The sequence below is a fragment of the Pseudomonas sp. IB20 genome (genome assembly GCF_009707325.1).
Taxonomy (GTDB): Bacteria; Pseudomonadota; Gammaproteobacteria; order Pseudomonadales; family Pseudomonadaceae; genus Aquipseudomonas.
This window is the reverse complement of record NZ_CP046103.1, coordinates 1,607,358-1,662,421: the sequence shown is the minus strand read 5'-3', so window position 1 is coordinate 1,662,421 and position 55,064 is coordinate 1,607,358. Positions and strand designations below refer to the sequence as shown.

The following is a 55,064-nucleotide window of genomic DNA, read 5'->3' as shown; positions in this document are numbered from 1 at the left end:
AATGCGTCACGCACGGCCGGCAGCGCGGCAACCTGGGAAGCCCAGGAACCGACTTGTTCGTTGCGCAGATCATCGGTGACGTCATCGCCTTCAAGGATGATGCGCTGCGGATGACCTTCCGTCGCGCCGACGAACTGCACATCCAGGTGCGCCGCCAGCAGCTTCAGGGATTCTTCGTTGGTCAGGTCGACGCCATGGTTGCGTGCGGCAAACGCCAGCACGCGGTACAGCGCGCCGGAATCGAGCAGGCACCAACCCAGGCGCTTGGCCAGAATGCCGGCGATGGTGCCTTTGCCCGAGCCGCTTGGCCCGTCGATGGTAATCACCGGTGCTTTGATATTCACAATTGAGCCTCTTGGGCAACACGGATGCCGACATGGGCACACAGTGTAAGAAAATTCGGAAAAGATGTAGCTACATTGGCGCAGTCACGAATACGAATCGGCGCAGTAGCCCGTAAGGACGCCACGCTGAAGGCCATGGCAATCCGGTGGTCGCCATGGGCATGCACGTCGCCCCCGCCTATCAGGCCCCCGTCAATGATAATCCCATCAGGTGTCGGTTCACACTTCACGCCCAATGCCAACAGACCGTCGGCCATGACCTGAATACGGTCGGACTCTTTCACGCGCAGCTCTGCAGCGCCGCGCAATACAGTGCGGCCCTCAGCGCAGGCCGCCGCGACGAACAACACCGGGAACTCATCAATAGCCAGCGACACCAACGCCTCAGGAATCTCGATGCCCTTCAGCGCAGCAGCACGCACGCGCAGGTCCGCAACCGGTTCACCGCCGACCTCACGCAGGTTTTCCAGGGTGATATCCGCGCCCATCAGCCGCAGGATATCGATCACCCCGGTACGTGTCGGGTTGATCCCCACATGCTCCAGCAACAACTCGGAGCCTTCGGCAATCGACGCCGCCACCAAGAAGAATGCAGAAGAAGAAATATCCCCCGGCACCTCAATATGCGTGGCGGTCAATGCATGGCCCGACTCGATCGACGCCGTAGCGCCCTGCACCTGCACCGGGTACCCGAAGCCGCGCAGCATTCGCTCGGTATGATCACGGGTCGGGGCCGGCTCAGTCACCGAGGTTTTACCCTCGGCGTACAAACCTGCCAGCAACAGGCAGGATTTGACCTGCGCACTGGCCATCGGCAGCGTGTAGGTCAGCCCCTTCAATGCCTGGCCACCGCGAATGGTCAACGGCGGGTGCCCTTGCGGCCCGGTCTCGATCACGGCTCCCATTTCCCGCAGCGGCGTGACCACGCGGCTCATTGGGCGCTTGGACAGTGAAGCATCACCGGTCAAGACACTGTCGAAGCTCTGCGCCGCCAGCAACCCGGACAGCAGGCGCATGGACGTCCCGGAGTTACCCAGGTAAATCGGCCCCGGCGCTGGTTTCAAGCCATGCAAGCCAACGCCATGAATGGTCACGCGCCCATGGTGCGGCCCTTCAATCACCACGCCCATGTCACGAAACGCCTGCAAGGTTGCCAGGGCATCTTCACCTTCAAGAAAACCTTCAACCTCGGTCACACCATCGGCCAATGAACCAAGCATGATCGAGCGATGGGAGATCGACTTGTCGCCCGGCATCCGAATCTGCCCGCTCAAGCGGCCACCCGGGCTGGCGAGAAAGGTCAGCTCATCGGCGTTCACGGCAGTTTCCATGTAGGCCCGGCGAGCCAGGATCTTGCTGAAATGCTCACGCGCCACCCTTGCACGGGTGAAAACGCCCAGTAATTGATGGCCGTCCCCGGCATCCACCGCGTCGCGCAAGGCGTCGAGGTCACTGCGGAAGGTGTCCAGGGTGCGCAATACCGCCTCGCGATTGGCAAGGAAGATGTCGTGCCACATCACCGGGTCGCTGCCGGCAATGCGCGTGAAATCGCGGAAGCCACCGGCGGCGTAGCGGAAAATGTCGAGGTTTTCGTTACGCTTGGCCAGCGAATCCACTAGACCAAACGCCAGCAGATGCGGCAAATGACTGGTCGCCGCCAGCACTTCGTCGTGGCGCTCGACCTGCATATGCTCGACATCCGCGCCCAGCTCGCGCCACAGCCGATCAACCACAGCCAACGCCGCCGGATCGGTTTGCTCAAGTGGCGTCAGGATCACCTTATGGCGGCGGAACAGCTGCGCATTGGACGCCTCCACCCCGCTCTGCTCGGAACCGGCAATCGGGTGGCCCGGCACAAAACGCGCCGGCATGCCGCCAAACGCGAGTTGTGCCGCGCGCACCACATTGCCTTTGGCACTGCCGACGTCCGTCAGGATCGCCTGGCCCAAGTCCATCTCGGCCAGCAAAGCCAGCAGCTTCTCCATGGCCAGAATCGGCACAGCGAGCTGGATCACATCCGCGCCCTGGCATGCGAGCGCCAGGTCAGCTTCACAGCGATCCACCACGCCCAACTCAACCGCCAACTTGCGCGATTGTGGGTCCAGGTCCACACCGACCACTTCGCCGCACAACCCGCTTTCACGCAGGCCTTTGGCGAAGGAGCCGCCGATCAACCCCAGACCGACCACCACCAAGCGACCGACCATAGGCACAGCAGGTTGCAATGCAGTGACATCAACCACGAGCCAGAACCTTGGCCAACGCCTCCAGGAAGCGGCTGTTTTCCGCCGGCAAACCGATGGTGATACGCAGGTGGTTCGGCATGCCGTAGTTGGCCACCGGGCGCACAATCACGCCTTCGCGCAGCAGGCCCTGAAAGACCGGCGCAGCCGGTTGACCAAGGTCGACGCAAATGAAGTTGCCCTTGGACGGAATCCAGCCCAAGCCCAACTCACGGAAGCCTTCCTGCAGTTGCAGCATGCCGCTTTCGTTGATGCGACGGCCTTCTTCCAGGTATTCGGCATCCTTCACCGCCGCACAGGCCGCCGCCAGGGCGAGGCTGTTGACGTTGAACGGTTGGCGCACGCGGTTCAGCACATCGGCCACCACCGCCGTGGACAGGCCGTAACCCAACCGCAGCGAGGCCAGGCCATAGGCCTTGGAGAACGTACGCGACACCAGCAGGTTCGGGTAAGCCGCGAGGAAATCCAGGCCGTCCGGCAGGTCGCTGCCTTCGGCGTACTCGATGTAGGCCTCGTCCAGCACTACCAGCACGTGCTCCGGTACGTCTTGCAGAAAGTCGTTCAACGCCTGCGCATCAAACCAGGTGCCGGTCGGGTTGTTAGGGTTGGCGATAAACACCACACGGGTCTGGGCGTCGATGGCCGCCAGCATGGCCGGCAGGTCATGCCCCCAATCCTTGGCCGGAATAACGCGCGCGTCAGCACCCACCGCCTGAGTGACAATCGGATAGACGGCAAAAGCGTGCTCGCTGAACACCGCATTCAAGCCAGGCGCGAGGTAGGCGCGGCCGACCAACTCAAGAATGTCGTTGGAACCGTTACCCAAGGTCACTTGGTTCAGCTCGACCCGGCAGTTTTCCGCCAGCAGGGACTTGAGGGCAAAACCGTTACCGTCCGGATAGCGGGTCAGCTCAGCCAGCGCTTCACGAATCGCCGCCAACACCTTGGGGCTTGGGCCCAGCGGGTTTTCGTTGCTGGCCAGCTTTACGATCTTCGACGGGTCCAGGTTCAACTCACGCGCCAGCTCGTCCACAGGCTTGCCTGGAACGTAAGGCGACAGTTGTTGCACGCCCGGCTGAGCCAGGGTGAGGAAGTTGCCACTCATGTTAAAGCCTCACAAAACCGCTTTCGGGTAAGAGCCCAGCACCTTGAGTGCTACGGCTTCCTGACTGATTTTCTCCAGCACACCTTTAACCAGTGGGTCGCGGTGATGGCCGATGAAGTCGATAAAGAACACATAAGTCCATTTACCGCTGCGCGAAGGGCGCGTCTCGATTCGCGTCAGGTCAATCCCGTTGTCGTGGAACGGCACCAGCAGCTCATGCAGCGCGCCGGGCTTGTTGCTCATGGAGACGATGATCGAAGTCTTGTCGTCGCCGGTCGGCGGCACTTCCTGGCTGCCGATCATCAAGAAGCGCGTGGAGTTGTCCGGGCGGTCCTCGATTTTCTCGGCCAGACGCGTCAGGCCGTACAGGCCAGCGGCCATATCGCCGGCAATCGCCGCCGAATTCCACTCACCCTTGACCCGCTTGGCCGCTTCGGCGTTGCTGGACACCGCCACGCGCTCGACATTCGGGTAATGGGCGTCCAGCCACTTGCGGCACTGGGCCAGGGACTGAGCGTGGGAGTAGATACGGCTGATGCTGTCGGTCTTGGTGTTCTCGCCCACCAGCAAGTGGTGGTGGATACGCAGCTCAACTTCACCGCAGATCACCATGTCGTGCTCAAGGAAGCTGTCCAGCGTGTGGTTGACCGCGCCTTCAGTGGAGTTCTCCACCGGCACCACGCCAAAGTTCACCGCACCAGCGGCCACTTCACGAAACACTTCGTCGATCGCCGCCATCGGCTTGCTGATCACGGCGTGGCCGAAGTGCTTCATGGCTGCTGCTTGGGTGAAGGTGCCCTCAGGGCCGAGGTAAGCCACTTTCAGCGGCTGCTCCAGTGCCAGGCACGAAGACATGATTTCACGGAACAACCGCGCCATCTCTTCGTTGCCCAGCGGGCCCTGGTTGCGCTCCATGACGCGCTTGAGCACCTGGGCTTCGCGCTCAGGCCGGTAGAATACCGGCACTTCGCCTTCCGCCAGAGACGCCATCTTCACTCGTGCAACTTCCTGGGCGCACCGCGCGCGCTCACTGATCAGCTCCAGGACTTTCTCGTCCAGGCTGTCAATGCGTACGCGCAGAGCTTTGAGTTCTTGCTCAGACATTAGCCGTGTTCCTTTTCGAACTCTGCCATGTAGGCCACCAGCGCCTTGATGGCGTTGATGTCGACAGCGTTGTAGATGGAGGCGCGCATGCCACCTACCGAACGGTGGCCCTTGAGGTTCAGCAGGCCACGTGCGTCGGCACCGGCCAGGAATGGCTTGTCCAGACGGTCGTCAGCCAGACGGAACGGCACGTTCATCCACGAGCGGTCGGTCAGGTTGATCGGGTTGCTGTACAGGCCGCTGGCGTCGATGAAGTCGTACAGGGTGCGCTTCTTCTCTTCGTTGAGCTTGCCCATGGCGGCGACACCGCCCTGCTCTTTGAGCCACTCGAACACCAGGCCCGACAGGTACCAGGCGAACGCCGGCGGGGTGTTGTACATCGAACCATTATCGGCCGCGACCTTGTAGTTGAGCATGGTCGGGCACACCGAGCGCGCGCGACCCAGCAGGTCTTCACGGACGATGTTGACCAGGATACCGCTGGGGCCGATGTTCTTCTGCGCGCCGGCGTAGATCATGCCGTACTGGGACACATCAATCGGGCGCGAGAGGATGTCCGAGGACATGTCGCACACCAGCGGCACATCACCCACTTGCGGCACCCAGTCGAATTCCAGGCCGCCGATGGTTTCGTTGGCTACGTAGTGAACGTAGGCAGCATCCTTCGACAGCTTCCATTCGTTCTGACCGGGAATGGCGAAGTAGTCGTAAGGCTTGGCGGTGCCGGCCACATTGACGTGACCATAGCGCGAGGCCTCTTCAATCGCCTTCTGCCCCCAGATACCGGTGTCGATATAGTCGGCGGTGCCGTCTTCCGGCAGCAGGTTCAGCGGGATCTGGGCGAACTGCTGGCTCGCGCCGCCCTGCAGGAACAGCACTTTGTAGTTGGAGGGGATGCCCAGCAAGTCGCGCAGATCCTGCTCGGCCTTGGTGGCGATGGACACGAACTCATCGCTGCGATGGCTCATTTCCATCACAGAGAGGCCTTTTCCATGCCAGTCGAGGAGTTCACCCTGCGCGCGCTGCAGGACTGCTTCAGGAAGCGCCGCGGGACCGGCACAGAAGTTATAGGCTCTCTTGCTCACATCCAATCTCACTCTGATCTGGTTGGGGCTGCAATCATGTTCGGCAACAACCTTTATCTGAAGCAAACCCACGCGGGAGTTGGCTTGCCTGCGATACAGGCACCTCGGTAGTTCAACGGGTACCGCGGTGATGCTATCGCAGGCAAGCCAGCTCCCACAGGGAACGGCCCCAGACAAAAGCCAAGTATTTCAAAGGGGACAAACAACAAGGGGGCGAATCTTCATCCGCCCCCTGTGTGTCCGCTTATTCCTGCGGTTCTTCTTCGTCTGCGGCAGCATCGAGGGTTGGCTCGTCGACGTGGTCATCGCCGGTTGCGATCACCTCGCCGTCAAACACTTCACCTTCTTCCAGCTCTTCGCCTTCGACTTCCGACGGTTCCTGCACACGCTCCAGGCCGACCAGTTTTTCGTCCTTGGCCAGCTTGATCAGCGTCACGCCTTGGGTGTTGCGACCCAGGCTCGACACTTCAGCCACACGGGTACGTACCAGGGTGCCCTGGTCGGAAATCAGCATGATTTCCTCGCCATCGAGCACCTGGACCGCGCCGACCAGACGGCCGTTGCGATCGTTGCTGACCATGGCGATAACGCCCTGGCCGCCACGCTTGTACTCCGGGAACTCGCTGATGGCAGTACGTTTGCCATAACCGCGCTCGGAAGCGGTGAGGATCTGGCTGCCTTCTTCCGGGATCAGCATCGAAATCAGCTTCTGCCCTTCCGGCAGACGCATGCCGCGCACACCGCGAGCGGTACGGCCCATGGCACGCACGTCGGATTCCTTGAAGCGAGTCACTTTGCCGCCGTCGGAGAACAGCATGACTTCACGCTCGCCATCGGTGATGGCAGCGGAGATCAGCACGTCGCCTTCATCCAGCTCCAGGGCGATCAGGCCCACGCTGCGCTGACGGCTGAAGGATTCCAGCGGAGTCTTCTTCACGGTGCCTTTGGCGGTCGCCATGAAGATGAAGTGACCTTCGGTGTATTCGTCAACCGGCAGCATGGTGGTGATGTATTCATCACTGTCCAGCGGCAGCAGGTTAACCAGCGGGCGACCACGGGCGGCGCGCGAGGCTTCCGGGATTTCGTAGGTTTTCAGCCAGTACACTTTGCCTTTGCTGGAGAACAGCAACAGCGTGGTGTGGCTGTTGGCGACGAGCAGGTGAGCGATGTAGTCCTCATCCTTCACGCCAGTAGCCGACTTACCTTTACCGCCACGACGCTGAGCCTGGTACGCAGCCAACGGCTGGGTCTTGGCGTAGCCACCGTGGGAGATGGTCACCACACGCTCTTCTTCCGGGATCATGTCACCCAGGGTCAGGTCGAGACGGGCATCGAGGATTTCGGTGCGGCGCACGTCGCCGTACTCGGCACGGATCACTTCCAGTTCTTCGCGGATCACTTCCATCAGGCGCACAGCGCTGCTGAGGATGCGGATCAACTCGCCGATCTGGTTGAGGATCTCCTGGTACTCGGCCAGCAGCTTCTCGTGCTCCAGACCGGTCAGGCGGTGCAGACGCAGTTCCAGGATGGCCTGGGCCTGTTCCGGCGACAGGAAGTACTTGCCGTCGCGCAGACCGTATTGCGGGTCCAGGGTCTCCGGGCGGCACGAATCGGCACCGGCACGTTCAACCATCGCCACGACGGCGCTGGATTCCCACGGCATCTTGATCAGCGCTTCTTTAGCTTCCGACGGCGTCGGCGAAGCCTTGATCAGCGCGATAACCGGGTCGATGTTCGACAGCGCAACCGCCTGGCCTTCCAGGATGTGGCCGCGCTCACGCGCTTTGCGCAGTTCGAACACGGTACGGCGGGTGACCACTTCGCGACGGTGACGCACGAAGGCTTCCAGCAGATCCTTGAGGTTCAGGATGCGCGGGCGACCGTCGATCAGGGCAACCACGTTGATACCAAACACGCTTTGCAGCTGGGTCTGGGCGTAGAGGTTGTTGAGGATCACCTCAGGCACTTCGCCACGACGCAGCTCGATCACCACGCGCATACCGTCTTTGTCGGACTCATCGCGCAGCTCGGTGATGCCTTCCAGCTTCTTCTCTTTAACCAGCTCGGCGATCTTCTCGATCAGACGCGCCTTGTTCAACTGGTATGGGAGTTCGGTGATGACGATCTGCTGGCGGCCACCGACCTTGTCGATGTCTTCGATCATCGAGCGGGCGCGCATGTAAATGCGGCCGCGACCGGTGCGATAGGCTTCGATGATGCCGGCGCGACCGTTGATGATCGCGGCGGTCGGGAAGTCCGGACCGGGGATGTATTGCATCAGCTCATCGATGGTCAGCTCAGGGTTGTCGATGAGCGCCAGGCAACCGTCGATGACTTCACCGAGGTTGTGCGGCGGGATGTTGGTGGCCATGCCCACGGCGATACCGCTGGAACCGTTGACCAGCAGGTTGGGAATACGGGTTGGCATGACCGCCGGGATCATTTCGGTGCCGTCGTAGTTCGGCACCCAGTCCACGGTTTCTTTATGCAGGTCGGCCAGCAGCTCGTGCGCCAGCTTGGTCATGCGCACTTCGGTGTATCGCATGGCCGCGGCGTTGTCGCCGTCGACCGAACCGAAGTTACCCTGGCCGTCTACCAGCAGGTAGCGCAGGGAAAACGGCTGGGCCATCCGAACGATGGTGTCGTACACCGCAGTGTCGCCGTGAGGGTGATACTTACCGATCACGTCACCGACAACACGGGCAGATTTCTTGTACGGCTTGTTCCAGTCGTTACCCAGCTCGCTCATCGCGAACAGCACACGCCGGTGCACGGGCTTCAAGCCATCGCGCGCATCAGGCAGTGCCCGCCCGACAATTACGCTCATCGCGTAGTCGAGGTAGGACTGTTTCAGCTCGTCTTCGATATTGACCGGGAGGATTTCTTTGGCCAGTTCGCCCATGAGAAGCCTGATTCCTTTTTCGGGTGAAACCTCGTCACATCCTATGGGACGAACGAAGCTCGCCGCTGCCGGCAGAGTGCCTGACAACGACTTACGACAAATCAACGAGTTATGACACGGATCTGCACGTTATAGGCGGCCCCTTGAGGCAGCCCTGGAAACCGCCGGATGTTATCACAATCGCCGCCACGCACCTATCCCCCTGATGCGCATGGAGCATAGTAAGTTGACGGATGACAGGCTTGAAGGCGACGAGAGAGGCTCAGAGATAGGGTGGTGCTATTTTTCCGGGGCAGATGCGAGGGGTTTATTGACTTTTAAGGCCAATCGCGGGCAAGCCCGCTCCCACCTGTTGATTTGTGAACACAGTGAGTGTGGGAGCTGGCTGGCCTGCGATGACGGTTCCACAGACAGCAAAGCCCTCAATGCAGGCGCTTACGGCACATCAACTTGGCCAGCTTGGCCGTATCCGGACGCTCAACAACGCCCTTTTCCGTGACGATCACATCAATCAGATCGGCTGGCGTCACGTCAAATACCGGATTAAAAGCAGCCACCTCCAAGCGCTGCCCCATGACATCCAACAATTCACCGGGATCACGCTCTTCCAGCGCGACGTCATCGCCCGTTGCCATCATCAAATCCAGCGTCGAACTCGGCGCCACCACCATAAAACGCACGCCGTGGTGCATGGCGCACACGGCTAACTGGTAAGTGCCGATCTTGCTTACCACATCACCATTGGCGGCAATGCAGTCGGCGCCGACAACCACCCAGGTCACCCCTTTGGTCTTGAGGATATGCGCGCCGGCCGAGTCAGTATTCACCGTGACCGGGATGCCCTCGCCCGCCAGCTCCCACGCCGTCAGCCGCGAACCTTGCAGCCAAGGCCGCGTTTCGTTGACGTAGACACGCTCGACCAAGCCTTCCAGGAAGGCCGCACGAATCACCCCGAGGGCCGTGCCGACACCGCCGGTCGCCAGTGCGCCAGTATTGCCATGGGTCAGGATCGCCTGGGGGTTGCCCTGGTGCTTGCGAATCCGCTCAAGACCCAGTTGGGCCATGACCACATTGGCTTCCCGGTCGCTTTCATGGATCCCAATGGCTTCGGCTTCCAGCGCCGCCAGCGGGTCGGCGTGCTTGCTGACGCGGTCCAGGCGATCACGCATGCGCTTCAAAGCCCAGAACAGGTTCGACGCCGTCGGACGGGTATCGGCCAATAGCGCGTAGCCTTCTTCCCACGCAGCCTGCCAGTCACCGCCTTCAGCCATGGATTCACGGGCGGCGAGCACCAGGCCATAGGCGGCGCTGATACCAATGGCCGAGGCGCCGCGCACTACCATCGTGCGTATGGCATCGGCTACTTCAGCCACAGTAGTGCAGGCAACCCAGGATTCCTGAGACGGCAAGGCACGCTGATCGAGCAGGTGCAGCGCGCCATCACGCCATTGGATGGCCTTCACTTTCTCTGCCGCTAACAGTCGGTCGCGCATCCCTTACCCCGCACTCATGAACAAAAGCCGCCGATTATAGCGATCCGCCAGCCTGGACGCTCGGGTATACTTCGCCCTTCTTTTATAGCTGCCCGGGAAGAAGCCTGCGATGACCTCCACTGCCGCCCCGCTCGACGTGTTGCTGCTGCCCACCTGGCTGGTACCTGTCGAACCTGCCGGCGTGGTGTTCAAGGAATACGGCCTGGGCATTCGCGATGGGCGCATCGCCTTTATCGGGCCACGGGCCGCCGCACTGAAGCTTTCGGCCACCGAAGTGCGCGAGCTGCCGGGCATGCTGCTCAGCCCCGGCCTGATCAATGCCCACGGCCATGCGGCGATGAGCCTGTTCCGCGGGCTGGCCGATGATTTGCCGCTGATGACCTGGCTGGAAAAGCACATCTGGCCCGCCGAGGCCAAGTGGGTCGATGAAGCCTTCGTGCGCGACGGCACCGACCTGGCCATCGCCGAGCAGCTCAAGGGCGGCATCACGTGCTTTTCCGACATGTATTTCTACCCCAAGGTCGCCAGCGACTGCGTACACAACAGCGGCATGCGCGCGCAGATCGCGATTCCGATCCTCGACTTCCCGATTCCCGGCGCCAGCACGGCCGATGAGGCGATTCGCCAGGGTGTAGAGCTGTTCGGCGACCTCAAGCACCACCCACGTATCAAGATCACCTTCGGCCCGCACGCGCCCTACACCGTGTGCGATGAGAACCTGGAGAAGATCCGCATCATCGCCGAGGAGCTGGACGCGGCCATCCACATGCACGTGCATGAAACCGCTTTTGAAGTGCAGCAAGCCGTCGAGCAGACCGGTGAACGCCCCTTGGCGCGCCTGGGCCGCCTCGGCTTGCTCGGCCCGCGCTTCCAGGCCGTTCATATGACCCAAATCAGCGAGGACGACCTGGCTTTGCTGGTAGAAAGCAACACCAGCATCATCCATTGCCCGGAATCGAACCTGAAACTGGCCAGCGGCTTTTGCCCGGTGGAGCGTCTGTGGCAGGCTGGCGTCAATGTGGCGATCGGCACCGACGGCGCCGCCAGCAACAATGACCTGGACCTGTTGGGCGAAACCCGTACCGCCGCGATGCTGGCCAAGGCCGTCGCCGGCTCGGCCACCGCCCTGGATGCCCACCGTGCCCTGCGTATGGCCACGCTCAACGGCGCACGGGCCATGGGCCTGGAAAGCGAGATAGGCTCGCTGGAGGTCGGCAAGGCCGCCGATATCGTGGCCTTTGATCTTTCAGGGCTGGCGCAACAACCGATCTACGATCCGGTCTCACAGCTTATATATGCCACCGGACGCGATTGTGTGAAACACCTTTGGGTCGCCGGCAAGCAGTTGCTCGACGACCGGCAATTGACCCGCATGGATGAACAACAGTTGACCACCACGGCCATTGCCTGGGGCCAGCGCATCAGCGGGCACAGCGAATAACGCAGGGTTTGAACCTACGCTTGAACATCTGCAAACCGATTTATCAGATTTAGAGGATTCACCATGAGCAACGTCGACCACGCCGAAATCGCCAAATTCGAAGCCCTGGCCCACCGCTGGTGGGACCGTGAAAGCGAGTTCAAACCGCTGCACGACATCAACCCGCTGCGGGTCAACTGGATTGACGAACGCGTCAACCTGGCCGACAAGAAGGTGCTGGACGTTGGTTGCGGCGGCGGCATCCTCAGCGAAGCGATGGCCCAGCGTGGCGCCACGGTAATGGGTATCGACATGGGCGAAGCCCCGCTGGCCGTGGCCCAGTTGCACCAGCTGGAGTCCGGTGTGAGCGTGGAATACCGCCAGATCACCGCCGAAGCCCTGGCCGAAGAAATGCCTGAGCAGTTCGACGTGATCACCTGCCTTGAGATGCTCGAGCACGTACCGGACCCGTCCTCAGTGATCCGCGCCTGCTTCCGCATGGTCAAGCCGGGCGGCCAGGTGTTCTTCTCCACCATCAACCGCAACCCCAAGGCCTACCTGTTCGCGATCATCGGCGCCGAATACATCATGAAGCTGCTGCCGCGAGGCACCCACGACTTCAAAAAATTCATCCGCCCTTCCGAACTGGGCGCCTGGAGCCGTCAGGCCGGGCTGACCGTCAAAGACATCATCGGCCTGACCTACAACCCGCTGACCAAGCACTACAAGCTGGCCAGCGACGTTGACGTCAACTACATGATCCAGACCCTGCGCGAGGAGTAAGCCTGTGAAGTTGCGAGCGGTTCTCTTCGATATGGACGGTACCTTGCTGGACACCGCGCCGGACTTCATCGCGATCTGCCAGGCGATGCGCGCCGATCGCGGCCTGGCGCCGATCAACGACCAGCACATCCGCGATGAAATCTCCGGTGGTGCGCGGGCGATGGTTGCCGTGACCTTCTCGATGGACCCGGAATCCCCAGGCTTTGAAGAACTGCGCCTGGAATTCCTGGAGCGCTACCTCAAGGGCTGCGCGGTCCACAGCAAACTGTTCGACGGCATGGCCGAGCTGCTGGAAGACATCGAAAAATCCAAGCTGGTGTGGGGCGTGGTCACCAACAAGCCGCTGCGCTTTGCCGAGCCGATCATGCAGCAGCTGGGCCTGGCCGAGCGTTCGGCGCTGTTGATCTGCCCGGACCACGTGAAGAACAGCAAGCCGGACCCTGAGCCGTTGATCCTGGCGTGCAAGATGCTCGACCTGGACCCGGCCAGCGTGCTGTTCGTGGGCGATGACCTGCGCGACATCGAATCCGGCCGCGACGCCGGCACCCGCACCGCAGCAGTCACGTTCGGCTACATCCACCCGGACGACAACCCACGCAACTGGGGCGCCGATGTGGTGGTGGATCACCCGCTGGAACTGCGCAAGGTGCTGGATAACGCACTGTGCAGTTGCTGAGTGTTCGCAGATCTCACCAACACTGAGATCAATGTGGGAGCTGGCTTGCCTGCGATGGCTGAGTACCTGTCGCCACAGGTGCTGGCTGGCAGACCGCTACCGCAGGCAAGCCAGCTCCCATCTGAAATGGATTCCACTTCAAGAGCTGTATCAGCTTGAATTCTGTCGAGGCTATTTATGTTTGATTACTGCGCACGTCCAGAACTGCTCAAAGGCCGCGTGATCCTGGTGACCGGTGCCGGTCGCGGGATTGGCGCGGCGGCGGCGAAAACCTATGCCGCCCATGGCGCCACCGTGCTGTTGCTGGGTAAGACCGAAGCCAACCTGGCCCAGGTGTACGACGAGATCGAAGCGGCCGGCCAACCGCAACCGGTGGTGATTCCGTTCAACCTGGAGACCGCCCTGCCCCATCAATACGATGAGCTGGCCGCGATGATCGAAAAAGAATTCGGCCGCCTCGACGGCCTGCTGCACAACGCCTCGATCATCGGCCCACGCACGCCGATCGAGCAGTTGTCCGGTGAGAATTTCATGCGGGTGATGCACGTCAACGTCAACGCGATGTTCATGCTGACCAGCACCTTGCTGCCGCTGCTCAAGCTGTCCCAGGATGCGTCGGTGGTGTTCACCTCCAGCAGCGTCGGGCGCAAAGGCCGGGCGTACTGGGGCGCTTATGGCGTGTCGAAATTCGCCACTGAAGGCTTGATGCAAACCCTGGCCGATGAGCTTGAGGATGTGGCGGCCGTGCGCTCCAACAGCATCAACCCGGGCGGTACACGCACCAGCATGCGTGCCCAGGCCTACCCAGGCGAGAACCCGATGGAAAGGCCTGCGCCGGAAGAGATCATGCCGGTGTACCTGTACCTGATGGGGCCGGACAGTACCGGCATTAATGGGCAGGCGTTTGATGCGCAGTAATAACTGAAACAACACCACCCAAAATGTGGAACTGGGTTTATGTGGGAACTGGCGTGCCTGCGATGCAGGCACCTCGGTGCATCAGGCATAGCCAGTTGATGCCATCGCAGGCAAGCCAGCTCCCACAGTTAGACTTCGGTGGTTTCAGGCTTTACAGCCTTCCTAGGCGCATCCACCAGCACCGGAATCTCCTTCCCGTCAGCATCAAACAACTTACCGCCGCTGAAGTAATCCCTGAGGGGACGAGTGAGATTCAGCGGATGGTGATTGCGCGGGAGTTGAAGAATTATCAGCTTTGAGGGAATTGGTGTTGTCGAGGGTCTGCTGGGTACATATCCGTTATTGGGGTGATGGCTGATATTGGTTCCGCTCTGCATGAGAAAGCTGCTGACGATCTTGAATGCGATGGTGCGCGATCAAAAGCATTTCGCTGAAATGGCTTGAATTTCGACACGGTTGCTCACTCCGGCTTTGGACGGGGCCGCCGCCATGGGCCATCCTTGGCCCATCGCGGCTAAACCGGCGTCCTGCCGGTTTACCCCGCTCCAAAGCCTGCGTTCGGCCAGCGTGGTTTAACGGGGCGCCTAAGATCAAGATCAAATCAAAAGCAAGAGCACGGCGGCGAATTGTGGGAGGGGCGGTGCGACGGTTCGACTTGCTCCCGATGGCGGTGTGTCAGTTGATGTATCTGGTGAATGGCCCACCGCATTCGCGAGCAAGCCCGCTCCCACATTTTGAGCTCAGTACATCAGGTAGATGTGTGTACTCGGCAAATGTGGGAGCTGGCTTGCCTGCGATGGCATCCTGGTTGCCTGAACACCGAGGTGCTGCATCGCAGCGGTGCGGCGATCCGACAAGCCAGCTCCCACAGAAAAGCAGAGCACTGCGGTGCTGGCAGCTAAACTCGGTCAAAATTGTGGGAGCGGCTTGCTCGCGAAGGCGGTGGGTCAGTTACAATAGCTGACTGACCCACCGCCTTCGCGAGCAAGCCCGCTCCCACATTTGATCTCGGTACATCAGACAGAGAGTGTGCTGCTGTGCTTTTGCCCTGCTTTTGCTTCAACCACTCAGGTCGGCTACTAGGCCGCCGTGCTCTTGCTTTTGATCTTGATCTTGATCTAGCGCCCCGTTAACCAGTGATCCATCGCAGGCAAGCCAGCTCCCACAGTTAGACTTCGGTGGTTTCAGGCTTTACAGCCTTCCTAGGCGCATCCACCAGCACCGGAATCTCCTTCCCGTCAGCATCAAACAACTTACCGCCGCTGAAGTAATCCCCCTCGCGCAACGCCGCCACGTCGTGGAAGCACAAACTGCGCTCAGTCCCCGCCACGAACACCGACTGCTGGTCCGAGTTACCGGCGGTGAAGTGGTTGAAGCCCAGGTTCAGCAGGATCGCCATGATCGCCGACGAACTGATGCCCGAATGAAAAATGGTCGCAAACCAAGTGGGGAAGTGGTCGTAGAAATTCGGCGCGGCGATGGGGATCATGCCGAAACCGATGCTCGTTGCAACAATGATCAGGTTCATGTTGTTGCGGTAATCCACCTTCGACAGCGTGCGAATACCACTGGCCGCCACGGTGCCGAACAGCACAATCCCGGCGCCGCCGAGTACCGACGTTGGTACGGCCGCAATCACCCGACCCATAAAGGGCAACAGGCCGAGCACCACCAGGAACATCCCGCCGGTGGCCACCACAAAGCGACTCTTCACGCCGGTCACCGCCACCAAACCGACGTTCTGGGCGAACGCGCTTTGGGTGAATGAACCGAAAATCGGCGCGAACATGCTCGACAGCATGTCGGCGCGCAGGCCGTTACCCAGGCGTTTGGAGTCGACTTTGGTGTCGATAATCTCGCCCACTGCCAGGATGTCCGCCGAGGTTTCCACCAAGGTCACCATCACCACGATGCACATGGAAATGATCGCGGCCACATGGAAGGTCGGCATGCCGAAATGGAAAGGCGTGGGAAAGCCAAACATCGGCCCTTGGGCGACGCCGGAGAAATCCGCCATGCCGAGGAACACCGCGATCACGGTGCCAATCACCATCGCCAGCAGGATCGACAACCGCGAAATAGTGGCGCTGCCGATCTTGCTCAGCAGCAGCACCAGTACCAAGGTCAGCGCCGCCAGGCCGATGTTCGGCATGCTGCCGAAATCCGCTGCGCGGCTATTGCCGCCCATGGCCCAGCGCGCCGCCACGGGCATTAAGGTCAGGCCGATGGTGGTGATCACAATACCGGTGACCAGCGGCGGGAAAAACTTGGTAATCCGAGAGAACACCGGCGTGATCAACAGGCCGATCAACGACGCGGCCATCACCGCCCCAAGAATCGCCGGCACCCCGCCGGCGCCATCACTGCCGACAATCGCCACCATGGTTGCCACACCGGCAAACGACACGCCCTGCACCAACGGCAATTGGCAGCCAAAAAACGGCAGGCCCAGGGTTTGCAGCAGCGTGGCCAGGCCACCGGCAAACAGCGACGCGGCGATCAACAGGCCGATATCCGCCGGCGACAACCCGGCCGCCTGGCCGACGATCAACGGCACGGCAACGATGCCGCCGTACATGGTGAGCACATGCTGCAGGCCGTAAGCCATGTTGGCGGCGACGCCAAGATTCTCATCTTCTGGCCGCTGCGGTGACGCCTTCGGGATAGTCATGGTGAGGGGTTCTCTGTTTTTGTTGTGCGAGCACTGTATGCAATGTTTGGACTGGATGTCCATAGAGTTGTATACAATCAATCGAACAAGATACCCTCCATCGGCGTTACAAAAATAATCCGGCCGTCATGAGCCAGAACGCCAAAGGACCTAGAACAATGAAAAAGGCATTACAGGGCGCAACCGTTGCACTCACCCTCCTCGGCGGCGGGGAGGCTGTCGCAGTGGAATGGATGAACAACAGCGTGGGATTTCGCTACGGCCAGCACTTCACCAACCCGAACAACCCCGACGACTTCAGCAAGCGCATCTACAGCTTTACCCACGCCAGCGGCTACCAATACGGCAGCAACTATCTGAACCTCGATGTGTTTCTGTCCGACAGCCGCGACCCGCGCAAGGGCACCGACCATGGCGGCAGTGAGGTTTACGCGGTGTACCGGCACCAGCTGTACGCGTCACGGGTATTCGATGTGCCGCTCGGCACCGGGCTGATCAAGGATTACGCCCTGACCCTGGGCTTTGACGCCAACCGCAACAACAACCTCGCCTCAGCCAAAAAGCGCGCACTGGTGATCGGCCCGACATTGAAGTTCAACACCGTCGGCGTGCTGGATTTGAGCCTGATGTACTACAAGGAAAGGAACCACACCGGCATCCCCGGCGCGCAAGAGTCGAACCACACGTTTGACGACACCTACATGCTCAACCTGACGTGGATGCGCCCGTTCGACATCGCCAACCACGCGGCGAAATTCCAGGGGTTTGTCAATTATGTCGGGGAAAAAGGCGAGGACTACCATGGCCGTGACACCGCGCCGGAAACGCTGATGCGCAGCGCGCTGATGGTGGCGGTGCGGCCGGGTAAAAGCGTGAGGCCGAACCTGTATCTGGGGGTGGGTTACGAGTATTGGCATAACAAATTCGGCGTGGACGGTGGCCGGGGTACCCGGACGTCAACGCCTACGCTGAATATGGAAGTGACCTTCTAAAAGTCGCCACTCAATCAGCTGAAGAACTGGGTCAACTGTGGGAGCTGGCTTGCCTGCGATGCAGGCACCTCGGTTTATCAGCCACGGCGCACTTCAGCGATGCGATCGCAGGCAAGCCAGCTCCCACATCAGATCAGGCGTTTGCGAGCTCCGGATTGTCCGTCTTCGGCCGCGCCAACCAGTAACCCAGCACCGCCAACGGCGCCGTCGCCAGCATCACGATCACGGTAATCAGCAGCGGCTGATCAATCATCGACGACACCAGCAGGCTGCTGAGAAAGCACAGCCCCAGTTGCAAGGTGTTTTGCAGTGCCGCCGCCTTGCCGGAATTTTCCGCAAAGGGCATCAGCGCATTCGCCACCACAATGGGGTAGCTCGCACCGTTAACCAGTGCCATCAGGCAGAACGGGATCAGCAAAGTGGTCAAGGTCGGCACCGTCAACGTGGCGACCAGGTACAACGCCACCATGCTGATGCAATAAGCCACCAGCAACCAAGGCAACAGGGTTTTGCCCTGGTAATGCTGCAAGGCGCTACGGCAGCTGTAGCCACCGACCAAAAAGGCCAAGGTCGGCAGCACATAGCTCAAGCCAATGTCATTCGGGCTGTAGCCCATATCGCCGAGGATGAAGGGCGAAGCCGTCAGCCAGGCGAAGAAACTGGCCGAACAGGCGGCGAAGATCATCACGTTGCCGGTGAACACGCGGGAGGTCAGCAACTGCCCATAACCGAGGCGCGAAGGCTCGCCCTCCTCTGCCCGACGTTTCGGCATCTTGCGCAGGAACAACGTCGGCAGCAGCAACAGCAGCGACACGCCCAGCAACACCGCGAAGATCGCCTGCCAGCCGAAGTGATTCAACACCATGGCGCCCAGCAACGGCGCCAGGGCCGGTGACAGCGACATCAGCGGCATGATGCTGGCGAACACGCGGTGCGCCTTGTCGGCCGGGTAGCGGTCGATCACCAGCGCCTGCCAACTCACCGCTGCGGAACACACACCAATCGCCTGGATAAAACGCAACGCCAACAATTGCGGCGCCGTTTCGACCCAGAACATGCCCGCGCACCCCAGCACAAACAGGCTCAGGCCCGTCAGCAGGATCGGCTTGCGCCCCAGGCGGTCGGACAACGGCCCCCACAACAGCTGCCCCACCGCAAACCCAGCGAGGAAAATACTCAAGCTGGCGCCCACGGCACCTGGGCTTATGTGTAATTGCTCGCCCATGGCGCCGAACGCCGGCAAGTACATGTCCATGGCGAGATAACCGAGCATGCTCAGCCCCGCCAGATACCAAGTGAAACCAAAAGAATTTTTCATTGAAGCCTTGCTGAACCTGCCATCAAACTATTTGCTGACTGGCGCCCATTATGAAGCTGACAGTTTGTGTGTGAAGCGATAATAATTGGATACTCTTATCAATTTTTTTGAAGGCAGCCGCCATGTGGTCCGAATACTCGCTGGATGTCGTCGATGCCGTGGCACGCCATGGCAGCTTCAGCGCCGCCGCTCAGGAGCTGCACCGCGTGCCTTCCGCCATCAGCTACACGGTGCGCCAGCTTGAGGAATGGCTGGCGGTGCCGCTGTTTGTGCGCCGCCATCGCGACGTGGAGCTAACCCCCGCCGGGCGCCTGTTTATCGACGAAGCCCGTGGCGTGATGAAAAAAATGCTCGGCACCCGGCGTTTGTGCCAGCAGGTGGCGAATGGCTGGAGCGGCCAATTGAAGGTGGCCGTGGACTCCATCGTCAAGCCCCAGCGTTGCCGGCAACTGGTGCTGGACTTCTACCGGCGCTTTCCCGAGGTGGAATTGCTGCTGGAATACGAGGTGTACAACGGCGTGTGGGACGCCCTCGCCGACGACCGTACCGATATCGTCATCGGCGCCACCAGTGCGGTGCCGGTGGCCAGCCACTTCACGTTTCGCGACATGGGCCTGCTGAACTGGCTGTGTGTGGTCAGCGCCCAGCATCCATTGGCGGCGATGGACGGCTTGCTCAGTGACGATCAACTGCGCCCGTTCGCGTCGCTGTGCATGACCGACACTTCACGCAACCTGCCCAAGCGCGACACCTGGACCCTGGATAACCAACGCCGGCTGGTGGTGCCCAACTGGTCCTCGGCGATTGATTGCTTGCGCGATGGCCTGTGCGTCGGCATGGCGCCGACGCATCAAGTGTTGCCGTGGATCGAACGCGGCGAGCTGGTGGCGCTGCAATTGAGCCGACCGTTCCCAGCCAGCCCGTCGTGCGTGGCGTGGGCGCAGAGCAAGCTGTCGCCGGCAATGAGTTGGTTGCTGGAGTACCTGGGCGACACCGAAACCATGAATCAAGAATGGCTGAATGGCCCAGATCTCTGAACGTCACGCCGTTCAAATGTGAGCTTGTGTGGGAGCTGGCTTGCCTGCGATGCAGGCGCCGCGGTCTTAATGTCAGACCGAGGTGATGCTATCGCAGGCAAGCCAGCGCCCACATTTTGATCGGGCTTCAATCCAATAAGCGGGTGATGGCCCTTACGATCATCTCCACTTCTTTTGCCTCCAGCGTCAGCGGCGGCAGCAATCGGATGATCTTGCCCCGCGTCACGTTAATCAGCAGCCCATGCTCGTGCGCCGCACGCTGTGCCAAGTCGCGATACGGGCGGGCCAGTTCGATACCAATCATCAAGCCCTGCCCGCGAATCGCCAGCACCTGCGGGTGTTCACTCAACTCCACCCGCAACCGCGCCAGCAGCCGTTCGCCCTGGTGCGCGGCGTTCTGCAGCAAGCCCTGCTCTTCAATAATATCCAGCACCGTGCAACCCACACGGCAGGCCAACGGGTTGCCGCCGAACGTGCTGCCGTGGCTGCCCGGCGTGAACAACTGGGCGACTGCGGCGCGAGCCAGGCAGGCGCCGATGGGCACGCCGTTGCCGAGGCCTTTGGCCAGGGTCATCACGTCCGGGGTGATGCCTTCATGCTGAAACGCAAACCAGGCGCCAGTGCGGCCGATGCCGGTCTGGATTTCATCCAGCATCATCAGCCAGCCGTGGCGCGTGCAGTGATCGCGCAGGGCTTTGAGGTAGCCGGGCGGCGCGGGTAACACGCCACTTTCGCCCTGGATCGGTTCCAGCAGCACGGCCGCAATGCGCGTACCGAATTGTTCAGTGATGACGTCCAGCGCCGCCAGGTCGCCAAACCCGACCTTGAGAAAATCCCCCGGCAAACGCTGGAAGCCCAGGCGCACCGAGGGGCCATCGCTGGCCGCCATGGTGCCGAGGGTGCGCCCGTGAAAAGCGTTTTCCATCACCACCACCAACGGTTCTTCAATACCTTTTTTCCAGCCATGCAGCCGTGCCAGTTTCAGCGCCGTCTCGTTGGCTTCGGCGCCGGAGTTGTTGAAGAAGGCGCGGTCCAGGCCCGACAACTGCGTAAGGCGCTGGGCCAGGCGCTGCTGCCAATCAATGCTGTAGAGGTTGGACGTGTGCAGCAGCAGGCCCGCCTGCTCACTGATCGCCGCCACCAGCCTTGGGTGGGAGTGCCCGACATTGGTCACCGCCACACCCGCTACCGCGTCGAGGTATTCACGGCCCTGCTGGTCCCAGAGGCGCGTGCCCAAGCCACGGGTGAAGCTCAGGGCCAAAGGTTGATACGTGGTCATCAGGCAGGCGGCGGTCATGGTGGCAGGCTCCAGTGCATCGTTGGGATGGGTGCAGTATCGTTAGCCACCTGAGCTGGATAAACTGCGCATTCCTGCAATGACTTTAAACCAGGGCTTGATAATGGATTTGTTCCAGGCAATGTCGGTGTACGTGCAAGTGGTGGAGACCGGCAGCATGACGGCTGCCGCGCAGGAATGCGGGATGTCGACCACCATGGTCGGCAATCACCTGCGCGCGCTGGAGCAACGCCTGGGCGTCAGCCTGCTCAAGCGCACCACGCGCAAGCAGAGCCTCACCGAGTTTGGAGAGCAGTACTACCAGCGTTGCCTGGAAGTGCTGGGGCTGGTGGCCGACTCCGAGTTACTGGCGGAGCAGATCCACAGCGGAACCCCCAAAGGCAGCCTGCGTATCACCGCACCGCCGGTGTTTGGCACCGAACGCCTCGCACCGGCCCTGAGCGAATTTTCCCAGCGCTACCCACTGATCGACCTGCACGTGATGCTGAGCAATGAGCGGATGAACTTGGTCGACAGCGGCTTCGACGTGGCGATCCGCCTCGGCGAACTGGAAACCTCCAGCCTGATCGCCAGGCCCATGCAGGCCTACACCCTGACCCTCTGCGCATCACCTGCGTATCTGGCGCGACGTGGCACGCCTTCGAAACCCGATGACCTGCGGCAGCACGACTGCCTGGCGTTCGCCTACCCTGCGACCGACAACTGGCGCGACACCGACAAGCTCTGGCGCATGACCGGGGAGGAAGGCGAGGTGGAGGTTCCGGTGGCCGGCTCATTGACCATCAACAGCTCGCAAGGCTTGCGCCAGGCAGCCGTCAACGGCATGGGCATCATCATGCTGGCCGATGCCCTGGTGCAACCGGACCTGGAGAGCGGCAAGCTGGTGACCTTGCTGACCACCTATCAACTGTCCAGCCGCCCCATGCACTTGCTCTACCGCCAAGACCGTTATCGCCTGCCCAAGCTGCGCGCCTTTGTGGATTTCGCCATGGAGAAGTGGGCGCGCTAGAAGCCCACACCCAACTCGCGCAGGCGCGCCGCTGTACGTTCGGCCGACACATGGTGAATCCCCTGCCAACCGAGGGCGACCGCCGCCTCGATATTGCCGGCGACATCATCGATAAACACCACTTCACTGGCCTGGATATCCGGCAGATGGGCACGCACCTGGCTTAGGCTCGCGTGATAGATCGCCGCATCCGGCTTGATCAGCTTCAGCTCGCCCGACACCACGATGTCGCGAAAACGCTGCAGGAACGGATAGTTGGCCAGCGCATAGGGGAAGGTTTCAGCGGACCAGTTGGTGAGCCCGAACAGCGGCATATCGGCCGCATGCAACGCTTCGAGGATCGCCACGCCTTCCGGCAATGAGCCGCGCAGCATCTCGTGCCAGCGATCGTAATAGGCCTGGATCAAGGGTTGATGTTGCGGGTATTGCTCAATCAGGTGGCGCGTGCCTTCGGCCAGGCGGCGGCCGGCGTCCTGCTCGGTGTTCCAGGCCTGGGTGCAAATGGTGTCGAGAAAGTGTTGCCGCTCAAGATCATCGGCAATCAGCTTGCGGTACAGGTGGTGCGGGTTCCAGTCGAACAGGACACCGCCGAAATCAAAAACTACTGCACGAATCGTCATCAGATCCTCCGTTAGCGTGGCTTGATAGCCGGTGGAGTCTGGCAGATTGTGAGGGCGGGTGGGAGGGTTCCCAAAAGGAAGGCGTGACGCAAACAAATGTGGGAGCTGGCTTGCCTGCGATAGCAACACTGCGGTGTGACTGACACACTGCGGTGTGACTGACACACCGTGGTGTTGCTATCGCAGGCAAGCCAGCTCCCACATAAACAGCTCTTACATTTTTAGAGCGTGTTTCAGGCGTGGATCAGACCATTGATCTTAACGGTCGGGTTCACATCCGCTTCGTAATCAACACCGTCGATTTCAAAACCGAACAACCGCAGGAACTCAGCCTTGTAACCGGCAAAATCGCTGATCTCGTTAACGTTGTCGTCAGTCACCTGGTTCCACAGCGCCGCCACGGCGTCCTGGACTTTCGGCTCCAGCTCAGCCAGGTCGGCACGCAGGCGGCCGTCGGCATCAAGCTTGGGCTCTTTGCCGTACAGGCTGTCCTTGAACAGGCCGTAGACCTGCTCGATGCAACCTTCGTGAGTGCCCTGCTCTTTCATCACTTTGAACAGCAGCGACAAATACAGCGGCATGATCGGGATGGCCGAGCTGGCCTGGGTGACGACGGCCTTGAGCACCGACACACGGGCGTCGCCCTTGAGTGCGGCGAGGTTGTCGCGCAGGGTCAGGACTTTTTTGTCCAGGTCTTTCTTGGCTTCGCCGATGGAGCCGTTCCAGTAGATGTCCTGGGTCAGCTTTTCACCGAGGTAGGTGAACGCGGTGGTCTTGGCGCCTTCGGCCAGTACGTCGGCGTCACGCAGGGCGTCGATCCACAGCTGCCAGTCTTCGCCGCCCATGACTTTCACGGTGCCGTCGATTTCTTCCTGGGTGGCAGGCTCAAGCGTGGTGTCGACCACAACGCCTTTGTCGGTGTTGATACCGCGCAGGGTCACAGCCTTGCCGATCGGCTTGAGGGTGGAGGTGTGCACCACGCCTTGCGGGTCGGTACGGCGTGGCGCGGCCAGGCTGTAAACGACCAGGTCGATCTTGCCCAGGTCTTTCTTGATGGTTTCGATGGTCAGGCGCTTGATCTCGTCGGAGAACGCGTCGCCGTTGATGCTCTTGGCGTACAGGCCTTTTTCAACCGCAAACTTCTCGAACGCCGCGCTGTTGTACCAGCCGGCGGAGCTCAGTTTGCCTTCTTCGCCTTCTTTCTCAAAAAACACACCCAGGGTGTCGGCGCCGCAGCCAAACGCTGCACTGATGCGCGCGGCCAGGCCGTAACCGGTGGAGGCGCCGAGGACCAGCACCTTCTTCGGGCCGCCTTCGATAACGCCATTCTTGGTTACGTAGTCGATCTGTTCCTTGACGTTCGCTTCACAGCCAACAGGGTGAGCGGTCACACAGATAAAGCCACGAACCCGCGGTTTGATGATCATAAAATTTCTGCCTCTTCCAAGGTGCCGAAGGCCAATGGTGGCCGTTCAACTTAATCGTACCGGTCTATGACGCCCGAAAAACCGAAGCGTCACGATAGTCGTAAATCTTCTGTTTACAAAATCCAATCGGCGCAGCGCTTTTTGGCGCATGCCTGCTACCGTTCACACACCTACCGAGCTTCCTGCGCAGAATTCTGAACCCGACCCTAAATATGAAGATTTGTTCATACTATGGCGTCCAGCTGGAGCTGAGTTTCATGAGCAAGTCTGCCTTACGCAAAAAAGCAGTGTCGGTCGCCTGGGTCATTGGCGTCCTGCTGATTATTTGCCTCTTTCCCCTGACCACCGCGGTATTCCTCGGCCTGGTGCTGGTGTGCGGTGTCTACGACTTCCTGCGTAACGGCCTCTATGACGCCAACACCATCAAGAAGTACTTCATCGGCAGTGGCCGCAACACCTGGATATTGGCACCGTTCAACACCCTGTTTGACCTGTTGAGCCTGCGCAACCGCCATGTCTACACCATGCGCGACCTGCCACCCGCCTGGCGTGAAGACCTGCAGCAGGTCATCGACGATGCCATGGCCAACAAAGATGAAATCATCAGTTACCTGGACGAGCGCATGGCCGAGAAGAAGCGCGGCATGTTGTTCTTCCAGTGGTACGGCCGCCCAATCGAAACCACCTTGGACATCCCGCAACTGCGCAAGAAACTGCCGTTTGTGAAGACCATCGGCGTCTCGGTGTTCAACGAAAACCGCTCGACCTCCTTCCACTTCGGCCCGCTGCGCATGATGTTCCGTGTGCTCTACAACATGGCGCCGGCGCCTCACCACGACGGTGTCTTTATCCAGGTGGGCAAGCACAAGCACTACTGGCACGACGACCCGCTGTTTATCTTCGATGACACGCTGATGCACGCGTCCTTCAACAAAAACGACGCAAAACGTTACTGCCTGTTCATTGATATTGTGCGGCCAACCTTGTTGCCCTCCGTGCTCAACGCCGTGATCGCGGGTTTTGCCGGGCTGGTGTTTACCCTGCGTCGGGTTTTCTACAAAAACTGGAAGCTGATTCAGTAAGTTCTGCGGCATGATGGTGCTGGACGGTGTTTGCGCCCTGCCTGAGAGGCGGCCAAACTACAGTCTCGTGCGACCGAATTCGGCGCTCACCATTTTCAAGCCATCGCCGCCCTGTGCGGGTGCGGTGGCTGCGCCTTCAAGGAATCAGAATGCCCCAACGTCAAGTCATCAATGCCTCCGTCAGCCCCAAGGGCAGCCTCGAAACCCTGTCCCAACGTGAAGTTCAGCAACTGAGTGAAGCCGGCACCGGCAGCATCTACACCCTGTTCCGCCAATGCGCCCTGGCCATCCTCAACACCGGCGCGCATATCGACAACGCCAAGACCATCCTCGACGCCTATCAAGACTTTGAAGTGCGTATCCACCAGCAGGACCGTGGCGTGCGCCTGGAACTGTTGAACGCGCCGGCCGACGCCTTCGTCGATGGCGAAATGATCGCCAGCACCCGCGAGATGCTGTTCAGCGCCCTGCGCGACATAGTCTACACCGAGAATGAGCTGGGCAGCCAGCGCATCGACCTGAGCGACTCCCAAGGCATCACCGACTACGTGTTCCACCTGCTGCGCAACGCCCGTACGTTGCGCCCGGGTGTCGAGCCGAAAATCGTGGTGTGCTGGGGCGGGCACTCGATCAACACCGAAGAATACAAATACACCAAGAAAGTCGGCCACGAACTGGGCCTGCGCAGCCTCGACGTGTGCACCGGTTGCGGCCCTGGCGTGATGAAAGGCCCGATGAAGGGTGCGACCATTTCCCACGCCAAACAGCGTATTACCGGCGGGCGCTACCTGGGCCTGACCGAGCCGGGCATCATCGCGGCCGAAGCGCCGAACCCGATCGTTAACGAACTGGTGATCTTGCCCGACATCGAAAAACGCCTGGAAGCCTTCGTGCGCGTCGGCCACGGCATCATCATCTTCCCGGGCGGTGCCGGCACGGCCGAAGAGTTCCTGTACCTGCTGGGCATCCTGATGCACCCGGACAACCGCGACGTGCCGTTCCCGGTCATCCTCACCGGGCCGAAACACGCCGCGCCGTACCTGCAACAACTGCACGCGTTCGTCGGTGCCACCCTCGGCGAGGCGGCGCAGGCGCACTACCAGATCATCATCGACGACCCGGCTGAAGTCGCGCGCCAGATGACCGTAGGGCTCAAGGCCGTAAAGCAGTTCCGCCGCGAGCGCAACGACGCGTTCCACTTCAACTGGCTGCTGAAGATCGACGAAGGCTTCCAACGCCCGTTCGACCCGACCCACGAAAACATGGCCAGCCTGCAACTGAGCCATGCGCTACCGCCCCATGAACTCGCCGCCAACCTGCGCCGTGCGTTCTCGGGGATCGTGGCGGGCAACGTCAAGGACAAGGGCATTCGCCTGATCGAGCAACACGGCCCGTACGAAATCCACGGCGACCCGGCGATCATGAAACCACTGGACGAGCTGCTGCAGGCGTTTGTCGCCCAGCACCGCATGAAGTTGCCGGGTGGCGCGGCGTATGTGCCGTGTTACCGAGTGGTGCAATAACTAGCGTTGCACCGCCACACATTTGATTTCCACCAGCAACCCGGGGTGTGCCAGTTCGGACACCCCGATGGTCGTCCAGGCGCAATGGCCACGTGGGAACAGGCGGTTTTTCACCTCGCGAAAAACCGCCATGTGCTGGCTCATGTTGACGTGATACGTGGTCATGTCGACCACGTCTTCAAAACCACAACCGCCCTCCTCCAATACCTGCAGCAGGTTCTGCCAGGCGGCGATGAATTGCGCCTCGGGATCTTCTATCACCGCCAGTTCCAGTGTGCGGCCGACCTGCCCTGCGCAGTACAAGGTGTTGCCAACTTTAACGGCGGGCACGTAGCCAGCACGCTCAACGATGGGTTGCATGGCAGCGGGGATGATGAGGCGGCGGCGGTCAGTCATAGCTTGTATCTCTTTGGGGCTGAGGCAGGCGTGCGAGAGCAGACAGTTCGAACTAGGGTTTTACCTGTTCCCACTTACCAGCAGAGCAACCTATGGACCAACGGATCTTGTCCTTCATCAATCCTTACCTTAGGGTAAGGAATATCACGATGGAGATCTTCGCTATGGCCACCGCAACATTGACCTCAAAAGGGCAAATCACCATACCTGTCCAAGTCCGGACAGCACTCGGCCTGGAAACGGGCGATCGGGTTGAATTCGTCGAAACGGAAGATGGCAAATTTTCGATCATCGCGGCGAGCAAAACCGTGCAGAACCTCAAAGGGTTGATCCGCAAGCCTGCCCACGCCGTATCGATTGAAGACATGAACCACGCCATCGCGGCGCAAGGAGCAAAAGCCGGATGATCGGGCTGGATACCAACGTACTGGTGCGCTATGTCACCCAGGATGATCCCATTCAATCACCCAAGGCATCGGCGCTGATCGAATCGCTCACCACGCTGTCACCGGGCTTTGTGAGCCTGGTGTCCGTGCTGGAACTGGTCTGGGTTTTACAAAGCTGCTACCAGTCGGCCAAGAGTGATGTGGTGAATGTTTTGGAAACGCTGTTGCGCACGCGTGAATTGACCGTCGAACATGCCGAAATCATCTGGCAGGCCCTGCGACGATTCACGGCAGGCAAAGCCGATTTCGCCGACTACCTGATAGAACGCTGCGCCCATGCAGCAGGCTGTGAATACACCGCCACCTTTGACCTCAACGCAGCCAAGGCCACCGGAATGAAACGGCTGGCCTGAGCCATGGCATTGCGACGACGTTCAGGCTTTGGTAAAAACCGCGTTCAACCTTGATCGAGAGACAGACTCACGTGCGCACGCTTCTTCTCGCTACCTTGAGCATGGCCTGCACCCTGGCCAGCGCCGACACCATCACCTGGCCGGATCTGCCGCAGAGTTGCTTCGTCAGCGGCCGCTCAGCTACCAGCACGGATGTCGACACAGGCTGTGCGGCGTTTCTGATCAATGTGCAAGGCAAGGCGGCGGGTACGCCGATCAAGCTGGATATCCCCCAGTATGCGATGCATGTGGACGAAGCCACCGGCAAAGAAACGCCGGTGATCATCATCCAGGCGGAAGAGAACGGCGAGGTCAAGGCGGTCGGCTACAAGGAACTGGGCACCGATCAGCTCGGTGCCGCGTTGCTGCGGGAGGTTCGGCTTCTAGGCACCCAGAAGCCGATCTAGACGTTATTTGGTCTGGGCTCAGCGAACCCAGCCACCGCCCTGCCAGTGGTAACCGTCATTGCGCTGCACCCAATGCGGGTGCACATAACGATAGCCTTCGCGCACTTGCTCCCAATGGCCGTGCACCGCGACGTATCGCCCGCCTTCCCAACGCCAGTAACCGCGTGACCAGACATAGCCGTAGCGCGTAGCCGGTTCGACTTCGATCACCTGCACCGGCGGCGGTTGCGGCGCAACGACTTCGACATACTCACGTTGTACCGGCCTGCGGTCATGCACAACGCGCTCTTGCACACACCCGGACGCCGCGACGACTACCGCCGCCAATGCCGCATAACGTAGCCACATACAAAACCCTCGGGCGCTGACGCCCAACACCTGCACCGTAAAAAATGCCCCCTTGTTTCAGCCGCGCTCCTGCTTAGGCTTGGGTTCTTTTTTAACAGGTGATGTCTGTCAGCTTGCTGAACCCGCAGGCCTCAAGAGGCACATGCGACGGTCGGTCGTTTCAGGCGCGCCGACGAACATCGGTTACACCCGCCCGCACTCATGACCGCGACACTTACACCCGCCCGCACTCATGCAACACACGCGATTGCACACAACTCAGACGCCGCGACAACTGCCGCCACCAATCCTGCATAACGTAGCCACATACAAAACCCTCGGGCCCCGACGCCCAACGCCTACACCCATCAAAAATGCCCCCTTGTTTGAGCCGCGCTCCTGCTTAGGCTTGAGTTCTTTTTTAGCAGGTGATATCTGTCGGGTTGCTGAACCTGCTGGCCTCAGGAGGCACACGCGACGGTCGGTCGTTTCAGGCGCACCAGCAGCAACCCCGCAACCACCACAGCAATGCCGGCGTAGGTCGACCCTGCGATCACATCGCCAAACATCAGCGCCGCCCACACCAACGTTACCGGCGGCTCCAGATAGACCAGCGCCGCAACATGGGTCGCCGTCATCACCCGTAACAACATCCACAGGCTCAAGTAGGCGACGAACGTAGAGAACAGCGTCAGCCAGACAATCGAGATCAACACGTCAGGATCGTGGGGAATACTCAGCGTGTCGGTGTAAAGCACCGCAGCGGTAAAGCCGACCAGGGTCAGCAGCGACTGGATAAACAGCGGCAACACCAAGCCTGCGTCCTGGCGGTGCACGGTGCGGCGCTCATACAAGGTCGCCAGTGTCAGCCCCAACGCCGAGGCCAGTGGCAACAGGTACATGACCAGGCCGACGCTTTGGCCGCCGCTGCCATACTGCCCGGCAATCACGATCGACACCCCGCCGAAGCTAATCAACAGCCCGAGCCACTGCCAGCCACCGCTGCGCTCCGCCGCGCTGCCGGTCGACAGTGCCGCTGTCATCAACGGCTGCAGCGCCGCAATGATCGCAGCAATGCCAGGCGGCAAGCCATTCTGGATCGCCACGTACAGGCAACTCAGGTACAGGAACTGCGACAGAAAGCCGATCACGGCGTAATGGCGAACCTGAGCCCATGAAACCTTCAACAACCTCACATTCAAAAACAGCCCCAGGCACACCGAGACCAACAGGAAGCGCCAGAACAGCAGGTTGAACGCCCCGCCGCCTTGGGTACCCAACTTGGCGCCGATATAGCCGGAGCTCCACGACAGAACAAACGCCACCTGCAACAGCAGCCGCTTTAAGGTTGATCGCGTCATGAAGCCTCCCGTCAGTGCACATTGACGCAAAGGCTAAGAGCCGCGCATGCTTCTGTATATTTGAATTAACGGCACTACTAATCCGTAATAGTGGAATCATGGCCAAACAACTGAATATCGATCTGCTGCGTACCTTCCATGCCGTCGCGCGCTTTCGGCGCTTCAACGAGGCGGCCGAGCATGTGCACCGCAGCGCGTCGACCGTGACCACACAGATTCAAAAGCTCGAAGACCAAATTGGCCAGCGCCTGTTCAGCCGCAGCAACCAAGGCGTTGAACTGACCCTCTACGGCCAGAAGCTTCTGGGCGAAACCATCGAGTTTCTCAAGAGCCACGACCGCCTGCTGATCGCGCTGATGCCACAGCGCATGCAGGGCAAGATTCGCCTGGGCATTCCGGACACCTACGCTCCGGCGTTCATGCAGGCGCTCCTGCCCCGTTTGATCGCCGACAACCCGCTGCTGGAGCTGGAAGTCGAAGCGCGCACCAGCGGTGAACTGCTGAATAGGTTTATGGCCAACCAACTCGACCTGGCCATCACCGTCAGCGCACAACCGCTGGCCCAGGGCGAACGCCTGGGGCCGGTGCAGCCGCTGTGGGTGGCGGCCGAGGGCTTCCGTTGCGCGCCGAATGCGGCGCTGCCGATCACCGTGCCGGTGGCCGGCTGCCCGTACCGTGCGGCGGCGTTGCAGGCGCTGAAGGATCACGGGATTTACCACCGGGTATTGCTGGAGAGCCCCAACTCCACAGCGGTCGAGGCCTGTATCCGCAGCGGCGTGGCGGTCGGGTTGATCGAGGAAAGCCGCATGGGCACCGGCCTGACGCAAGTGATTGCAGGGTTCGAGTTACCGCCCTTGCCGGTGCATCATCTGTACCTGCTGTGCGATAGCAGCAATGCACTGGCCCTGCATCTGTATGCGCAGGTTAAACAGGGTTTCCACATGTGAGCCCTCACGCCGGGCCGAAGCGCGCCAGCACCGCCTCGACAAACCGCCGCAACTTGGCGGTGCGCTGCCGGTTGGCGGTGTAGACCAAGTGCATGGGGCGGCTGGGCGCCTCAAATGCCGGCAGCACCTGCACCAACTCGCCCTTGGCCAAGGCCGTGCGCAGAAAGTCTTCGGGGCCCAGCACGATGCCGAAGCCATCCAGTGCCGCCGACATCAACGCCCGGCTTTCATTGATCTGAAGGCGGCTGGCAACCTGCACCCTGTAAGGCGTCGCGCCTTGGTGAAAGACCCATTCGCGGTCCGCCGGGCGTGACCAAAAGGCGTAGCCCAGGCATTCATGCTGCGCAAGGTCCGCCGGACGCTGCGGCGTACCCCGCGCCGCCAGGTAAGCAGGCGCCGCGCACACCACCAGGCGATAAGGCGCCAGTGGCCGGGCCGTCAACCCGGTGGTGGCCAGCGGGCCGATGCGGAACGCCGCTTCATAGCCTTCCTCCACCAAGTCGACGAAACGATCCGTCAGGTGCAGGTCGATTTCCACGTCCGGGTTGTCGCGCAAAAACGCGGTAATCAGCGGCATCAGGCTGTAGGAGCCGAAGGTGACCGGGGCGGTGACTCTCAGCTTGCCGCGCGGCGTGTCATTCATGATCTGGGCGAGCGAATCGGCAGCCTCGGCCTCCGTCAGAATATGTTTGCAGCGCTCGTAGTACGCCTGCCCCAACTCCGTCAGGCTTTGCCGACGCGTGGTGCGGTTGAGCAAACGCGCGCCCAACCGTTGCTCCAGCGCAGCCACATGCTTGGCCACCATTTGCGCAGACATATTCAAGCGCTCGGCGGCGCGGGCGTAGGAGCCCAACTCGGCGGCCATCACAAAGGCATTCATGCTTGAAAGACGGTCCATCATTCCCCACTCCCAGTAACAACACCAACACCAGAACGCTCATTTATCGCCAACTGGTTGCCAATCATCATAACCGCTCGACGACTGACGAGGAGCAAGACCATGAAGATCGGTGTGATTGGAGCAGGTTTTATCGGGCGTGCCGTGGCACAGCTGGCGCTGGCCGCCGGGCATGAAGTGATGTTGAGCAACTCCCGTGGCCCGCAGACCATGAGCAGCGTGCTCAGCGGCATGCTCGGCGTGCAGGTGGGCAGTGCTGAAGACGCCGCCAAGTATGGCGACGTGGTGCTGGTGGCCATCCCCCTGGAGCATTACCGCAGCGTGCCCGCGCAATGGCTGGAAGGCAAAACGGTGATGGACGCCAACAATTACTACCCCGACCGCGATGGGCACATCGCCGTGCTGGACCGCTTTGAAACCACCACCAGCCGGCTGCTCGCCGAGCATCTACCGCACGCTCACGTGGTCAAAGTGTTCAATGCGATTTTTGCGCCCGACCTGACGCAACACGCCCGCCCCCACGGCGCGCCAGACCGCCGCGCACTGCCGGTGGCCGCCGATGACGCCGCAGCGAAGGCGCAAGTGATCAAGCTGCTCGACCAGCTCGGTTTCGATGCCGTGGACGCCGGCGGGCTGGATGAAAGCTGGCGTTTTGAACGGGCGAAACCTGCGTATTGCGTGCCGCTGGACCAAGCGGGTTTAACGGCGGCGCTGGCAGCCGCCGAACGCACGGTGGAACTGCCGCCGGTCGAACGCTCCCGCGCCTGAATACCACGCACAAAAAAGCCCGCTGACCGTTCCCGGTTCAGCGGGCTTTTTTACATCAGGCTTGGCTTACAGCGCCAAGTCAGACGCCGGCTTGCTCGGCTCAGCCGCAGGCTTGGCAGCCTCGGTGGCCTTTGGCGCGGCCATCTGCGGAATCGCAGGCGGTGGCGTCAGTTGCAGGATACCGGCGGTGTAGGCCCATTCCTTGGCAACAGCCTCAGGGCTGTCGTTCAGCTTGGTGCCGTAGCTCGGTACGATCTGGTGCAGTTTGGCCTGCCACTCAGGGGTCGCGACCTTGTCCTTGAACACTTTCTGCAGCACGGTCAGCATGATCGGAGCCGCGGTGGACGCGCCTGGCGATGCACCCAACAGGCCGGCGATGGTGTTGTCGGCGGAGCTGACCACTTCGGTGCCGAGTTTCAGGACGCCGCCCTGCTCTTCGTCACGCTTAATGATCTGCACGCGCTGACCGGCTTGCCACAGGCGCCAGTCGGATTGCTTGGCGTTCGGGAAGTACTCTTGCAGCGCCTTGAAGCGGTCGTCATCCGACAGCATCAGTTGGCCGGCGAGGTACTCAACCAGTGGGTATTCACGAATACCGACTTTGGTCATTGGCCAGATGTTGTGGGTGGTGGTGCTGGTCAGCAGGTCCAGGTACGAGCCTTCTTTGAGGAACTTGGTCGAGAAGGTCGCGAATGGGCCAAACAGAATGACACGCTTGCCATCCAGCACGCGGGTGTCCAGGTGCGGAACCGACATCGGTGGCGCGCCAACCGAAGCCTTACCGTAGGCCTTGGCCATGTGCTGCTCGGCGATGGCCGGGTTATCGGTCACCAGGAACGAACCGCCCACTGGGAAGCCCGCGTATTCCTTGGCTTCAGGAATGCCCGACTTTTGCAGCAAGTGCAGTGCACCGCCGCCGGCGCCGATGAACACGAACTTGGCGTCGGTTTCAGTCTTGGTGCCGTCTTTCAGGTTTTTGTAGCTCACACGCCACGAACCGTCGGCGTTCTTGGTGATGTCCTGCACTTCGCTCGACAGTTTCAAGTCAAACTTCGGCGTGGTTTGCAGGTGAGCGACGAACTGGCGGGTGATCTCGCCGAAGTTCACGTCGGTGCCGATCGGGCTCCAGGTGGCGGCGATCTTCTGCTTCGGATCACGGCCTTCCATCATCAGCGGAACCCATTTGGCGATCTGCGCCGGGTCTTCGGAGTACTGCATGCCAGCGAACAGCGGGCTCGCTTGCAGGGCTTCGTAGCGTTTTTTCAGGAACTTGATGTTGTCATCGCCCCACACAAAGCTCATGTGCGGTGTGGAGTTGATGAACGAACGTGGGTTCTTCAGCACGCCCTGCTGGACCTGCCAGGACCAGAACTGACGGGAAATCTGGAACGCTTCGTTGATCTCGACCGCTTTCGGGATCTCAACGGTGCCGTCCTTGTTTTCCGGGGTGTAGTTCAGCTCAGCCAGGGCCGAGTGACCGGTACCGGCGTTGTTCCAGCCGTTGGAGCTTTCTTCGGCCACGCCATCCAGGCGCTCGACCATCTCCATCGACCAGTCCGGCTGCAGCTCGTTGAGCCAAACACCCAGGGTCGCACTCATGATGCCGCCGCCGATCAGCAGCACATCGACTTTCTTTGCCTCTTCCGCGTGAACGGACGTGATCCCCATCGACAAAGCCAACCCCAGCAGGGCAGTGTTTACTTTTTTAAACATCAGTAGCACCTATGATAAAACGCCATCCGCCCTACCGCCCCTGAGCATGGGCAACCCTCCATCACGCTGCGTCAGGCAACGCACCGCGGGGTTTGCACATTCACGAGAGAGCCGCAGGGTGGGCACACAAGGCCGACGTATCGACCTCACTGTTTTTGTCCCTTCTGCGCTGACTTCTTATCATTATTGGCTTCAGCTACCTGGGCAACAGCCAACCGCCGGGACGTATACGGATGTACGCACCGGGGTAAGACTAGACCAAGACGGCGCGCAGAATATCACGGCATACAGCCAATATGCGCTGTTTGGCCAATTGACAGCTCTAAATCGCGGGTTTTAACCCGAGCGTGTCAAGCCTGGCAGGCGCGACGTGGGGTCACAGGCGGCTAGATGAAACTGAACTCTGCTGCAAAAGGCTGTTCTAGACACCTTCGCCATTGCTTGCGTAGCATCGGCCGTCTCCTTTCGTGCACACCCTCCACACAGAGTTACCCATGACTATCCAGCAAACACCCGGGCACGTGCTGCCAGCGCGCAGCGCCGCCAAAATGGAAGCTGCCATGGCCGTGGGCGCCTTCGCAATCGGCACCGGCGAATTCGCCATCATGGGTTTAATGCCCGACATCGCCCAGAATTTGAATTTGAGTGAACCGCAAGTCGGCCACGCCATCAGCGCCTATGCATTGGGCGTGATGGTCGGCGCCCCGCTGCTGGCCATCCTCGGCGCCAAGCTGCTGCGCAAACACATGCTGCTGTTGCTGATGGGCCTGTACGCCCTGGGCAACCTCGCCACCGCCTTCACCCCGACCTTCGGCTCGCTGATGGCCTTCCGCTTCATCAGCGGCCTGCCCCACGGCGCCTACTTCGGCATCGCCGCCGTCGTCGCCTCGAGCATGGTGCCCAACGACAAGCGAGCCGGCGCCGTCGCCCGCGTAATGATGGGCCTTACCCTCGCCATGCTGCTCGGCAACCCCATCGCCACCTTCCTCGGCCAACACCTGGGCTGGCGCTCGGCGTTCGCGCTGGTCAGCGCCATCGCCCTGTGCACCCTCTTCCTCGTCTGGCAATTCGTCCCCGACCGCCACGACGAACCGCGCAGCGACCCACGCAAAGAACTGCGCGCCTTCACCAAACCGCAGGTGTGGATGGCGCTGTCGATTGGCGCAATTGGCTTTGCCGGCATGTTCTGCGTGTTCAGCTACCTTGCCCCGACCATGCTCGAAGTGACCAAAGTCTCGCCACAATGGATCCCCTTCGGCCTCGCCGCGTTTGGCGTCGGCGGCATCATCGGCAACATCGCCGGCGGCAAACTGTTCGACCGCATGCAATTTCGCGCCGTGGGCTGGATTCTGGTGTGGTCGATAGCCGTGCTGCTGTTCTTCCCCTTCGCGGCATCGTCGCTGTGGGGCGTGCTGCTGAGCATGGGCCTGGTCGGCACCATGGTGGCGTTGGCCGCACCGCTGCAAATCCGCCTGATGGACATCGCCCACGAAGCCCCAAGCCTGGCGGCGGCGTCGAACCACGCTGCGTTTAACCTGGCGAACGCGCTGGGGCCTTGGTTTGGGGGGATGGCGATTACGGCGGGTTACGGCTGGACCAGCACCGGCTACATTGGCGCCGCAACAGCGCTGGTCGGCCTGGGCATCTACCTGATTGCCCGCCGCATGAAGGGCGGGCACTGACACTACGGGCTTGCCCGCGATAGCGGTGGGTCAGTCAACAAATCAATGACTGCCCACCCGCTCACTCAATCATCATGCAACAACCCCGACCCATACTCCCCATAACTACTCCCCAACCCACTGCCGCCAAAACTCATCTTGGCCGCCTTGCTCGGGCTATGGTCCCCAAACGCCTGACATCCCCCCGAAAAACAAGGGTCACCACTCCCGCCCGACGACCCCGTCGAACAAGCGCCCAACAGCAACGTGCCAGCAATCATCACGACTTTAACCAGGTTCGAGATCATGTTTCAGTTCCCTATGGGCTGGAGGCGCGGGGGTCCTCTCTTAAGTGGGAGCGTAGTCCTCAACGGTGCGGGGAATTATGAAACTTTGCTGGGTGACAGGATGGGTTCAGGTTGCCGCCTTGGAGTAAGGCGGCGGGGTTGGATGTCAGGCGGTGGCCGTGCTGGCGGCGGGCGCGACGTGCTCTTGGGCTCGTGCGACGAGTAAAGCGCTTAGGTCGATGAGTTGCTGGATGCCGAGGATGATGGCGCGGTGGGGGTCTTCGAGGTCGAAGGCCAGGGTGGCGGCCATTTGGTTGGCGGAATCGAGGTTTTCGGCGGCGTTGGCTAGGAGGGTTTCGGTGTCGATGTTGGGGCTGACGCGGAAAAGATTGCCGGGCGCGGGTTCAAAGATTGCATCGTCGTCAGATGGCGGCAGGTAATGATAAATAGCGCGCTGAGCCGCAGCGTGAAGCTTGGCATCAATGGGTTCAGCGTTTGAGGCATGAGGCGGATTAGGCGTGACCTTGTACATGGCGAAGCTCCTTTAGAATTCCAGGAACTACCAAACTCACTTCCACATGAGGGTGGCAGCTGTACGCAGGTGTGGAAGACCAGGGCTAAAGGACCCGGCGCACCGAAGTGCCCCGCGCACAGCCGCCATAAGCAATGCAGGCTTTTGACCACCCCACAACGCCAAGCAAGCGCCCAGCCTGAACCGCCGCGAGTGGTCCGCAGGTGCGCAGAAAAAACGACCCATTTAGCCCGCAGGCGAGGTGGGGGGACGACGGCGCGCGCCAGGTGGAAACGTTGCGCCTGACACGAACTAATTTTTGACATTGAACATGCTGTAAAAGACCTTATAGAGGCTATTACGTATACTGATCAGAAACACATGGACGCACTGATTGCATCACTCTAGTTTTCCCAGGCAGCAAAAAGCCGCCTCGTGGGGCGGCTCGGTTTGTTGCTTTGATGAGTTCCACCTTTAGGTCAGAACAACCCTCCCAATGCCGCCGGCTCCCAGTTCATGATCACCAGCTCTCCGCTGACCTCGGCTTTCCCCTGCCGCTGATTGGTAGTGCTGTACCGAATGTCCACCGTCTCAAAGTGGAACCCCTCAAACACCCGTCGGATATCTGGGTGGTCGTTGATGCTGACCATTACCTTACCCTTGCACCGCCGCATAAAATCGGCCATCCGCTCATAGTTCTCAAACGGAAAGTCCACCCCATAACCAGCGGTCTGCCAGTAAGGCGGGTCCATGTAATGGAAGGTGTGCGGCCGGTCGTAGCGTTCGGCGCATTCAAGCCAGCCCAGGTTCTCGACATAGGTACCAGACAACCGTTGCCAGGCAGCAGACAGGTTCTCCTCGATCCGCAGCAGGTTGATAGCGGGGCCAGTGGTCGCGGTACCGAAGGTTTGCCCACTGACCTTGCCGGCGAAGGCATGGTGCTGCAGGTAGAAAAACCGGGCAGCCCGCTGTTCGGTAAGGTTTCGGCGGGTCATCTTCTGCCATCAACACCTGGGGAGTGAGCCCCATTTGAACTGGCGCACGAATCTTCCAGGTGGTTCTGCACACGCGGTAAGCGTACCAGGTCGCCTTGATTCTTGAGGACTTCAACGGGGCGCCTGGGGACGCATATAGAGCCGGCGCGCCGGCAAAGACCTCGACTACACTCATGGGGTGGAAACAGTGGAATTAGACGATCTGCCAGGCGGCGCTTGCCGCCCATCCACGGGATAATTGGTGTGCTCATTAAGTGATCCTTGTTTCGACAATTGGATTCGCTTAGGCTTCGCACCCCCTGCGCAGTGGGGCGAGGCCTTGGTTGGAGCACTCGGCGTGTTCGAGTGATTCAGCGTCGGACCTGTGTTAGCGCACAGGTTCGTCGCCTCGTTTACTGCGCAGGGGGGCTTTTAAGCCTCCCCGCCAATTTCGTAGGGCTTGAAGCGGATGACGTTCTCCCCGATCCAGTCATTCAGTTGCTGCATACGTGTCTGAATCGGTTCTATCTCATTCGCTGCATAAATCTGTGCCGCTTCCCTGATCGATCCAAAGCCCCCTGCGTTTTGCGGAACGATCCCCATCAACTGCGGCGGAATGCGCAAGCTGGCCAGTACATCGTCACGGGTCTGGTTTTTGATCGAATTGAATTCATCCTTGGCCGCGACCTCACTGACCGGGACGGCGACGTGCTGGCGGTCAAGACCGAAGAAGTAGAAGTCAACGGCCAGAAAAAACTGGCCCTGTTCGCCCAGGTTGAGCCAACCCCCGACCTGATCGCCATGAACAAGGCCAGGCAGAAGATCTACACCTCGATTGAGATCGACGACAGCTTCTCCGATACCGGGGAAGCCTACATCGTAGGTCTGGCGGTAACTGACTCACCCGCCAGCCTGGGAACCGATGTGCTGGCCTTCTCCGCGCAAAAGCCAGATTCCAGCCCGTTCAAGGATCGCCACTACTGAGGAAGTCACACCGACCATCGACGACTACCGCCGCGATCTGCGCTGGGCAGTCCGTGACTTCCTCGGGTTGAGCCGCACCACCGTGGAGCTGATCTAATGCCCACATCCATTCGCACCAATCAAAATGAAACCGTAGACGCCCTCTGCTGGCGGTTCTACGGACGCACCGCGGGCGTCACCGAGACAGTGCTTGAGGCCAACCCCGGCCTGGCCGACCACGGCCCAATCCTGCCGCAAGGCCTTGTCGTCAATATGCCCGAAGCCCAAACCAGCGCGCCTCAGCGGCAGATGGTGCAGCTATGGAACTGACCCTCTGCAATCAAGGAAACCCACACCATGGCTGATCCGACTTCCAGCGTTGTGACTGGTCTGCTCATTGGTTTGGGCCTGTCCACCGTGACGCCCGTCATCGACGACGGGGCGCTATTCGGCGCCATCCTCGGCGCCTGGCTTGTTACCAGTACCAAGCGTGATCTCAAAGTCTGGCAACGGCTGGGCTCACTGTTCCTGTCGGCCGGCGTGGGCTATTTGTTCGCGCCCATGGCCTTACAGGCAATCCCGTTTATCACCAGCGGTGGCAGCGCCTTTGTCTGTGCCTTGGTGGTCATCCCGATCAGCATCAAACTGATGGTTTGGGTGGAAAAGGCGGACATCTGGGACATCTGGCGTCGCATCAGAGGGGGCACCTGATATGCAGAACATCGAACTGGCCGTGCAGTTGATCGCGGCAATCGCCTACCTGCTGAGTGCCCTGCGCCTGGCCTGCTACACCCGAGGTGATGCGCGGTACCGGCGCAGTATCTCGCTGCTGGCAAGCCTGTTTGGCGCCACGTTGTGCATCTGCGGTTTGGAGATCCTGTTGGAGCGTCAGCCCACCAGCCTCGGGCAGACAGCTGCCATCGTGCTGCTCTGCATCCTTATTTTCCGTTCAGGCGGCAACGTCGCCGCCCTGTTGAGGCCCAGCGCATGACCACCACCCTACGCCACGGCGACCGCTCGCAAGCGGTGCTGATGCTGCAAAAGAACCTCGTAAAGAACGGCGCCAACCTGATACCGGATGGGCACTACGGCGATGCCACTGAATCCGCCGTGCGCGCATACCAGGTAAAAGTCGGCCTAGTCGCCGATGGAGTCGCCGGCACCAAAACCCAGACCAGCCTTGCCGGCGGCGACTGCGCCCAGCTGCTGCGCAACCACGACCTGGTGGTCGCTGCAGAACGTCTCGGCGTACCGCTGGCGAGCATCTACACGGTCAATGAGGTGGAATCCAAGGGCAAGGGCTTCCTCGACAACGGCAAGCCAGTGATCCTGTTCGAAAGGCACATCATGTACCGCCAGCTCGCCACCGCTCGAAACGGCGATGACCCGGCAGAACTCAAACGTCACGCCGATCAACTCGCCACCGCCAATCCTGCCCTGGTCAACCCAAAGCCGGGTGGATACATCGGCGGTACGGCCGAACACCAGCGGCTGGCCATGGCCCGCCTGATCGATGACACCGCCGCCTTGGAGTCGGCTTCCTGGGGTGCCTTCCAGATCATGGGGTTCCATTGGAAGCGACTCGGCTATGCCAGCGTGCAGGAATTTGTGGCGGCGATGAGTGCCGGCGAATCGCAGCAGCTCGACGCCTTTACCCGCTTCATCGAAACCGACCCGGTGCTACACAAGGCCCTCAAAGCCCGCAAATGGGCCGAGTTCGCCAAGCTCTACAACGGGCCGGATTACCTGCGCAATCTCTACGACACCAAGCTCCAGCGCGCCTACGAGCGGCACGCCGGCTGCGAGTGCGGGCAAGGGGTGGCGGCATGATCGACTTCGAAGCGTTGCAGAAATTACGCGTGCAGGACGGTGACCTACTAGTGGTGCCGGAGTCGACCGAACAGGACGACATGGAATTGTTGGCTGAATCCATCCAAATAATGAACGGCGCCCGGGCCGTGATCGTGCGCGGCCCCATCAAGCAGCTCGACACCGCCGCCATGAACAAACTCGGTTGGTACCGCGCGTGAGCACCCTGCGCCAGGCCCTATACGGCTTCGCTCTGCTGGGTGCCCTGGTGCTGCTGATATGGGGTCAGTAATGCACAGAGCCTCCTACGCAGCCAGCAAGACCAACTGCGCCTGGGTCTGGCGAAGCGCGAGAGAACCATAGAGGAACTGAAACTTGAAAATGACGACCTTCAGAAATGGGCTGATCAGCCTTTGCCTGACGCTGCTCGCCGGCTGCGCGAGCGCCCCGCCCTCACCGGCGCCGCAGCTTACCGTGACTGGCTGTCCGGCCGTGGTGCCGTGCGTCCTCCCCGCGACCAGCCCGCGCAGTAACGGCGACCAGCTCACCGACCAGGACCGCGCCGAAACGGCTTGGGCTGATTGCGCCGCCCAGGTCGACATGGTCTACAAACACCAGCAGGCACAACCATGAACAAACCCGAAAGCCTGCGTGCTCACCTGCTGGCCACCGTCGCCGACTTCAAGCACGACCCCGACCGTCTGTTGATATTCATCGACAACGGCAAGGTCCGTTGCACGGCCGCCGCCCTCTCTCGCATGCTTGAAAACCTCATCCGCTTCGGCGTCATCGCCGCCGTGCAGATGAAGCCCCCGCGCGTGAAAGTAAAAACCGGAGAGCTGACCACCGCCTGGCTGCCATGGCTTGCCCTGCGCGCCGGTTCTGATCGTGAGTGGGACCCCGAGAAACCGGCGGCGCCATCGGCACTCTGGACCATATCGCCCAGTCCATTCCCGACGTCCTCACCACCCGTATTGGCACCCGCGTAATGCGCCGCGAATACGGCAGCCTACTGCCCGAGCTGATTGACCATCCTTTCAACGACGTCACCCGCCTACGGGCATACTCGGCCACGGTCATGGCATTGATGCGCTGGGAGACTCGTATCAGCCTCAGCCGTGTTCAGTTTCGCGGTGCCAGCCTTCAAGGCAAGTCGGAGCTGGATCTGGAGGGCAGCGTAGTGGACAGCAATGAAGCGTTCAGCATGAGCATTCCGCTGCAACTGGGAGGCAGTGTATGAACAGCTTCGCAGCCATCGACCTCAGCCAACTGCCACCGCCGCAGATCGTCGAGCAGATCGACTTCGAGCTGATCCTGGCCGAGCGTAAGGCCTACATGATCAGCCTGTGGCCGGTTGAGGAACAGCCTATGATCGCCGCGCGCCTCGACATGGAGTCGGAGCCGCTGTGACCGTCCAGGGCGCTGAAATCGTCCGTTACCAGGTCAAAGCAAAACTTTACCTCCTGTCCAGCGGGCCTGAGTCGGAACCGATTCTTGCCGCAGCCGAAACACGCTTGCAGGCTTACGTCAGCCAACGCCGTCGCCTCGGTATGGAAGTGTCAGAGTCGGCCATTCACGCGGCCTTGCACGTTGAAGGTGTCCGCAAGGTCGAGCTGGAAGACTGGGTTGATATCGTTGCGACCAAAGCTCAGGCGCCGTATTGCACCGGCACGACTGTCACGCGAGGTATCGAGTAATGGGCGCCCAGCAGCTGCTGCCGGGAAACGCCACGCCACTGGAACGCCAAGCAGCGCAAGCACTCGCGCAAATTCAGCGCGTGCCCATCCCTCTGCGCCAGCTCTGCAACCCCGACACTTGCCCGCTTGCACTGCTGCCATATCTGGCCTGGGCTTTTTCGGTTGATCGCTGGGATAGCAAATGGACCGAGGCCGCGAAACGGTCTGCCATTCGCTCATCCCACTTCATCCACTCTCGCAAGGGCACCATCGGCGCCCTGCGCCGCGTGGTTGAGCCGCTCGGTTATCTGATCGAAGTACTGGAATGGTGGCAAACCACCCCACTCGGTGTGCCAGGCACCTTCGCCATCAAAGTCGGCGTTCTGGAAACCGGTATCACCGAAGAGATGTACCAGGAGCTGACCTGGCTGATCGATGACGCCAGGCCAGTCACCCGCCACCTGACCGGCCTGGCTATCAGCCTTGAAACCACCGGAGTGATGAACGTCTTCCTTGGGGCGATGATGGCTTTCCGGTGCTGGTTGAACCTCCACCACTCAGTGATGAAGAGCTGGCGTCTGTTGAGCGGTCCTGGCGGGACGCTCAGCTTTTCCCGACTGATGCCATTGTTTCGAGGCATCGCGACGAGTTGGAAAGTGGCGGCACGACTTCCATAACCCCTGAGCAATACACAGAGCTGCAGGCCTATCGACGTCAGTTGCGTGAATGGCCGCAGGGGGCTGAGTTTCCCCTGGTAGATCACAGACCGGTTGCACCCTCTTGGCTGTCGGCATAAATGCAGCAGCGTCAGTAACGTCACCGCGCATCAACCTGTAGGGCCACCCGTTACAAGCCTGCGCGCTCGCCCAACCGGCGCGCGCGCGGCAGCCTGTGCACTGTCATTCCATCACAGCGCAGGCAACCACCCATGGCCGGTTCAGACTATCTCCACGGCGTGCGGGTCATCGAACTCAACGACGGCACCCGCCCCATTCGCACCATCCCCACCGCAGTCATCGGCCTGGTTTGCACGGCTGAAGATGCTGACCCACTTATGTTCCCGCTGGACACGCCTGTCCTGCTGACCAGTGTTCGAGCCGCGATTGGCAAAGCCGGCGTCAAAGGTACCCTGGCGACCAGTCTGCAAGCCATTGACGACCAGACAAAGCCCTACGCCATCGTGGTGCGGGTCAAGGAAGGCGCTGACGAAGCGACCACCATCAGCGCATTGATCGGTACCACCACTGCCGACGGCAAATACACCGGCATGAAAGCCCTGCTTGCTGCCAAGGCCCGCGTGGGCATGACGCCGCGCATCCTCGGTGTGCCAGGTCTCGACAGTTTGCCGGTGGCCACCGCCCTGGTATCCGTTGCCCAGGACCTGCGCGCCTTCGCCTACGTCCATGCCTGGAACTGCAAAACCAAGGAAGAGGTGGTCGCCTACCGCGAGAACTTCGGCGCTCGCGAGCTGATGGTGATCTGGCCGGACTTCCTCAACTGGGACACCGTCATCAGCAAGACTGTTGCCGCGTCGGCAGTGGCGCGCGCCCTCGGCCTGCGAGCGAAGATCGATCAGGAAACCGGCTGGCACAAGACTCTCTCCAACGTCGCAGTCAACGGCGTCACCGGCATCAGCGCCGACGTGTTCTGGGATCTGCAGAACCCGGCCACCGACGCCAACTACCTCAACAGCAATGAAGTCACCACCCTCATCAACGAGGGCGGGTTTCGCTTCTGGGGTAGCCGTACGTGCAGCGACGATCCGTTGTTCGCCTTCGAAAATTACACCCGAACCGCGCAGATCCTCGCCGACACCATGGCCGAGGCGCACATGTGGGCTGTGGACAAGCCCATGCACGCCTCCCTGGTGCGCGACATCATCGAAGGCATCAACGCGAAGTTCCGCGAATTGATTGCCCAGGGCTACCTGATCGGTGGCAGTTGCTGGTACCCGGAGGACATCAACGATAAAGACACCCTCAAGGCCGGCAAGCTGACGATCGATTACGACTACACGCCAGTGCCGCCCCTGGAAGACCTCACCTTGCGCCAGCGCATCACCGACCGCTATCTGATGACGTTCGCCAGCCAGATCAACAGCTGAACCGGGTCTCCCCGCAAGGGGAGTTAACCCCATGCCAAACACCCGGAGAACACCGCTATGGCTATGCCACGCAAACTGAAAAACCTCATGCTCTTCAACGACGCCAACATCTACAGAGGCGTGGTTAAGTCCGTCACCCTGCCCGCCCTTGGCCGCAAGATGGAAGCCTATCGCGGCGGCGGCATGAACGGCCCGGTCAAAGCTGACTTGGGCTTCTCCGACGACGGTATCCAGTTCGAATGGAAAACCGGCGGCCTGGATCTGATCAGCCTGAAACAGTTCGCCATGGTGAATGCGTCGGGCGTGGCATTGCGCTTTACCGGCGCATTTGAGCAGGACGACACAGGCGAAGTCAGCGCCGTGGAAGTCGTCGTGCGTGGCCGTCACGAGACCATTGAAATGGGCGACGCCACACCGGGTGAAGACACCGAGCATTCAATGACCACCACCTGCACCTACTACAAGCTGACGGTCGATAACCAAGAAATCATCGAAATCGACTTGCTCAACTTCATCGAGAAGGTCAACGGCGTCGACATGCTGGAGAAACAGCGCAACGCCCTGGGCTTCTGACCACTCACCATCCCTTAACCCGCTCACCTATCACCAGGAGCAATACCCATGAAAACCGCAGCCATCGAAGAAGCTGAAGTTAAGCCACTAGCCGACGACAACACCGTCATCCTCGACATGCCGATTCGCCGTGGCACTTCCACCATCGACAGCATCACCCTGCGCAAGCCCAACTCGGGCGAGCTGCGGGGCGTGAGCCTGTCAGAGCTGTTGCAGATGGACGTCAACAGCTTGGTCAAGGTGGTGCCTCGCATCAGCAGCCCAACCCTCACCCCCATTGAAGTCAACTCAATGGACCCCGCCGACCTTTTCGCCCTCGGCACCAAGGTGTCCGGTTTTTTGCTACAGAAATCGATGAAGACGGACGCATCCCTCGTTGCGTAGAGGACGCCATGGCCGACCTGGCCGTGATTTTTCACTGGGCACCGGCTGACATGGATCAGTTGGGCCTGCAAGAACTGATGGACTGGCGCGAGCGCGCCAGGGTGCGGAGTTCCACCGATGGCAAATGATCTGCGGCTACAGCTGATTCTGAACGCCATTGATCGCGTCACAGCCCCACTGCGCAGCATTCAACGGCAATCCACCGTAGCTGCGCAGGCGCTCAAGGCAGCCAGGGACCGGCTGAAAGGTCTCAACGAGTCGCAGAAACAAATCAACGGTTTCCGCGAACTAAAGCAGGGGCTGAATTCGACCCGAACCGAACTGCAAGCGGCTCAACAGCGCACCCAAGAACTGGGGCACGCACTGTCCAAAAATCCAACCCGCGCCATGCAGCGGGACTTTTGACCTTGGGCAGCACAGCGCACAGCTACGCGCTGATATGGCTCGGGCGAATGCTGAGATTGCAGAGCAACAGCGACGGCTTCAAGAACTGACACGACGTCAGCGCGCTAGCGCGCAGGCGAGCGAACGTCTTCGCCGTAGTCAGCAAAATGCTGGACGACTCGCCATGGGTGGGGCGGCTGGCCTGGGCGTAGGCTATGCAGCGAGCCGGCCCCTTGCTGCAGTAGTTAAATCATTCGCACCCAACGAGGATTCCGCTACGCAGCTCAAGGTGTCGATGATGGATGACACCGGGAAGGTCTCGGAGGACTTCCAGAAAATCACCGACCTGGCCACCAAGCTTGGCGACCGTTTGCCTGGCACCACGGCCGACTTCCAGAACATGATGACAATGCTCAGGCGCCAGGGCCTGAGTACCAAGAGCATCCTGGGTGGTACGGGTGAAGCCGCTGCATACCTGGGCGTCCAGCTGAAGATGGGAGCGACGGAGGCAGCAGAGTTCGCCGCCAAAATGCAGGATGCGACGCGTACCAGCGAAACAGACATGATGAGCCTGATGGACACCATTCAGCGCGGGTTCTACGCCGGTCTGGACCCGGACAAAATGCTTCAGGGCTTCAGCAAAATTTCGCCCGTCATGGACACAATCAAAAAGTCGGGGCTGGATGCAGCTAAGGAACTGGCGCCGCTGTTGATCATGATGGACCAGGCCGGGATGGATGGAGGCGCGGCGGGAAACTCCTTCCGCAAGATCTTTCAGGCGGGGCTTGATCAGAGCAAGGTCGACAAAGCCAACAAAATTGCAGCGGGTGCTAACAAGGGAGTAGCTCTCAAATTCACGAATGATGAAGGCAACTTTGCTGGGCTGGAAAATCTATACGCTCAGGTGGAAAAGCTCAAAGTTCTGAACGACACCGACCGCACAGCTGTGATCGGCAAGCTTTTTGGGGATGATGCTGAAACGCTGACCACCTTAAACGTGATGATGAACAAGGGCCTGGCTGGGTATCAGGAGGTCCAGCAAAAACTGAAAGTCCAGGCTGATCTGCGCACCAGAGTCAACGAGCAGCTCGGTACGCTAACCAACGTCATGGAGGCTGCCGAGGGCAGTTTTACCAACGCCATGGCAGAGTTCGGCGCAGCCGTTGCGCCAGAACTCAAGAGCCTGATCAACACCCTGGGCGAAGTCGCAAACAGCGTAGGCACATGGGCCAGAGAGAACCCAAAATTGGCCGGTGGTTTGGTCAAGGTGGTGGGTGCGATTACCGCACTAGCATTCGTGTTCGGTGCTCTAGCATTGACCATGGCGAGCATGCTGGGACCGTTCGCCGTGCTCCGCTACGGTATGACGATGTTCGGTCTACAGGGTGGCGTCGTCACCAAGATGCTCGGCAAACTGCTACCAACGCTGACGGGCTTGGCTCGTAACGCGTTCCCAATGTTGGTGCAAGCAGCCCGGTTGGCAACCTGGCGAAAGCCGCCTATGCAATACCGGGTGTAGGCACTGCGTTAAGGCTGCTCGGCAGCATCGCGCAGCCTCTGTTCAACATGATATCCAACGGTATCAGCGGGTTGATTGGGTGGTTCAGTGACCTGTTGAAGCCGGTCGAGGACGTCGGCGGCGCCGCCCAGTCGATGGGCCAGCGATTCGGGGCAGCTATCGGCAACATGATCGCCACACTCGTGCAGAGCATCGTTTCACTCGCTACGGGCGCCGCCAATCTGTGGGCAAGTATTAAGACCAGCTTTGATCAAGGCCTGTCTGGCATCCTTCAACTGATTGCTAACTTCAGCCCGCTCGGCTTGTTCTACCAGGCCTTCTCCGGGGTTATGAGTTACTTCGGCGTGGAACTGCCGGGGAAATTCACTGAGTTCGGCGGCATGATCATCAACGGATTGATCAATGGCCTCACCTCTGGAATCGGCGCCGTCAAAGACGCCATCGGCTCGATCGGCGACGCCAGCATCGGTTGGTTCAAGGAAAAGCTCGGCATCCACAGCCCATCCCGGGTGTTCGCGGAGCTGGGTGGGTTCACCATGGCGGGGCTGACCCAAGGGCTGGAAGGCGGGCAGAAAGGCCCGCTGGACGCACTGACCAGCGTGAGCAAACAGATGGCTGCCGCAAGCACCCTGGCTTTGGGCGCGACCGCCATGCCGGCGTTTGCCGTGGACAACACGCCGCCCATCAGCAGCGCGCCCGCAGCAGCCGTTTACGATAGCCACGACACCTACGAATTCACCATAACAGCAGGGCCTGGCACCGATATGCAAAGCCTGGAAAAGACCCTGCGAGCCATGATGGCCCGCATCGAAAACGAAAAGAAGGCGCGTCAGCGCAGCAAACTTTCTGACCTGGAATAACCACCATGATGCTCGCCCTCGGCATGTTCGTGTTCAGCCTCTCCACCGCCGCCTACCAGGAGCTGCAACGCCAAACCGATTGGCGTCACGCCAGCAACAACCGCGTCGGAGCAGCTCCCGCGCGGCAATTCGTTGGCCGTGGCGAGGACGCTATCACCCTCCCCGGCATCATCCTCCCCGAGCTGGCAGGCAGCGCCCTCAGTCTCGACGCACTGCGCCTGATGGCAAATACCGGCAAGGCTTGGCCTATGGTCGAAGGCAGCGGCCGGATCTACGGGCTATGGGTGATCGAGAGCCTGAGCGAGAACAAGACAATCTTTTTCAGCGACGGCACGCCACGGCGTATCGAGTTCACCCTGAGCCTGAAGCGCACCGACGATGACCGCATCGACCTTCTCGGTGCCGGTACCAGCATCGGCGTCAACATTCTGCGAGGCCTGCTGTGATCGAATCGGTAATCTCCAAGGTCACAGGCTACGTGCGCAGCACGGCCGACGGTGCCCGCCTTCCGGCTCACCGTCGACGGTCTGGACATCGCCCAACTGATCAGCCCTCGTCTGATGGGCCTGGAGCTGACCGACAACCGCGGCGTTGAGGCAGACCAACTCAGCATCACCCTCAGCGACCACGACGGCCTGCTGGCGATTCCCCCCAAGGGCGCGGTGTTGCGGTTGTGGCTGGGTTGGAGCGACACCGGACTGGTGGACAAGGGCACCTACACCGTCGACGAAACCGAACATAGTGGCGCGCCGGACGTACTCAGCATCCGTGCTCGATCGGCAGACCTGCGCAAGGGCTTGAAAACCAAACGGGAGCGTAGCTGGAGCAACACCACACTCGGCGACGTCCTGGGCGATATCGCCGTAGGCAACGGTCTGACCGCGACCATCGCAGGCGCCCTCGACGGATTGCCCATCCTGCAGCTCGACCAGGCCAACGAGTCCGACGCCAACTTGATCAGCCGTCTGGGCGAGGAATTCGACGCGGTGGCCAGCGTGAAAGCGGGTTGCCTGTTGTGCCTGCCGGCGGGTGGCGGCAAGACGGCCAGCGGCCTGGACCTGCCGCACATCACCCTCACCCGCGCCGACGGTGACCAACACCGCTACCTGCAAGCCGACCGCGACAGCTACGACGGCGTGCGCGCCTATTACTATGACGTGAACAGTGCAAAAAAACAGGAGGCTATTGCCGGCGGCGGCGACAACCTCAAGGATCTGCGACACACGTACAGCGACCAGCAGTCGGCCCTGCGTGCCGCCCGGGCGGAATTCCGGCGTTTGCAACGAGGCAGCGCCACGCTCAGCTACAATCTGGCCATCGGCCGGCCGGACCTGATCCCCGAGTTGACGTACACGCTCCAGGGCGTAAAGGAGGAAATAGACGAGATCATCTGGTATGGCGGCAACGTGCAACACAGCCTGAGCGCAGACGATGGATACACGGTGAGCCTGGAGCTGGAAAGCAAGCTGCCGGAGGATAACGTTGAGGACCTGGCGGAAGAGGACAAAGGTGATTACACGGGAATCATCGCGTACTACCGCGACCCGAAAACAGGGAAGGAAAAGACAATTACGGCGGGGGATCAGGCGAAGCCGAGGCGGTTGCGGTGGCTGTACGCTAGTGAGGCGACTGCCAAACGAGCGGTAGATCGAGAGTGGAAGAAAGCACAGGCTGAAAAGTCAGCATAAACCCCGGAACCTGTCCGGGGTCCGCAGGTTTACTGCTCAGACGTGTGTGTAAAAACCTCCAATAATCGCAGAACATCTTGTTGCCGCTGAGCACTGATGGCCCGGAACATTACCAGCAACCTTACTTCCTGATCGCTAAGGCATTGAAGAAGAAAGAAAACATTTGTTGGATCTGCTGGTGATCGCTCAACAGCGACTGAACACATTAAAAGAAATCGTCGCCACCACCAATGACGACTGCTCTGGCAGCGATATCCGCATGGCAATCGGTGACGCAATCACACCGTTGAACATTGCCCTCGAAGATGCTGAAGCGCTGTAAAGGACGCCGGTTATGAGTACTTACAAGCTGGTTTGCCCTCACTGCCACGGCCGCATGCGTATCCGTACCAGCGAAGGCCAGCACATTTTTCTGCGTATCACCTACATGCAGTGCACCAACGAAGCCTGCGGCTGGGCGGTGCGTGCTGAATTTCAAATGACCCACGAACTGAGCCCCAGCGGCATGCCCAACCCGGCTGTAAAGCTGCCAGTTGCAGATGTGGTCATTCGTCGCCAGGCAATGAAAACGGCAAACGATCAGCCCGATCTGCTGGACCAACTGGAAATGGAGCGTGCGTGATGAACCTCGATCAACAGACTCATGACTACCGCAGCAGCATGCAACACGCTGCTTTCGCTTACTTGCTGCTCAACCTCACCAGTGAACAACGCCTCAATTCATTGGGCGCGGTTCGACACGTCTTCGCAACCGACTTCGTTCAGTTCTGAAATCCTCGGTTTTGGCGCTGCAACGCCTGCCACCCAAAGGAGAAGCACCATGCACGTACAAGTCATCACCGGCGAAGGTCGGGACGGAGCCACGAAGCTGCTCAAACATTTGAAGGAGCTGCATGAGTGGATCGGCGAAGCAACCCAATTGGTACATGCCGAGGCATACAGCGCCGCTGGCCTGGTCGAGATTCTGGAAGTCCGTAGTGCTACGGAACAGGAGCTTCTAGTGCTGGGGTGCAGCCGAGAACAAATACAGGCAGTCCTGGAATGGCAGTCAGCAACAGATGAAGTTGTCGAGTTTGAAAACCTGCTACTGCACCTGGTGCGGAAGCAAAACCCAACCGGCGAAAGCCAGTAAGAAGGTGGTGTCGAGGGGCTGCAACCCCTCGACACCGACCACCCAAAGGAGAAGCACCATGCAAGTGAATCAACCCAAAGGCGGCAATGCAGAGGCTACCACACCGCGATACGACACCATTGTGATCCGTGGTACCCAAGGTTCTGCTGTGCCGAAAGAAGTAGATGGCGGTGAAGTTATCTCGTGGAGTCGCGGCCATGAGCTGGCAGGTGAATGGCGAGGAACACGCCTCCCCGACACCCAAGACCCATCCCTGATAAACTGCGCCCCATTCGTCTCGCTAACTCAGATCCCCAATGCCCTTACAAACCGCTCCCCTCTCCCGCCGTTTCTCCGTCGCCCCCATGATGGATTGGACCGACCGCCACTGCCGGTTCTTCCTGCGCCTGCTCTCCAAGCACGCCCTGCTCTACACCGAGATGGTCACCACCGGCGCGATCTTGCACGGCGACCACGACCGCTTCCTGCGCCACAACGAAGCCGAGCACCCGCTTGCGCTGCAGTTGGGTGGCAGTGTCCCCGCTGACCTGGCTGCCTGTGCGCGTATGGCTGAGGCCGCCGGCTACGATGAAGTGAACTTGAACGCTGGCTGCCCGAGTGACCGGGTGCAGAACAATATGATCGGCGCGATCCTGATGGCGCACCCTGCATTGGTGGCGGATTGCGTGAAGGCGATGCGTGATGCGGTGTCGATTCCGGTGACGGTGAAGCATCGTATTGGGATCAATGGGCGCGACAGTTATGCCGAGTTGTGTGATTTCGTCGGGACGGTGAGGGATGCCGGGTGCACCAGTTTTACGGTGCATGCGCGGATTGCGATTCTTGAGGGGTTGTCGCCGAAGGAGAATCGCGACATTCCGCCGTTGCGCTATGACGTGGCGGCGCAGTTGAAGCAGGATTTCCCGGAGTTGGAGATTGTGCTGAACGGTGGGATTAAGACGCTTGCGCAGTGCCAGGAGCATTTGCAGGTGTTTGATGGGGTGATGTTGGGGCGGGAGGCTTATCACAATCCGTATTTGCTGGCGGAGGTGGATCAGCGGTTGTTTGGGAGTTCGGCGCCGGTGGTTAGTCGGGCGGAAGCGTTGGCGCAGTTGCGGCCTTATATTGCGGAGCATTTGGCCAGTGGTGGGTCGATGCATCACATTACGCGGCATGTGTTGGGGTTGGGGACTGGGTTTCCGGGGGCTCGGAAATTTCGGCAGATGTTGTCCGTGGATATTCATAAGGCGAGTGATCCGTTGGCGTTGTTGGATCAGGCTGGGGAGTTGTTGGAGGGGCGGTGATTTAGCCGGTTGGGTGTCAGTTGGTTTATTGGGTGGCTGGGGTTGGCGGTTCCCCCAACTGATCGTTCCCATGCTCTGCGTGGGAATGCAGGGCGTGACGCTCCGCGTCACTATTGCGCTGGACTTGAGCCGTGCGCTGGTAGCGGGACGCGGAGCGTCCCAGGAGGCGTTACCACGCGGAGCGTGGGAACGATCGATATAAGGGACGGCGTGACGCTCCGCGTCACTATTGCGCTGGACTTGAGCCGTGCGCTGGTAGCGGGACGCGGAGCGTCCCAGGAGGCGTTACCACGCGGAGCGTGGGAACGATCGATATAAGGGGAACCTGTCGGCGGTTTTGGTCTCCTATTTAGCACCACGGCCGGTGATTCAAACGGCTGTTTTCAGGTTGCTGCCCTCGCAAACGATCGAACGCATTTGCGCCCTTGAGCGCCTGCCGGCGCTCGGGTAATGTCATCAGACCCACAGGACAGAGCACGCCCATGACTTCCAAGCTGGAACAACTCAAGCAATTCACCACCGTTGTAGCCGATACCGGCGATTTTTCTACCCTCGCCAAGCTCAAGCCGCAAGACGCCACCACTAACCCTTCCCTGCTGCTCAAGGCCGCTTCGATCCCAGGCTATGCCAAGCTGCTGGATGAGGCTGTGAAGGACTGCAATGGTGACGTGGGCCTGGCCAGCGACCGTTTTGCGGTGGCGGTCGGTCAAGAGATCCTTAAAGTCGTACCGGGCCGTATTTCCACTGAGGTGGATGCGCGTCTGTCGTTCGACGAAGCGGCCATTCTCAAGCGTGCGCACCGTCTGATCGACTTGTACGACAAAGCCGGCGTTGGCCGTGACCGTGTGCTGATCAAGATCGCCTCCACCTGGGAAGGCATCCGCGCGGCGGAGAAGCTGGAGAAAGAAGGCATTCAGACCAACCTGACCCTGCTGTTCTCGTTTGCCCAGGCTGTGGCCTGTGCCGAGGCTGGGGTGTTCCTGATTTCGCCGTTCGTGGGCCGTATCTACGATTGGTACAAAAAGGCCAACGGCAACGACTACACCGGTTCCGATGATCCAGGCGTGCAGTCGGTAACGCGCATCTACAACTACTACAAGGCCAATGGCTACAAGACCGTGGTGATGGGTGCGAGCTTCCGTAACCTCAACCAGATTGAAGAGTTGGCCGGATGTGATCGCCTGACCATCAGCCCGGACCTGCTGGAGAAGCTGGCGGCGGATGAAGGCAAGCTGGAGCGCAAGTTGGCGCCAGGCCATGCCGGTGAAGCGCGGGTGCATTTGACTGAAGCGCAGTTCCGTTGGGAATCCAACGAGGATGCGATGGCGACTGAGAAGCTGGCGGAGGGGATTCGTCAGTTTGCTCGGGACCAGGAGAAGCTTGAAGCGTTGTTGACTGCCAAGCTGTAAGGCAGTCGGCGACAAAAAGGGCGGCACCCTCGCGGGTGCCGCCCTTTTTTGTGCCTTTCGCTGGTCTCAAGCCGACCTCAGTACAACTGTGGGGCGGCGCCAGCTCCCACATTTGACTGTGTTGTTCTCAGCAGCGGGGGCTTAGTGGCGCTCTAGGGCGTTCACAAGGTCATGGAACGCTTCGCGGTTGGACTCGTTCAGGCCCATCAGGATCTTGTGCGCTTCGAGCACCTTGATCCGTACCACTTCTTCGGACTGGTCTTGCGAAGGCAGGTCGGTCAGGCATTCCGGGCAGGGGATCGGGCGGTCAACGATGTTGAACACTTGATCAAAGCCCATGGACTGCAGCAGACGGGTGATGTCTTCGTGGGTGGTGACCACAGTCGGCAACAGTCCGACCTTCTGCCGAGACAGAATGGACAACTTGGCCAACAGGCCCAGGGTGGTGCTGTCGATGCTGCGGGTTTCGGTCAGATCGATCACGATCGCCGAGAAATTCAGGGCTGTGAAAATCCGCTCAATCGTTGCATCCAGCGCCGAACACAAGGTCAGGCGCACTTCACCGACAAACTTCAGGACGAAGGTCCCGTCTTGCTCGGCGAATTGGATTCTTCCGGTACTCATCAAAGATTCCTGCTCAACACCAATAGGGCGATATCATCCGGCATCTCCCCTAGCGTGGCCAATCCAAAAACCTGCCGCAGGCCATCCAGGCTGCCGCCCGCCGACTTGACCTTTTGGGGCAAGGCGGCTTCTTTCTCTTTGAGTGTAGGCTCTGGAAGAAGGTCCAGGATACCGTCGGACATCAGCGTGAGGCTGAAGGTCGGCGGCAGTTCCAGGATGTGGTCTTCGTAGGTGGCTTCATTGAACAAGCCCACCGGCAGACCACGCCCTTCCAGGTAACGCACACTGTCTGGAGTGTATAAAACCGGCATCGGCAGGTGACCGCCGATGCTGTAGGTCAAAAGACCCGTTTCTTCATCAATTACGCCGCCGACCATCGTCACGTGCTTGCCCAGCTTACAGCTGATCAGGCCTCGGTTGATGTGGCCCAGCACCTCGGAGGGGGTGAACTCCGGCAAGGTGCCATTGCGCTTGGATTCGAACAACAGCCGTGTGGTCATGAACTTCAACAACACGGTG

At 60.4% G+C, this 55,064-nt stretch carries 57 protein-coding genes and 8 pseudogenes (2 of these 65 cut by a window edge); 42 read left to right on the top strand and 23 right to left on the bottom strand.

Going from position 1 to position 55,064, the window contains the following annotated elements; translation table 11 throughout:
- From cmk to mtnA, 7 genes are all read right to left on the bottom strand, one after another.
- Positions 1-344, bottom strand: the beginning of a protein-coding gene (cmk, locus tag GJU48_RS07715) for a (d)CMP kinase (protein WP_094952930.1). Its footprint begins 346 nt before the window's first position; 344 of the gene's 690 nt are visible here — the first part of the coding sequence; the start codon lies at positions 342-344; its stop codon lies beyond the left edge, outside the window.
- On the bottom strand, positions 341-2,551 hold the full coding sequence (locus GJU48_RS07710) for a bifunctional prephenate dehydrogenase/3-phosphoshikimate 1-carboxyvinyltransferase (RefSeq protein ID WP_256589301.1): 2,211 nt from the start codon (positions 2,549-2,551) through the stop codon (positions 341-343). Before GJU48_RS07710 ends, cmk begins: the two co-directional genes overlap by 4 nt.
- 28 nt (positions 2,552-2,579) lie before the next feature.
- A complete protein-coding gene (hisC, locus tag GJU48_RS07705) occupies positions 2,580-3,692 on the bottom strand; it encodes a histidinol-phosphate transaminase (RefSeq protein ID WP_094952928.1) in 1,113 nt (370 codons plus the stop codon).
- A 9-nt stretch (positions 3,693-3,701) separates the two neighbouring features.
- The gene (gene pheA / locus GJU48_RS07700) at positions 3,702-4,796 is read right to left on the bottom strand and encodes a prephenate dehydratase (RefSeq protein WP_094952927.1); all 1,095 of its coding nucleotides are present in this window, start codon (positions 4,794-4,796) and stop codon (positions 3,702-3,704) included.
- Positions 4,796-5,881, bottom strand: coding sequence for a 3-phosphoserine/phosphohydroxythreonine transaminase (serC, locus tag GJU48_RS07695; protein WP_094952926.1), 1,086 nt, complete (start codon positions 5,879-5,881; stop codon positions 4,796-4,798). The genes pheA and serC overlap by 1 nt, the downstream gene beginning before the upstream one ends.
- A gap of 244 nt (positions 5,882-6,125) precedes the next feature.
- Positions 6,126-8,783 (bottom strand): DNA gyrase subunit A, encoded by a 2,658-nt coding sequence (gene gyrA, locus GJU48_RS07690; protein ID WP_094952925.1) that lies wholly within the window; start codon positions 8,781-8,783, stop codon positions 6,126-6,128.
- A gap of 422 nt (positions 8,784-9,205) precedes the next feature.
- Positions 9,206-10,276, bottom strand: coding sequence for an S-methyl-5-thioribose-1-phosphate isomerase (gene mtnA / locus GJU48_RS07685; RefSeq protein ID WP_094952924.1), 1,071 nt, complete (start codon positions 10,274-10,276; stop codon positions 9,206-9,208).
- 109 nt (positions 10,277-10,385) lie between these two features.
- On the opposite strand from mtnA, the gene GJU48_RS07680 reads away from it, so the two are divergent.
- The 4 genes from GJU48_RS07680 (at position 10,386) to GJU48_RS07665 (ending at position 14,073) form a co-directional block, all read left to right on the top strand.
- Positions 10,386-11,717: a TRZ/ATZ family hydrolase gene (locus tag GJU48_RS07680; protein ID WP_094952923.1), complete on the top strand. Its 1,332-nt coding sequence runs from the start codon at positions 10,386-10,388 to the stop codon at positions 11,715-11,717.
- Between the two features lie 63 nt (positions 11,718-11,780).
- Entirely contained in the window at positions 11,781-12,479 is a 699-nt protein-coding gene (ubiG, locus tag GJU48_RS07675; protein ID WP_094952922.1) for a bifunctional 2-polyprenyl-6-hydroxyphenol methylase/3-demethylubiquinol 3-O-methyltransferase UbiG, read from the top strand.
- A gap of 4 nt (positions 12,480-12,483) precedes the next feature.
- Positions 12,484-13,155, top strand: a complete 672-nt coding sequence (gene mupP / locus GJU48_RS07670; protein ID WP_094952921.1) for an N-acetylmuramic acid 6-phosphate phosphatase MupP — start codon at positions 12,484-12,486, stop codon at positions 13,153-13,155.
- 177 nt (positions 13,156-13,332) lie between these two features.
- Positions 13,333-14,073 carry a YciK family oxidoreductase gene (locus GJU48_RS07665; RefSeq protein WP_094952920.1) on the top strand — a complete coding sequence of 247 codons (741 nt, stop codon included), beginning with the start codon at positions 13,333-13,335 and terminating at the stop codon, positions 14,071-14,073.
- Positions 14,074-15,241: 1,168 nt separating this feature from the next.
- Here the strand turns inward: GJU48_RS07665 and GJU48_RS07660 are convergent.
- Positions 15,242-16,744, bottom strand: a complete 1,503-nt coding sequence (locus tag GJU48_RS07660) for a nucleobase:cation symporter-2 family protein (RefSeq protein ID WP_094952934.1) — start codon at positions 16,742-16,744, stop codon at positions 15,242-15,244.
- Positions 16,745-16,902: 158 nt separating this feature from the next.
- On the opposite strand from GJU48_RS07660, the gene GJU48_RS07655 reads away from it, so the two are divergent.
- A complete protein-coding gene (locus tag GJU48_RS07655; protein ID WP_094952919.1) occupies positions 16,903-17,736 on the top strand; it encodes a nucleoside-binding protein in 834 nt (277 codons plus the stop codon).
- 133 nt (positions 17,737-17,869) lie between these two features.
- On the opposite strand, the gene punC is transcribed toward GJU48_RS07655, so the two are convergent.
- On the bottom strand, positions 17,870-19,054 hold the full coding sequence (punC, locus tag GJU48_RS07650; RefSeq protein ID WP_094952857.1) for a purine nucleoside transporter PunC: 1,185 nt from the start codon (positions 19,052-19,054) through the stop codon (positions 17,870-17,872).
- A 122-nt stretch (positions 19,055-19,176) separates the two neighbouring features.
- On the opposite strand from punC, the gene punR reads away from it, so the two are divergent.
- Positions 19,177-20,091 (top strand): DNA-binding transcriptional activator PunR, encoded by a 915-nt coding sequence (punR, locus tag GJU48_RS07645; RefSeq protein WP_094952858.1) that lies wholly within the window; start codon positions 19,177-19,179, stop codon positions 20,089-20,091.
- A gap of 127 nt (positions 20,092-20,218) precedes the next feature.
- Here punR and GJU48_RS07640 read toward each other — a convergent pair whose 3' ends face one another.
- The gene (locus GJU48_RS07640) at positions 20,219-21,388 is read right to left on the bottom strand and encodes an aspartate aminotransferase family protein (RefSeq protein WP_094952859.1); all 1,170 of its coding nucleotides are present in this window, start codon (positions 21,386-21,388) and stop codon (positions 20,219-20,221) included.
- A 103-nt stretch (positions 21,389-21,491) separates the two neighbouring features.
- Here GJU48_RS07640 and GJU48_RS07635 point away from each other — a divergent pair, with 103 nt between their 5' ends.
- On the top strand, positions 21,492-22,397 hold the full coding sequence (locus GJU48_RS07635) for a LysR family transcriptional regulator (RefSeq protein ID WP_094952860.1): 906 nt from the start codon (positions 21,492-21,494) through the stop codon (positions 22,395-22,397).
- Here the strand turns inward: GJU48_RS07635 and GJU48_RS07630 are convergent.
- Both GJU48_RS07630 and fabV read right to left on the bottom strand, forming a co-directional pair.
- The gene (locus GJU48_RS07630; protein ID WP_094952861.1) at positions 22,394-23,017 is read right to left on the bottom strand and encodes an HAD family hydrolase; all 624 of its coding nucleotides are present in this window, start codon (positions 23,015-23,017) and stop codon (positions 22,394-22,396) included. The two genes, GJU48_RS07635 and GJU48_RS07630, sit on opposite strands and share 4 nt — an antisense overlap.
- 233 nt (positions 23,018-23,250) lie before the next feature.
- Positions 23,251-24,444, bottom strand: a complete 1,194-nt coding sequence (gene fabV / locus GJU48_RS07625; protein WP_094952862.1) for an enoyl-ACP reductase FabV — start codon at positions 24,442-24,444, stop codon at positions 23,251-23,253.
- 257 nt (positions 24,445-24,701) lie between these two features.
- On the opposite strand from fabV, the gene GJU48_RS07620 reads away from it, so the two are divergent.
- Together GJU48_RS07620 and ppnN are read left to right on the top strand one after the other, a co-directional pair.
- The gene (locus GJU48_RS07620; RefSeq protein ID WP_094952863.1) at positions 24,702-25,526 is read left to right on the top strand and encodes an aspartyl/asparaginyl beta-hydroxylase domain-containing protein; all 825 of its coding nucleotides are present in this window, start codon (positions 24,702-24,704) and stop codon (positions 25,524-25,526) included.
- A gap of 149 nt (positions 25,527-25,675) precedes the next feature.
- Positions 25,676-27,049 carry a nucleotide 5'-monophosphate nucleosidase PpnN gene (ppnN, locus tag GJU48_RS07615; RefSeq protein ID WP_094952864.1) on the top strand — a complete coding sequence of 458 codons (1,374 nt, stop codon included), beginning with the start codon at positions 25,676-25,678 and terminating at the stop codon, positions 27,047-27,049.
- On the opposite strand, the gene GJU48_RS07610 is transcribed toward ppnN, so the two are convergent.
- Positions 27,050-27,445, bottom strand: coding sequence for a RidA family protein (locus tag GJU48_RS07610; RefSeq protein ID WP_094952865.1), 396 nt, complete (start codon positions 27,443-27,445; stop codon positions 27,050-27,052).
- Positions 27,446-27,594: 149 nt separating this feature from the next.
- Here GJU48_RS07610 and GJU48_RS07605 point away from each other — a divergent pair, with 149 nt between their 5' ends.
- The 3 genes from GJU48_RS07605 to GJU48_RS07595 all read left to right on the top strand — a co-directional run bounded on the left by GJU48_RS07605 (position 27,595) and on the right by GJU48_RS07595 (position 28,690).
- Complete coding sequence (locus GJU48_RS07605) at positions 27,595-27,852, top strand: AbrB/MazE/SpoVT family DNA-binding domain-containing protein (protein ID WP_094952866.1); 258 nt, start codon at positions 27,595-27,597, stop codon at positions 27,850-27,852.
- Positions 27,849-28,244, top strand: a complete 396-nt coding sequence (locus GJU48_RS07600) for a PIN domain-containing protein (protein WP_094952867.1) — start codon at positions 27,849-27,851, stop codon at positions 28,242-28,244. Before GJU48_RS07605 ends, GJU48_RS07600 begins: the two co-directional genes overlap by 4 nt.
- 101 nt (positions 28,245-28,345) lie before the next feature.
- Entirely contained in the window at positions 28,346-28,690 is a 345-nt protein-coding gene (locus tag GJU48_RS07595) for a hypothetical protein (RefSeq protein ID WP_094952868.1), read from the top strand.
- An 18-nt stretch (positions 28,691-28,708) separates the two neighbouring features.
- On the opposite strand, the gene GJU48_RS07590 is transcribed toward GJU48_RS07595, so the two are convergent.
- Positions 28,709-29,038 carry a YXWGXW repeat-containing protein gene (locus GJU48_RS07590; protein ID WP_094952869.1) on the bottom strand — a complete coding sequence of 110 codons (330 nt, stop codon included), beginning with the start codon at positions 29,036-29,038 and terminating at the stop codon, positions 28,709-28,711.
- A gap of 440 nt (positions 29,039-29,478) precedes the next feature.
- Positions 29,479-30,378 carry a DMT family transporter gene (locus GJU48_RS07585; RefSeq protein WP_094952870.1) on the bottom strand — a complete coding sequence of 300 codons (900 nt, stop codon included), beginning with the start codon at positions 30,376-30,378 and terminating at the stop codon, positions 29,479-29,481.
- Positions 30,379-30,476: 98 nt separating this feature from the next.
- Between GJU48_RS07585 and GJU48_RS07580 the strand changes: the two genes are divergently transcribed.
- Positions 30,477-31,325, top strand: coding sequence for a LysR substrate-binding domain-containing protein (locus tag GJU48_RS07580; RefSeq protein ID WP_094952871.1), 849 nt, complete (start codon positions 30,477-30,479; stop codon positions 31,323-31,325).
- 4 nt (positions 31,326-31,329) lie between these two features.
- Here GJU48_RS07580 and GJU48_RS07575 read toward each other — a convergent pair whose 3' ends face one another.
- Positions 31,330-32,226 carry a LysR family transcriptional regulator gene (locus tag GJU48_RS07575; protein ID WP_094952872.1) on the bottom strand — a complete coding sequence of 299 codons (897 nt, stop codon included), beginning with the start codon at positions 32,224-32,226 and terminating at the stop codon, positions 31,330-31,332.
- A gap of 99 nt (positions 32,227-32,325) precedes the next feature.
- On the opposite strand from GJU48_RS07575, the gene GJU48_RS07570 reads away from it, so the two are divergent.
- Positions 32,326-32,991, top strand: a complete 666-nt coding sequence (locus tag GJU48_RS07570) for an NADPH-dependent F420 reductase (protein WP_094952873.1) — start codon at positions 32,326-32,328, stop codon at positions 32,989-32,991.
- Positions 32,992-33,057: 66 nt separating this feature from the next.
- On the opposite strand, the gene mqo is transcribed toward GJU48_RS07570, so the two are convergent.
- Positions 33,058-34,704 carry a malate dehydrogenase (quinone) gene (gene mqo / locus GJU48_RS07565; protein WP_094952874.1) on the bottom strand — a complete coding sequence of 549 codons (1,647 nt, stop codon included), beginning with the start codon at positions 34,702-34,704 and terminating at the stop codon, positions 33,058-33,060.
- A gap of 494 nt (positions 34,705-35,198) precedes the next feature.
- On the opposite strand from mqo, the gene GJU48_RS07560 reads away from it, so the two are divergent.
- Positions 35,199-36,386, top strand: a complete 1,188-nt coding sequence (locus GJU48_RS07560; protein WP_094952875.1) for an MFS transporter — start codon at positions 35,199-35,201, stop codon at positions 36,384-36,386.
- 65 nt (positions 36,387-36,451) lie between these two features.
- Here the strand turns inward: GJU48_RS07560 and GJU48_RS25105 are convergent, their stop codons facing one another.
- From GJU48_RS25105 to GJU48_RS25100, 4 genes and pseudogenes are all read right to left on the bottom strand, one after another.
- Positions 36,452-36,673 (bottom strand): hypothetical protein, encoded by a 222-nt coding sequence (locus GJU48_RS25105; RefSeq protein ID WP_094952876.1) that lies wholly within the window; start codon positions 36,671-36,673, stop codon positions 36,452-36,454.
- A gap of 145 nt (positions 36,674-36,818) precedes the next feature.
- A complete protein-coding gene (locus tag GJU48_RS07555) occupies positions 36,819-37,184 on the bottom strand; it encodes a DUF6124 family protein (protein ID WP_094952877.1) in 366 nt (121 codons plus the stop codon).
- A gap of 458 nt (positions 37,185-37,642) precedes the next feature.
- A pseudogene (locus GJU48_RS07550) lies at positions 37,643-38,409 on the bottom strand (DNA adenine methylase).
- A 160-nt stretch (positions 38,410-38,569) separates the two neighbouring features.
- Positions 38,570-38,839: pseudogene (locus GJU48_RS25100) on the bottom strand (phage portal protein); the annotation flags it as partial.
- On the opposite strand from GJU48_RS25100, the pseudogene GJU48_RS07545 reads away from it, so the two are divergent.
- From GJU48_RS07545 to tal, 27 genes and pseudogenes are all read left to right on the top strand, one after another.
- Positions 38,840-39,118: pseudogene (locus tag GJU48_RS07545) on the top strand (GPO family capsid scaffolding protein); the annotation flags it as partial. It lies immediately after the preceding pseudogene.
- A gap of 1 nt (position 39,119) precedes the next feature.
- Positions 39,120-39,218, top strand: a pseudogene (locus tag GJU48_RS07540) (head completion/stabilization protein); the annotation flags it as partial.
- Positions 39,218-39,430 carry a tail protein X gene (locus GJU48_RS07535; RefSeq protein ID WP_094950340.1) on the top strand — a complete coding sequence of 71 codons (213 nt, stop codon included), beginning with the start codon at positions 39,218-39,220 and terminating at the stop codon, positions 39,428-39,430. The pseudogene GJU48_RS07540 and the gene GJU48_RS07535, both read left to right, overlap by 1 nt.
- 27 nt (positions 39,431-39,457) lie before the next feature.
- Positions 39,458-39,811: a putative holin gene (locus GJU48_RS07530; RefSeq protein ID WP_046035109.1), complete on the top strand. Its 354-nt coding sequence runs from the start codon at positions 39,458-39,460 to the stop codon at positions 39,809-39,811.
- Position 39,812: 1 nt separating this feature from the next.
- On the top strand, positions 39,813-40,091 hold the full coding sequence (locus GJU48_RS07525) for a phage holin family protein (RefSeq protein WP_094950341.1): 279 nt from the start codon (positions 39,813-39,815) through the stop codon (positions 40,089-40,091).
- Complete coding sequence (locus GJU48_RS07520) at positions 40,088-40,930, top strand: N-acetylmuramidase domain-containing protein (RefSeq protein WP_155295956.1); 843 nt, start codon at positions 40,088-40,090, stop codon at positions 40,928-40,930. The genes GJU48_RS07525 and GJU48_RS07520 overlap by 4 nt, the downstream gene beginning before the upstream one ends.
- Positions 40,927-41,130: a hypothetical protein gene (locus GJU48_RS07515; protein WP_094950343.1), complete on the top strand. Its 204-nt coding sequence runs from the start codon at positions 40,927-40,929 to the stop codon at positions 41,128-41,130. The genes GJU48_RS07520 and GJU48_RS07515 overlap by 4 nt, the downstream gene beginning before the upstream one ends.
- 154 nt (positions 41,131-41,284) lie before the next feature.
- Positions 41,285-41,542: an Rz1-like lysis system protein LysC gene (gene lysC, locus GJU48_RS07510; RefSeq protein ID WP_218193663.1), complete on the top strand. Its 258-nt coding sequence runs from the start codon at positions 41,285-41,287 to the stop codon at positions 41,540-41,542.
- A pseudogene (locus GJU48_RS07505) lies at positions 41,539-41,658 on the top strand (phage tail protein); the annotation flags it as partial. The gene lysC and the pseudogene GJU48_RS07505, both read left to right, overlap by 4 nt.
- Before the next feature lie 143 nt (positions 41,659-41,801).
- Positions 41,802-42,149, top strand: coding sequence for a GPW/gp25 family protein (locus GJU48_RS07495; RefSeq protein ID WP_155295954.1), 348 nt, complete (start codon positions 41,802-41,804; stop codon positions 42,147-42,149).
- Complete coding sequence (locus GJU48_RS25860) at positions 42,146-42,319, top strand: hypothetical protein (RefSeq protein WP_452603454.1); 174 nt, start codon at positions 42,146-42,148, stop codon at positions 42,317-42,319. The genes GJU48_RS07495 and GJU48_RS25860 overlap by 4 nt, the downstream gene beginning before the upstream one ends.
- A pseudogene (locus tag GJU48_RS07490) lies at positions 42,304-42,606 on the top strand (baseplate J/gp47 family protein); the annotation flags it as partial. The gene GJU48_RS25860 and the pseudogene GJU48_RS07490, both read left to right, overlap by 16 nt.
- A complete protein-coding gene (locus GJU48_RS07485) occupies positions 42,606-43,262 on the top strand; it encodes a phage tail protein I (protein ID WP_256671212.1) in 657 nt (218 codons plus the stop codon). The pseudogene GJU48_RS07490 and the gene GJU48_RS07485, both read left to right, overlap by 1 nt.
- Before the next feature lie 251 nt (positions 43,263-43,513).
- Positions 43,514-44,689, top strand: a complete 1,176-nt coding sequence (locus GJU48_RS07480) for a phage tail sheath protein (protein ID WP_094950353.1) — start codon at positions 43,514-43,516, stop codon at positions 44,687-44,689.
- A 57-nt stretch (positions 44,690-44,746) separates the two neighbouring features.
- Positions 44,747-45,262, top strand: a complete 516-nt coding sequence (locus GJU48_RS07475) for a phage major tail tube protein (protein ID WP_094950354.1) — start codon at positions 44,747-44,749, stop codon at positions 45,260-45,262.
- 48 nt (positions 45,263-45,310) lie between these two features.
- Positions 45,311-45,646, top strand: coding sequence for a phage tail assembly protein (locus GJU48_RS07470; protein ID WP_094950355.1), 336 nt, complete (start codon positions 45,311-45,313; stop codon positions 45,644-45,646).
- Positions 45,647-45,654: 8 nt separating this feature from the next.
- Positions 45,655-45,774, top strand: coding sequence for a GpE family phage tail protein (locus tag GJU48_RS07465; RefSeq protein WP_094950356.1), 120 nt, complete (start codon positions 45,655-45,657; stop codon positions 45,772-45,774).
- Entirely contained in the window at positions 45,764-46,051 is a 288-nt protein-coding gene (locus GJU48_RS25855) for a hypothetical protein (RefSeq protein ID WP_452603453.1), read from the top strand. The genes GJU48_RS07465 and GJU48_RS25855 overlap by 11 nt, the downstream gene beginning before the upstream one ends.
- 1 nt (position 46,052) lies before the next feature.
- Positions 46,053-48,409 (top strand): annotated as a pseudogene (locus GJU48_RS07460) (phage tail tape measure protein); the annotation flags it as partial.
- Between the two features lie 5 nt (positions 48,410-48,414).
- The gene (locus GJU48_RS07455; RefSeq protein ID WP_094950358.1) at positions 48,415-48,855 is read left to right on the top strand and encodes a phage tail protein; all 441 of its coding nucleotides are present in this window, start codon (positions 48,415-48,417) and stop codon (positions 48,853-48,855) included.
- Positions 48,852-50,097, top strand: a pseudogene (locus GJU48_RS07450) (phage late control D family protein). Before GJU48_RS07455 ends, GJU48_RS07450 begins: the two are co-directional and overlap by 4 nt.
- Positions 50,098-50,263: 166 nt before the next feature.
- Positions 50,264-50,419, top strand: coding sequence for a hypothetical protein (locus GJU48_RS07445; RefSeq protein WP_256671211.1), 156 nt, complete (start codon positions 50,264-50,266; stop codon positions 50,417-50,419).
- Positions 50,420-50,431: 12 nt separating this feature from the next.
- A complete protein-coding gene (locus tag GJU48_RS07440; RefSeq protein WP_065882220.1) occupies positions 50,432-50,719 on the top strand; it encodes an ogr/Delta-like zinc finger family protein in 288 nt (95 codons plus the stop codon).
- The gene (locus tag GJU48_RS07435) at positions 50,719-50,868 is read left to right on the top strand and encodes a hypothetical protein (RefSeq protein ID WP_155295951.1); all 150 of its coding nucleotides are present in this window, start codon (positions 50,719-50,721) and stop codon (positions 50,866-50,868) included. The genes GJU48_RS07440 and GJU48_RS07435 overlap by 1 nt, the downstream gene beginning before the upstream one ends.
- Positions 50,869-50,917: 49 nt before the next feature.
- Complete coding sequence (locus GJU48_RS07430; protein ID WP_094950370.1) at positions 50,918-51,229, top strand: hypothetical protein; 312 nt, start codon at positions 50,918-50,920, stop codon at positions 51,227-51,229.
- Between the two features lie 296 nt (positions 51,230-51,525).
- On the top strand, positions 51,526-52,512 hold the full coding sequence (gene dusA / locus GJU48_RS07425) for a tRNA dihydrouridine(20/20a) synthase DusA (protein WP_094953089.1): 987 nt from the start codon (positions 51,526-51,528) through the stop codon (positions 52,510-52,512).
- Between the two features lie 482 nt (positions 52,513-52,994).
- Entirely contained in the window at positions 52,995-53,921 is a 927-nt protein-coding gene (tal, locus tag GJU48_RS07420) for a transaldolase (protein ID WP_094953088.1), read from the top strand.
- A gap of 141 nt (positions 53,922-54,062) precedes the next feature.
- Here the strand turns inward: tal and rssC are convergent, their stop codons facing one another.
- Together rssC and rssB are read right to left on the bottom strand one after the other, a co-directional pair.
- Positions 54,063-54,545, bottom strand: coding sequence for an anti-sigma factor antagonist RssC (gene rssC / locus GJU48_RS07415; protein ID WP_010566476.1), 483 nt, complete (start codon positions 54,543-54,545; stop codon positions 54,063-54,065).
- A protein-coding gene (gene rssB, locus GJU48_RS07410) for a two-component system response regulator RssB (protein ID WP_094953087.1) crosses the window boundary here: on the bottom strand, positions 54,545-55,064 show its final stretch. Its footprint extends 662 nt past the window's final position; only the last 520 of its 1,182 coding nucleotides appear in the window; the start codon falls outside the window, past its right edge; it ends in the stop codon at positions 54,545-54,547. The genes rssC and rssB overlap by 1 nt, the downstream gene beginning before the upstream one ends.

What these genes read in the sequence shown, in the direction of transcription:
- GJU48_RS07710 (WP_256589301.1), bottom strand. Translation starts at nt 2,551, where the DNA reads ATGGTCGGTCGCTTGGTGGTGGTCGGTCTGGGGTTGATCGGCGGCTCC.
- hisC (WP_094952928.1), bottom strand. Translation starts at nt 3,692, where the DNA reads ATGAGTGGCAACTTCCTCACCCTGGCTCAGCCGGGCGTGCAACAACTG.
- pheA (WP_094952927.1), bottom strand. Translation starts at nt 4,796, where the DNA reads ATGTCTGAGCAAGAACTCAAAGCTCTGCGCGTACGCATTGACAGCCTG.
- gyrA (WP_094952925.1), bottom strand. Translation starts at nt 8,783, where the DNA reads ATGGGCGAACTGGCCAAAGAAATCCTCCCGGTCAATATCGAAGACGAG.
- mtnA (WP_094952924.1), bottom strand. Translation starts at nt 10,276, where the DNA reads ATGCGCGACCGACTGTTAGCGGCAGAGAAAGTGAAGGCCATCCAATGG.
- GJU48_RS07680 (WP_094952923.1), top strand. Translation starts at nt 10,386, where the DNA reads ATGACCTCCACTGCCGCCCCGCTCGACGTGTTGCTGCTGCCCACCTGG.
- ubiG (WP_094952922.1), top strand. Translation starts at nt 11,781, where the DNA reads ATGAGCAACGTCGACCACGCCGAAATCGCCAAATTCGAAGCCCTGGCC.
- GJU48_RS07665 (WP_094952920.1), top strand. Translation starts at nt 13,333, where the DNA reads ATGTTTGATTACTGCGCACGTCCAGAACTGCTCAAAGGCCGCGTGATC.
- GJU48_RS07660 (WP_094952934.1), bottom strand. Translation starts at nt 16,744, where the DNA reads ATGACTATCCCGAAGGCGTCACCGCAGCGGCCAGAAGATGAGAATCTT.
- GJU48_RS07655 (WP_094952919.1), top strand. Translation starts at nt 16,903, where the DNA reads ATGAAAAAGGCATTACAGGGCGCAACCGTTGCACTCACCCTCCTCGGC.
- punC (WP_094952857.1), bottom strand. Translation starts at nt 19,054, where the DNA reads ATGAAAAATTCTTTTGGTTTCACTTGGTATCTGGCGGGGCTGAGCATG.
- punR (WP_094952858.1), top strand. Translation starts at nt 19,177, where the DNA reads ATGTGGTCCGAATACTCGCTGGATGTCGTCGATGCCGTGGCACGCCAT.
- GJU48_RS07640 (WP_094952859.1), bottom strand. Translation starts at nt 21,388, where the DNA reads ATGACCGCCGCCTGCCTGATGACCACGTATCAACCTTTGGCCCTGAGC.
- GJU48_RS07635 (WP_094952860.1), top strand. Translation starts at nt 21,492, where the DNA reads ATGGATTTGTTCCAGGCAATGTCGGTGTACGTGCAAGTGGTGGAGACC.
- GJU48_RS07630 (WP_094952861.1), bottom strand. Translation starts at nt 23,017, where the DNA reads ATGACGATTCGTGCAGTAGTTTTTGATTTCGGCGGTGTCCTGTTCGAC.
- fabV (WP_094952862.1), bottom strand. Translation starts at nt 24,444, where the DNA reads ATGATCATCAAACCGCGGGTTCGTGGCTTTATCTGTGTGACCGCTCAC.
- GJU48_RS07620 (WP_094952863.1), top strand. Translation starts at nt 24,702, where the DNA reads ATGAGCAAGTCTGCCTTACGCAAAAAAGCAGTGTCGGTCGCCTGGGTC.
- ppnN (WP_094952864.1), top strand. Translation starts at nt 25,676, where the DNA reads ATGCCCCAACGTCAAGTCATCAATGCCTCCGTCAGCCCCAAGGGCAGC.
- GJU48_RS07610 (WP_094952865.1), bottom strand. Translation starts at nt 27,445, where the DNA reads ATGACTGACCGCCGCCGCCTCATCATCCCCGCTGCCATGCAACCCATC.
- GJU48_RS07605 (WP_094952866.1), top strand. Translation starts at nt 27,595, where the DNA reads ATGGAGATCTTCGCTATGGCCACCGCAACATTGACCTCAAAAGGGCAA.
- GJU48_RS07600 (WP_094952867.1), top strand. Translation starts at nt 27,849, where the DNA reads ATGATCGGGCTGGATACCAACGTACTGGTGCGCTATGTCACCCAGGAT.
- GJU48_RS07595 (WP_094952868.1), top strand. Translation starts at nt 28,346, where the DNA reads ATGGCCTGCACCCTGGCCAGCGCCGACACCATCACCTGGCCGGATCTG.
- GJU48_RS07590 (WP_094952869.1), bottom strand. Translation starts at nt 29,038, where the DNA reads ATGTGGCTACGTTATGCGGCATTGGCGGCGGTAGTCGTCGCGGCGTCC.
- GJU48_RS07585 (WP_094952870.1), bottom strand. Translation starts at nt 30,378, where the DNA reads ATGACGCGATCAACCTTAAAGCGGCTGCTGTTGCAGGTGGCGTTTGTT.
- GJU48_RS07580 (WP_094952871.1), top strand. Translation starts at nt 30,477, where the DNA reads ATGGCCAAACAACTGAATATCGATCTGCTGCGTACCTTCCATGCCGTC.
- GJU48_RS07575 (WP_094952872.1), bottom strand. Translation starts at nt 32,226, where the DNA reads ATGATGGACCGTCTTTCAAGCATGAATGCCTTTGTGATGGCCGCCGAG.
- GJU48_RS07570 (WP_094952873.1), top strand. Translation starts at nt 32,326, where the DNA reads ATGAAGATCGGTGTGATTGGAGCAGGTTTTATCGGGCGTGCCGTGGCA.
- mqo (WP_094952874.1), bottom strand. Translation starts at nt 34,704, where the DNA reads ATGTTTAAAAAAGTAAACACTGCCCTGCTGGGGTTGGCTTTGTCGATG.
- GJU48_RS07560 (WP_094952875.1), top strand. Translation starts at nt 35,199, where the DNA reads ATGACTATCCAGCAAACACCCGGGCACGTGCTGCCAGCGCGCAGCGCC.
- GJU48_RS25105 (WP_094952876.1), bottom strand. Translation starts at nt 36,673, where the DNA reads ATGATCTCGAACCTGGTTAAAGTCGTGATGATTGCTGGCACGTTGCTG.
- GJU48_RS07555 (WP_094952877.1), bottom strand. Translation starts at nt 37,184, where the DNA reads ATGTACAAGGTCACGCCTAATCCGCCTCATGCCTCAAACGCTGAACCC.
- GJU48_RS07535 (WP_094950340.1), top strand. Translation starts at nt 39,218, where the DNA reads ATGCCCACATCCATTCGCACCAATCAAAATGAAACCGTAGACGCCCTC.
- GJU48_RS07530 (WP_046035109.1), top strand. Translation starts at nt 39,458, where the DNA reads ATGGCTGATCCGACTTCCAGCGTTGTGACTGGTCTGCTCATTGGTTTG.
- GJU48_RS07525 (WP_094950341.1), top strand. Translation starts at nt 39,813, where the DNA reads ATGCAGAACATCGAACTGGCCGTGCAGTTGATCGCGGCAATCGCCTAC.
- GJU48_RS07520 (WP_155295956.1), top strand. Translation starts at nt 40,088, where the DNA reads ATGACCACCACCCTACGCCACGGCGACCGCTCGCAAGCGGTGCTGATG.
- GJU48_RS07515 (WP_094950343.1), top strand. Translation starts at nt 40,927, where the DNA reads ATGATCGACTTCGAAGCGTTGCAGAAATTACGCGTGCAGGACGGTGAC.
- GJU48_RS25860 (WP_452603454.1), top strand. Translation starts at nt 42,146, where the DNA reads ATGAACAGCTTCGCAGCCATCGACCTCAGCCAACTGCCACCGCCGCAG.
- GJU48_RS07485 (WP_256671212.1), top strand. Translation starts at nt 42,606, where the DNA reads ATGGGCGCCCAGCAGCTGCTGCCGGGAAACGCCACGCCACTGGAACGC.
- GJU48_RS07480 (WP_094950353.1), top strand. Translation starts at nt 43,514, where the DNA reads ATGGCCGGTTCAGACTATCTCCACGGCGTGCGGGTCATCGAACTCAAC.
- GJU48_RS07475 (WP_094950354.1), top strand. Translation starts at nt 44,747, where the DNA reads ATGGCTATGCCACGCAAACTGAAAAACCTCATGCTCTTCAACGACGCC.
- GJU48_RS07470 (WP_094950355.1), top strand. Translation starts at nt 45,311, where the DNA reads ATGAAAACCGCAGCCATCGAAGAAGCTGAAGTTAAGCCACTAGCCGAC.
- GJU48_RS07465 (WP_094950356.1), top strand. Translation starts at nt 45,655, where the DNA reads ATGGCCGACCTGGCCGTGATTTTTCACTGGGCACCGGCTGACATGGAT.
- GJU48_RS25855 (WP_452603453.1), top strand. Translation starts at nt 45,764, where the DNA reads ATGGCAAATGATCTGCGGCTACAGCTGATTCTGAACGCCATTGATCGC.
- GJU48_RS07455 (WP_094950358.1), top strand. Translation starts at nt 48,415, where the DNA reads ATGATGCTCGCCCTCGGCATGTTCGTGTTCAGCCTCTCCACCGCCGCC.
- GJU48_RS07440 (WP_065882220.1), top strand. Translation starts at nt 50,432, where the DNA reads ATGAGTACTTACAAGCTGGTTTGCCCTCACTGCCACGGCCGCATGCGT.
- GJU48_RS07435 (WP_155295951.1), top strand. Translation starts at nt 50,719, where the DNA reads ATGAACCTCGATCAACAGACTCATGACTACCGCAGCAGCATGCAACAC.
- GJU48_RS07430 (WP_094950370.1), top strand. Translation starts at nt 50,918, where the DNA reads ATGCACGTACAAGTCATCACCGGCGAAGGTCGGGACGGAGCCACGAAG.
- dusA (WP_094953089.1), top strand. Translation starts at nt 51,526, where the DNA reads ATGCCCTTACAAACCGCTCCCCTCTCCCGCCGTTTCTCCGTCGCCCCC.
- tal (WP_094953088.1), top strand. Translation starts at nt 52,995, where the DNA reads ATGACTTCCAAGCTGGAACAACTCAAGCAATTCACCACCGTTGTAGCC.
- rssC (WP_010566476.1), bottom strand. Translation starts at nt 54,545, where the DNA reads ATGAGTACCGGAAGAATCCAATTCGCCGAGCAAGACGGGACCTTCGTC.